The following is a 57,671-nucleotide window of genomic DNA, read 5'->3' on the forward strand; positions in this document are numbered from 1 at the left end:
CGACATACGTCAGGCCGGCTGGAAGTTTATCGGAAATGGTCAGATCCTCTATCGTGCTCTCCGTAATTTTATTTCTGGTCTTGATCGTGTAGACTACCGTGTCTCCCACTTCAAATTTTTCCTTGTCCGCATCAAGGTTCTTCGCCGTTTTCTCTGACTCTAACACAGGATCCCGCGGATATACTTTGACCTCATGGTTTGGTTTATTAGGCTTGTCAACATTGTCACCGCCGACGTTTGCCGTATTGACAATATCTTTCCCTGCCTGTCCAGGCAGAACCTTCACTTCAAATGTCACATTATGCCATTCCATGTCGGTGATATCGCCGAATTGACCATCCAGTTTGCCGTCGGCGTAATAGCCCTTGTCATCATCCTTGGCATCAGTTACCGCAGTGCCGTCCACTTTCAATGTGCCCGGGACGTATTCCAATCCTTCCGGAATCGCGTCAGAGATGGTAAGGTTTTTCACCAGACTGTCTTCAGAAATATTTCGGGTCTGAATCGTGTACAGGAGCGTGTCCCCGACTTCAGGGTGGTCTGCGTCTGTATTTCCATCAGCTTTTTCCTGAATGGACGCCGTTTTCTTTGACTCCAGCTCCGGATTTCGCGGATAGACTTTGACCTCGTGATTCGGCTTATCTGGTTTGTCAATATTGTCACCTGTCACGTTTGCGGTGTTGACGATATCTTTACCGGATTGGCCGGACTTTACCTTCGCTTCGAATGTCACGGTGTGCCATTCGGTATCATTGACATTCCCAAATTGGCCTGCCGCTTTGCCGTCGGCATAATGTCCCTTATCGCCGTCTTTGGCATCGCTCACCGCAGTGCCGTCCACTTTCAGTGTGCCCGGGACATATTCCAATCCTTCTGGAATGGCATCTGAAATGACAAGATTTTTCACTTGACTGTCTTCAAGCGTGTTTCGTGTTTGAATCGTGTACAGAAGCGTATCTCCCACTTCCGGATGATCCGCATCGGTGTTCCCAGCCGCTTTTTGTTGAATGGATGCCGTTTTCTTTGATTCCAGCTTAGGCTCATTAAAGATGATCGGCGTCGTCACTTCATTTGATTCCGTTTGTTCATTTTTGTTCGTCAACAAATTATTGTAGTTAATTTGCGCCTTATTGTTGACTTTTGTAACGGCATAATCCGTCTTCGTCTTCACCTTAAATTGTACGGTGACTCCATTAGGCAATTGGGTTGTATTTGGCAAATTGCCGAGCTTGGCGTTGACCTTTTTACCGTCAAAATGGCCTTCATCATTATCGGCCGCATCCGTTAGATTTTTTGTGGTCGAACCGTTGATCAATTTTAATGATCCAGGGACATATTCCGTTCCTTCCGGGATCAGATCTGAGAAGTTCGCATTTGAGGCGATATCTCCGCCTTCGTTTTTGACTTGAACCGAATATGTCAGCTCATCGCCGGCATGCACCTCTCCCTGTGGAGAAACCGTTTTATTCGCAGTTACGCACGGCTCTGTACCAAGGAAGATATCGTCCAAAAAGTTGCCGGCTCCTATGCTTCCGCTGGCTACGCTAACAGCCTCAAAACCGAATCTTGTTGTTGTTTGCCCTGCTGGAACCGTATAAGCCCCCGTATAAGTTCCCCATTTGGTGTTTCCATCAGACATTTTTCTTTGCACCACGGTATCGTAAGGGTTAGCCGTTGCTGCACCAATGCGGAGCTGCATGGTATCAACCCCTCCGCGCCCCATGTGCGATAAGCGCCAGTAGATGGTCTGTCCAGGCGTTGTCTTGACATCTTGATACAACATGCCATTTTCATAAGCGTTTAGTTCCGCCCATCTATTTCCATCAGGAGGAGCCGGATAATTTTTCACTCCGGCGGGGTAATCCTGCCGATGATTCCATATCTCAATTACTTTCTGGCCTGTAGGTGAAGCATTATCGGTTGTCTTCCACCCTGGAACCTCGGATTCCAGGAAAAAGTAAGGTGCACCGGCAGATCCCTTGGCAGGACCTTGTTCAAAGCTGCCGTTAATCAGTGCAACCGGTGCCGGGCAAGCATCTACTGCCGCCGGGGTTACCCCGGTATTATCCTCAGCATGGATCTGCTGAGGTAAAACGGTCAGCAGATTGCTGACGACTAATAAAAAGACCGCTAATAGCATGAAACTTTTTTTGATCTGCATTTTGCAAGACCTAGGAATAAAGCCCTTTCGCATCAACATCTCACTCCAATAGTCCTTTTTTAAAACATGACATTTACCATAATCGATACGCAAGATTCCAAATATTAATAATATTTCGAAATTTATTCTTAATATGACCCCCTTTCGGTGATTAAAATATAACAAAATAGTTCTATTATTCACAATGTGACAAAATATTCATATTTTTTCGTATATTGTAGATTATTGACGAAAAAAATGGCTTTTATAGCCCTTGAACCTGCTTTTTTGCAGTCATTAGGTGAAAGGGGATTTAGATCGCAGTATCGTTCGTTGCTTACATCAGCAGTGTTTTTTATATCATTTTCAGCTTATCCAGCCGAAACGTTTTTTCTGGGATAAATGACTTATGATGGATTTTTTAATGAACAGAGGAATGTCTTATTTTATCAAGTCATCATGATGTTTTTACCTGTTACCACTACTGTTTTCAGGCTATTTATCTACTAAAAACAAAAAAACAAGCTGTTCCTCAAGGATCATCTTATAATAAAACCTGAATGTTTTGATTGTCGATTGAGCACAAATGATGGTACTTCATATTTACAAAATTGGTCTGAATCCGACATCACATTTTGTCGATTTATTTCCACAAAAGGAATTCCAAAAAAAGGTATAATTAAAATTGATACTACGATGAACAGGGGGAATTTTGTTGAAAAAATGGTTGATGGCAAGTGCAGTTGGTATAGCGATGCTTTTCGCAGCATTTTCTGCGGGGATACCGGGTCTTCCAGGAGCAGACACTCACGTCGCAAAAGCGGCTTCCCAGCTTCCTAATGGCATCGGCGGGCGCGCCTACCTGAACAGTACAGGCTCTGTTTTCACGGCAAAAATTAAGCTTCCCGATACCATACAAATCAATAACGCTACCGCTTATATTTATTCCGGGTTCCGCGCGAAAAATGGAACAGAGTCAGATATCGGTCTTCAATACAGCACCCTGTACAAAGTCTGGAAGCCGCTCATGAAGGTCGGTGCAAAAAATGAGGAAACGTATATCGAGGGAAAAGACCAATTCACGAATCATAAAGGCTTCCGTCCTGGGAGCACGGTGCAAATGACGATCTATAAAAACATGAACGGCAATACCCGCGCCACCTTCTGGGGAACGAACAATGAGGGCTACACCGGACGAATCATCATGGAAATTCAAGGAACGAACGTCGGCACTCTTTTAAAATGGAAAACGCTTGCCACCGCAGCGGTGTCGTCTGAGAGCCAGCGATCTTCCATCAAAGCCGATTTTTCTGCCTCTTTTACCAATATCACAATCGATCAAAAGGCGGTCACACCTGTCGTCGATACACAGGATTTTGCAAAGGTTGTCCCTTCCGGCAACAATGTCAAGATTTGCGTGAAGAAATAACGAAAAACGGCATAAGGCCGCCGGCAATGCCGGGCGGCCTTTTCCTGTTATTTTCCGCTTTCTATAAAAATCCCCAGTTCGGCTTCCGCAATTTTTCTGCCGTTTACAGACGCCTGTCCTTTCCCAAATAAAAATCCCCGTTTATAGCGCGTCACTTCAAAATAAAGATCAAGCTTGTCCCCAGGAAGCGCCTGTCCGCTGGATTCAGCCTTTTTGACAGAAGAAAGAAATCCGAGCTCAGTGCGATCCCCCATGGCGGTAAACGCCGCGATTTGCGCCAGTGCTTCGATGATAAGGGAAAACGGCATATCCTTTTGGGTTTCCGTTATAAACCAGTCGTTTTCCGATATCAATTTATACCCTTGCGCCGATTTTCCCGGTTCATTTTCGACAACGCGGTCTACCAATAAAAATGGGTATTGGTGCGGCAGTGCATTCATCTTCACAGTCTTCATCCTTTTTATTCTTATTATACCGCAACCCGTACGTGATCACTTCTCTTATCTTAGGTATACTAAGAAAAAAAGGAGGAATCCGAATTGAAAAGCGCAAATCCTTATCTTTTTATCGACGGCTGTCAAGAAGCGGTCGCATTTTATCAAGAAGCATTGGGCGGAGACATTCGAAATGTCCAGCTTGCTGACGGCGTCGAAATGTTCAAGGGGCACGAAGGAAAATATCTGCATGCCGAGCTTCATCTCGGAGACAGCATCATCCATTTTTCTGACGTTTTTGGACAGGTTGAAAAAGGAGACCATGTCAGCATCACATTGGAGTGTGAAAGCGAGGATGAAATCCGCCGGGTATATGATATGCTGAAAAGCGGCGGACATGCGGCTCTGGAACTGCAAAAAACGTTTTGGGGCGCTCTTCATGCCAATGTGACCGACAAATATGGGGTCAAATGGCTGCTGAATTATCAAATGCCTGAAAGCTGACCGTTCTGTATGAAACAGAACGGCTCCCCTTTTTATCCGGCAGAGCGGTCTTTGCCCCGCTCTTGAAACACCTGTTTTGCGACATTCACTCCGTTCAACACTCGGGGAAACCCGAATAGAGGCCGTTACAGTCCGAAAGTATTCAAAGCTGCTTGAGTCTCACGGCTATTCTTTCGAACGCGATACCAAGGGATGGCGCCTCTTAAGCAAGAATGATTTATCCGCTATCGAGAACCTCTACAGCATGAACAAACCGGACGGCCACCCCCTTAAAAAAGCCGCTGAACATATAGCGCATCTGTATCGACCAGAAGAATTCAATCAAAAAATATTAGAGCGTATTGAACGTTTCGAACACGGCAGCGGGAAAGGGAAGAAACGCTGATGAATTCTCTCCGCGAATAAGAAACTCAAAAAATGATTGCTGCAGCTCGCGAAAAAAAGTGGTGGCAATTCTGGAAGTAATAAAAAACCAGGGCCGGCGGGCAAACTGCAGCGCCACTTAGAAAAGATCGATGCGAAAATCGATTTTTACTCATCTTTTCAAAAAGGAAAGGACAAGCATTAAAAAAGCCGGGCATCATGTGCCCGGCAATTTTTTTATGGCTTGAGCTGATCAGGAAAAACGGTCAGGTCCACTCCCCAAAGATGCGGGAGAATATAGAATACGGCTCCGATGATTAAGATTAATGTAAAGATGTTAATAACAAAGCCTGTTTTGACCATTTCGCTGATTTTAAGTTTTCCCGAGGCGAAAATAATCGCATTCGGCGGTGTTCCCACAGGAAGCATAAACGCGCAGTTCGCCGCCATTGCGGCAGGCACCATCAGCGCAAACGGATGCACATTGAGGGCCAGCGCAAGCGATGCCAGCACCGGCAGAATCATTGTAGCCGTTGCCGTATTTGACGTAATTTCAGTCAAGAATAGCACCAATGCTGTTGATACGATGACGATGACAACGAAATGAAACCCGTCTAATACGGTCAGCCTTCCGCCGATCCATTCCGCCAATCCCGTTTCTTTAAATCCGGCCGCCAGCGCGAGGCCGCCTCCGAACAGCAGCAGAATGCCCCACGGCAAATCTTTTGACACATTCCAGTCCAAAATCCGGCCGCCTTTATTCAGCGATGGGATCAGGAAAAGCAATGAAGCGGCAAAAATCGCAATCATCGTATCATCAATACCCGGTATTTTTCCGTCCCACAGAAATGTTCTCGTTACCCACATAAACGCGGCAAAGCTGAAAATGAGGAGCACCATCGATTCTTCAAAACTGATTTTTCCAAGCTTTCTTTTTTCTGCTTGAATCAGTTCCTTCCCGCCCGGAAGCTGTTTCATCTGAATCGGATGAGCGACTTTTGTCAAGTACAGCCAGACAGCCAAAAGCAGAATGACGACGACCGGAACGGCAAAAGCCATCCATCCGCCAAAGGAGATCTCAACTCCGTACAGCGTTTTAAAGCTGGCGGCCAAAATGAGATTCGGCGGCGTACCGATCAATGTCCCGAGACCGCCGATCGTCCCCGCGTAACCGATGCCGAAAATGAGCGCCTTTGAGAATTTTTCTTTTTCTGCCGCCAAATCCTTTCGTTCGGCTTTCATTACATCTGAGACTTGATAAATGATGGCAGTTCCAATCGGCAGCATCATCATCACCGCAGCGGTGTTTGACACCCACATGGACAAAAAGCCCGTCGCAGCCATAAACCCAAGGACGATTCTTGATGTGCTGGTCCCGACAACAGAAATGATGTGAAGCGCAATGCGTTTATGAAGATTCCATCGCTCCATCGCAAGCGCAATCAAAAATCCTCCCAAAAATAAAAACACAATCGGATCGCCATAGCTTGCCGTGACAACAGATCCCTCCAGAGCTCCTGTCAGCGGAAGCAGCACGATCGGCAGCAAGGATGCCGCGGGAATCGGAACGGCTTCAGTGATCCACCAAGCAGCCACCCATAAGGTGGTGGCCAATACCATTCTCCCTTCATGGCTCAAACCTTCCGGGAAAAAGAACAGAATAACGGCGAAAAACAATGCGGGCCCGAGCAGCAGGCCGATTTTCTGCGGCGTTTTATAGCCCGGCGGCATGTCTTCTTTCATGATCTGATCGGTCGTTATATTCAATCCGGCCTCTTTTCCCGCCTTCATAGGCATGGTGAACAACAGCAGCCTTTTGGCCTCCCGGTGAGACTTCCAAAGCGCCCCCCATGCGGACGCAACGCTAGTTTTCATCAACATCCCCTTCCCCTCTGTCGTTAAAGCGCTTACAATAGTAGTCAAATAGAAAAACTGCCGACTGTCGACAGGTTATAATTTTATTATAGCTGACCGTTGGTAGCAGTCAATCTTTTTTGTCACAAAATGGTCAATTTTATGGTAGATTAAGGAGTGTTGTCATACCGATTGCTGTTCGGTTTGCCGGCCCTTTGACAGTAAAAATGAAAGAGGTGTTCATCGTGACTTTTTCAATCCAGCGTCCCGTCTCTTACCATGATCAGGTTCACCGCTATTTAAAAGATATGATTATAAAAGGAAGGTATCAGCCGGGCGAACGGATCTATGAATCTAAAATCGCCAAAGAACTGCAAGTGAGCCGCAGCCCTGTAAGGGAAGCCATTCGGACGCTTGAACAGGAAGGACTGCTTTTGATTGATGAGAAATCCAAAATTACAGTTTACGAGCCAACGCTGAAAGATTTGGAAGACATTTATCAGTGCCGGCAAGCGCTTGAATCTCTTGCCGTGTCTTTGGCAACCCAGTCTGCCAAAAAGGAAACGCTCGAGCTCATAGAAAGGACACTGCGCGAAGCAAACCGGGAATTTGAGCAAAACAGCTGCCAATCAGCTCAGGCTTTGCTCCATTTAAATACAAGGTTTCACGATTTGATTATTGAAGCCAGCCAAAACAGACGTCTGCAAAAGCAGCTGCATGATTTGCGGTCACTGACTTTTTTTTACCGAAGCAAAAATATTGAAAAACGTGAACGCTGCTTTGAGATCATCAGCCAGCATCAGGGCATTTACCGCAGCATGCGGCAAAGAGACGAAGCAAAAGCGGCAGAATTGATGAGAAGACATATTGAAGCAGATCTTTGCTATTTAAAAACGGTGCTGTTCGGCGAAAAAAGCGAATGAAGCAAGAGGGCATCATGAACACACGAAAAAAACGCTTGAAAAGGCGGGCCGCTATGATCTTTCTCATATTCATCGCCTTTATCTATTTCAATAATTCATCCTTTCTCACGAAAGAACGCGGCGGAAAACCGCTGCTCTTGGCGCATCGGGGGCTGTCGCAGACCTTTTACATGGAAGGCGTAACAAATGATACGTGCACAGCCCGGCGGATCCACAGGCCTGAACATGCTTATCTTGAGAATACACTGCCTTCAATGGAAGCTGCTTTTAAAGCCGGAGCCGATATCGTCGAGCTTGATATCAAACCGACAAAAGACGGACGTTTCGCCGTTTTTCATGATTGGACGCTCGATTGCCGGACAAACGGCACAGGGACGACAAACGACTATACAATGGCTGAACTGAAAACATTTGATATCGGCTACGGCTATACAGCCGACCAAGGAAAATCATATCCGTTCCGCGGCAAGGGCATTGGCCTGATGCCGTCGCTTGATGAAGTTCTGGCACATTTTCCGAACCGCTCCCTTCTCCTTCATATCAAAAGCAATGACCCAAACGAGGGGATTCAGCTTGCCAAAAAGCTTGCCGCACTCCCTCAGAAGCGGCTTGATCAGCTGACCGTGTACGGGGGAGACGAACCGGTTGCAGCTTTACAAAAGAAGCTGCCTGAGCTTCGGGTCATGTCAAAAGAAACCATGAAACACTGCCTCATTCCATATCTCGCCGGCGGCTGGACGGGATATATGCCGAAAGCGTGCAAGCATACTCAATTGCATATTCCTGAAAACGTTGCGCCTTGGCTGTGGGGATGGCCTGACCGTTTTTTGAACAGGATGGATCGAGCAAATACGCGGGTGATTGTTACAGGAGACAGTGACGGTGATTTTTCAAGCGGCTTTGACGCGCCTGAAGACATCCAGCGTCTGCCGGATCATTATACAGGGGGGATTTGGACAAACCGGATCGACAAGATTGCGCCCATATACGGCAAATAACCAAAAAAGCAGGGGAATCCCCTGCCATTTTATTTCGGCAACAAAACCTTTGCTGCGCTGTTTTTTAGGTCTTTTAAACAGGCTTCAAGCGAAACCGTTTCTTCCGGAGCGTGAACAAGCTTAAACCCGCGGTCTTTTGCGGCTTTTTCCGCCTCGCCGCTGAGACAGACCGCGTGAATGGAGTCTTTCGCCTTTTGCGGAGACATGCCGATGCTAACCGCCGCTTTCACAAAAAGATCGATGCATTGCTTTCCTGAAAATATGATGGCATCAATGGGGAATTCTTCGATTTCCCGTTTGATCATCGAGGTAAAACGGCTGTCGATCATGTGATCGTGAGTCACGAATGTCGCGGATTCCTGATATCGTTTGTCTTGGACCGCCCGGCGGCTGCCGATGACAAGGCATGATCCCGGATCAGGGATGTCTGTCTGCAAAAAGGCGGCGAATCCCCGCTCCTCAAGCGCTTCTTTAATAGATGGTGCACTCGCATAAAGCTGCCCCCGGATGTCTCTGATGTCGATCTTCAGGAACTTCAGACGGCTGAAAAGCTCTTGAACCGCTCTCCTTGAGGTGAACAACAGGCTGTCAAAACGGCCGATATTCCTTAATTGCCCATCATCTGACACCGTTTTTTGCGGTTTCCATTTCGGCCATTCAATGACTTCCGCGCCCTGTTCCCGGAGCTCTTCTTTCGGCAGATTTTCTTCTTCTCCGCTTTGAACGGCCAGGATGTTCAGTCCGATTAATGGCTTATCTTCAAACCAGCTGTGCTGCCTGAAGGACACGATATCGCCGATCACGATGATGGCGGGATTTTTAATATGATGTTCTGTTATTTTTTTATGAATGTCCTGCAGCGTCGCTTTTACGCTTCGCTGTCTGCCACATGTGCCCCATTGAATAACCATAACGGGAACAAGGGGGGATTTTCCGTGTTTGATCAGCTGCTCGCATATATAAGCCAGGTTTTTGATGCCCATATAAAAAACGAGGGTTTGAACGCTTCTGGCAAGCCCTTCCCAGTCCATATCCGGTCTGCCTGTTTTATCATGGGCGGTGATGACGGCAAAAGAAGAAGCAAAATCGCGGTGAGTCACCGGCAGTCCCGCGTAAAGGGGCGCCGCGATTCCCGACGTAATGCCCGGCACCATTTCATACGGAATACCGTGCTCGCTGATGGCTGCTGCTTCTTCTCCGACTCTGCCGAAAACACTGGGGTCCCCGCCTTTCAGCCTGACGACATTGAGACCTTTCAAGCCATTTTCAATCAGGTGTGCATTGATTTCATCCTGTTTCATATAATGCCGGTTTGGAAGCTTTCCGCAATAGATGAATTCGCATGATGCTTTCGCATGCTCAAGCAGCCGGGCATTGACCAGCCTGTCATACAGAATGACGTCGGCTTTCTCGATCAAAGCCTTTCCCCTGAGTGTAATAAGTCCGGAGTCTCCAGGTCCGGCCCCTACAAAAAATACTTTCCCATTCCCCATCAACCGTCATCCTTCCATCTGCCGATTCTTCCTTTAGTGAATTAAAACTGAAGAGGACCGCGCAAACGCTATCCAATGAGGCTCGCGGTCAAATTTCTCATGTGCTCTTTTGTTGGCCGCGATGCCCGGCGTCATCAGCATGACATGAAGCCCGCTGCAGCGGATGTTTTCGTGTCTGCCTGGAGCCTCAATAAACAATAAACAGGTCCTCCCCGTCAACAACCGTTTCATACGTTTGAATGCAGCCGGTGTCAGGCTCTTGAACTTTTCCGTCTTCAAGACTGATCTTCCAATCGTGCATCGGACAGAATACAAATTTTCCGCTCACCATTCCTTCGGCAAGCACGCCTCCTTTGTGGGGGCAGCGGTTTTCAACCGCGCGGACGCTGCCGTTTGAAAGCTTGAAGACCGCAATTTCCTTATTATCGATAACCACTGTCTTTCCCAGCTGATCCGGCAAATCGCTGATTTTCGCGACGAATACCTTTGTTAAATCTTTGTTCACCATGTGAATTCCTCCTCAAAATGGTTTCCGATATTAAGATGTGACAACATTTTCAAACAATTGTTTCGTTGTCTTTTCATCTTCCAGAAAATCCTTCCACGGATCTTTGTGGATAGACAGCGCTTCATTCATACGTCCGTTTAATTCTTTCCGTTTTGCTTCATCATTTAATACGGATTGAACGTGGGACAAGCCGACCCGCTCGAGCCATGCGGAAGTACGCTCTAAATAGTTGGCCGTTTCCCTGTAATATTGAAGATAAGCGCCTGTGATTTCCATGACTTCTTCAGTCGTTTTGACTTTCATCAGCAGATCCCCGGCGCGCAGATGTGTACCGCCGTTTCCGCCGACATAGATCTCCCAGCCTCCGTCAATGCCGACGATGCCGACATCCTTAATACCGGACTCCGCACAGTTTCGCGGACATGCGGATACCGCCATTTTGATTTTATGAGGTGCGTAAAGGCCTTCGAATTTTTTCTCAAGCTCGATTCCGAGAGCCATGGAATCCTGTGTACCAAAGCGGCAGAATTGTTCACCCACACAGGTTTTAACTGTTCTGAGCGTTTTTCCGTAGGCAAATCCTGAAGGCATGTCAAGGTCTTTCCACACTCTCGGAAGGTCTTCTTTTTTGACGCCGATCAGATCGATCCGCTGACCTCCTGTCATTTTTACAAGAGGAATGTCGTATTTGTCGACAACATCAGCAATCCGGCGCAAATCGCTGGAATTGGTGACACCGCCGTACATCCGCGGAACGACGGAATATGTGCCGTCTTTTTGGATGTTGGCGTGCATCCGTTCGTTGACGAAGCGGGATTCCCTTTCATCTTCATATTCTTTCGGATTGATCATGCCGAGATAGTAGTTAAGCGCAGGGCGGCATTTTGAACAGCCTTCCTCCGTTTTCCAGCCGAGCACGTTCATGACTTCTCTTGTATGGGTGAGACCTTTTTCTTTAATGGCGGCAACTACTTCGTCTCTTGAAAGATCCGTACAGCCGCAGATTGCTTCTTTTTGCGCGGATGCGTCAAATTCCGATCCGAGCGTATGCTGAAGAATCTCCGCGACAAGAGGCTTACATCCTCCACAGGAACGTGACGCACCGGTGCATGCCTTGATTTCATCCGTTGATCTACATCCCTGCTCTTTGATCGCCTGCACGATCATTCCTTTTGAGACGCCGTTACATCCGCAAACGATCTCATCGTCGCTCATTGCAGCCGTAATGCTCATGCCTTCCTCCTGATTCAAAGGCTGCAGAATTGAAACTTTGGAAGTCTCAGTGACGTCCGCCCCTTTTTGAATCATGGAAAACAGCCTGTTGCCGTCGCTGCTGTCGCCGAACAGCACGGCTCCGATTATCTGGTTGCCGCGGAGAACGACTTTTTTATAGATGCCGTCCTGATCATCAAACACCTTGATCGCTTTTTTGCCCTCGTCATCATCCTCATTAAAATCGCCCGCGGAAAAGACCTCGACTCCCGAAACCTTTAATTGGGTCGATAAAACAGAACCTTCATACGGTCCGGTTTCAGCTCCGCAAATTTTCTTCGCAAGCACCTTTGCCTGTTCGTAAAGAGGGGCGACAAGCCCATAGGCGATTCCTCTATGTTCGGCGCATTCGCCGACAGCGTAAATATGTGGGTTTTTCGTCTGCATGTAGTCATCGACAATAATACCTCTGTTCACCGGAAGACCGCAGTCTTTTCCAAGCTGAGCGTTCGGCTTGATGCCGACGGCCATGACGACCAAATCCGCTTCCAGTGTTGAGCCGTCTTTAAATTTCAATCCTTCTACTCGTTCGTTCCCGTAAATTTCTTCCGTTTGTTTTTCAAGTAAAAACTTCATGCCCTGCTTTTCCAGTTCTTTTTGCAAAAGACGGCCTGCAGTCGCATCAAGCTGGCGCTCCATCAAGTATGGGGCGAGGTGAATCACGGTCACATCCATTCCCAGATTGAGGAGTCCGCGCGCGGCTTCAAGTCCCAACAGACCGCCGCCGATAACCGCCGCTTTTTTGTACGTTTTGGAAGCCTCAAGCATTACATCTGTATCCTTAATATCCCGGAAAGCCGTTACGCCTTCTTTATCCGCTCCAGGCAACGGCAGAATAAAAGGGAGAGAACCTGTCGCCAAAATCAGTTCATCATACGGCTGAATCCTGCCCGAATCCGTTGTCACGGTTTTGTTTTCAGGGTCGACTTTGATGACTTCTTCACCCGTATAAAGCTGAATGCCGTTTTCTTCATACCAGTTCCAATCATTTAATGTAATGTCTTTGATGTCCGTATCTCCCTGCAACACTTTGGAAAGAAGAATCCGGTTGTAGTTCGGATGGGGTTCATTTCCGAAAATCGTAATTTGAAATTGGTCGCTTGAAACTTTAAGAATTTCTTCAATGGCCCTTACCCCGGCCATTCCGTTCCCAACAAGAACGAGCTGCTTTTTTTCCACTATGATCCTCCCCTTTTTCATAACAATTCACACTATCGCTCAAAAGATGTATTTCATCTACATCTTTAAAACTATCACAAAATATATTTAATTTTGTAAACTTTTTATGACTTTTTATGACAATTTATTCACATTTTTGTCATAAAAGGGACTTATACGGACGGAACACACCTTAAAACCGGGCATTTGGCAAGTCGGATCCAAATCTTCAGCAACCAGTCTGTTCACATTTTGCGAATCGCCCCAATGCATCGGCACAAAAACAGTATCCGGCCTGATCGCTTCAGTCCATTTGCTTCTGACGACAATGCTTCCCCTTTTTGATTCGATTTTGACCAAAACACGGTCTTCAATTTTATATGTCGCGGCGGTTTTCGGATGGATTTCCATAAAAGATTCAAAGTGTCTGGCCGCGAGCGCTGCGCTCTTTCTTGTCTGCACACCTGTTAAATAGTGTGGCATCACTCTTCCCGTCGTTAAATATAAAGGATACTCTTCTGTCGGCCGGTCCTTTTTGACGGCAGGCTCATTTGGGACGACGCACATGTCCGCTTTTTTATCCGGATGGGCGAATTCCGCTTCAAACAGGCGCGCTGTACCTGGATGCCCCTGTTCTGGACAGGGCCACAAAATGCCGCCTTCCTTTTTGAGGCGCTCATATGTGATCCCGGAATAATCTGCGATTCCCCCGCGGCTCGCTTTCCTTAATTCATTGAAAATCTCCTCGGCAGACTCATATGAGAAAAAACGGCCTTTGCCGAGCGCGCCCGCAATATCACAAATGATTTTCCAATCGTGCCTGACTTCGCCCGGACACGGTTTTGACGCTTCCCTCAGCATCACCCTGCCTTCCACGTTCGTCATTGTGCCTTCATCTTCAAGATAGGATGAAGCCGGCAAAATGACGTCGGCAAGCCTTGCCGTTTCTGATATAAACAAATCGATCACTGCAAAGAACTTCAATTTTTTCAAAGCCGCTTTGACAAAATTGGCGTTCGGATTGGATACGACAGGGTTTGAGCACATCAGAAACAGCCCTGTTATCTCTCCTTCATGAACCTTTTTGATCATCTCATAAGCGGAAACGCCTTTTCGCGGCAGCTCCTCGGCCGAAATTCCCCAGACATCCGCAATATAAGCGCGGTCTTCTTCATTTTCAATCGAACGATACCCCGGCAGCTGATCAGCTTTCTGGCCGTGTTCTCTCGCTCCCTGTCCGTTCCCCTGGCCTGTGATGGCTCCGTACCCGCAGGCAAATTTTCCGATTTTGCCAACTGATATTAGAATATTCAGTAAATTACTGACAGCAGCGGTCCCATCTGTCTGCTGCTCGACGCCTCTCGCGGTAAACAGCATCCCCGTTTCTTCCCGGGCGAATTTTACAGCCGCTTTTCTGATCTGTTCTATCGGCACGCCCGTCCGGCCGGATATCTCTTCAAGGCTTAAGGTTGTGACATAGCGCTCGATTTCTTCAAAGCCGGATGTCCTCTGTTTGATGAACGACTCATCTATCAGCCCCTCTTCGATGATGATTTTCAGCATGCCGTTTGCAAGGGCCGCATCTGTTCCGGGCTTTACTTTCAGATGAAGGTCGGCGATGCGGGCAGTGGCCGTTTCACGCGGATCAATCACGATAATGTAAGCCCCGTTTTCCTTTGCCTCTTCAAAATACGGCATGATGGTCGGCTGGCATTCAGCGATATTCGATCCCGCAAGCATGATCACCCTGGCATGGGGAACCTCACTGAGCGCGTTCGTGAACCCGCGGTCCATTCCAAACGTTTGATTTGCCGCTGTCGCCGCAGCCGACATACAGAGCCTTCCATTGTAGTCAATATGCCTCGTTTTTAATGCGACACGGGCGAATTTTCCTAGCAGATAGGCCTCTTCGTTTGTGATTGAGGCGCTCCCGTAAACCCCTACTGCGTCATGTCCGTCTTCCTGCTGGATGCTCACGACTTGTTCTTTGATGAATTGAAGCGCCTCTTCCCACGATACACGGACAAATTCGCCGTTTTTTTTCAGCAGCGGATGAGTGATTCGCTCCTGGTGAAGCGCATGCTGATGGGCATTCATGCCTTTCATGCATAAGCGGCCCTTTGTCGTCGGATTCTCTTTTCCGACAGCGATATACTTCTTTCTCGTCACAACCGTTTGTTCGATCAGCTGCATTTTGCATTGCATGCTGCAAAAAGGACATTGTGTGTCATACGTCTTCTCTGATTGCACCTCTTTTTGCTTTGTTCGAAAGTATTTCAGCAGTAATTCTGTCACATCACATCAGCCCTTTTATCATTTCTTGCTCTGGCAGCCGGCTTTCTTCCTCAAGCCGCTCCATCAGCTGCCTGCGAAGTTCGTCATCAAATAAAACTTCCCTGACATGAATGAGGCCGGCGCGTTCGATCCATTGTCCGACCTGTTCGAGGTAATTCGCCGTTTCCCGATAATACTGGAGAAAACCTTTGATATATTCTCCGGCTTCTTCCAGTGTGCCGGCAACTGAAAGCAGCTCTCCGGCCCGGGCGTTTTGACCGCCCTGGCCGCCGGCGTACAGCTCCCATCCCCCGACCGCCTTCACGATTCCGATGTCCCTTACGGCTGCTAAAGCACAGTCATCCACGCATGCGGAGATCGCGATATCGATCTTTGCCGGCATTAACAGGGAGTCTGTATGTTTCTCCAGTTCGGCTGCCGCGGCTTGCACAGATTCCTGATGGCTGCACGGACATGTTTTGATCGGGGCGATCGCCTGCTTTTTCCGGGGGAAGACCGGCATATGCAGTTCTTCTTTTATATGCTGCAACTCGTCGCGCCTGATTCCCGAAAGCTGCAATCTCTGGTCATGCGTCAGGACAGCCTGCGGTATTTGGTATTTTTCCATGACATCCGCGATCCTTCTCAGCTCATCTTTATTTGTCAGCCCTCCGTACATTTGCGGAACAAGTGTGCACATGCCATCTTCCTGCTCCGTTTCCTCAAATGGGGTGGCCGCTTTTATGTCCGGCCTGATCATCCTTAAATAATAATCGATCGCCGGCACACAGACAGAGCATCCGCTTGTTTTGTTCCAGCCCAATGCAGAGATGACGTCCTGAACAGAAGAAAGCTGTCTCATCTGGATTTCCTGAACGACTTCATCTTCGGTTAATACAGTGCACGGGCACATCGTGTTTGCGCCTGCAGGCTCTTGATGGCTTCGTTCCGCAGTGTGGATCAGCAGCTCCTCGATGATCGGTCTGCACCCTCCGCAGGAGCCGGAAGCTTTTGTACAGCGCTTCACATCCTCGGCCGTTTTCAAATGATGGCGTTGCACGGCTTCGATGATCGCTCCTTTTGATACCGCATTGCATTGGCAGATCGTTTCTCCCAGCGGCATCGAAGCGACCGCGCTTTCTGCGCCCGATTGAAAAAAATCTTTTTTCACAACTGTGATATCCCTTTGTTTGACAATGCTATCCAGCAGGTTTTGCTTGTTTGCAATATCTCCGTACAACATCACGCCAACCATTTTATCTGCCTGAAACATCGCTTTTTTATAAATTCCCGCCGATTCGTCTATAAGTTGAATGGCTGTTGTCGTATCATCCTCTTTGATTTTCCCTGCTGAAAATACGTCGACTCCCGCAATTTTCAGTGTTGCCGATTGAACAGAGCCCCGGTACCGGCCGCATTCCAAGCCGCAAATGTGCTTGGCCAGCACCCGTCCCTGCTCATATAAAGGCTTGATCAGCCCGTATACGACTCCGTTATGTTCAGCGCATTCCCCGACAGCATAAACATTCGGAACGTTTGTCTGCATATGATCGTTGACGATGATGGCCCGGTTCACAGCGAGCCCGCTCCCCTTTGCCAGCTCTATATTCGGCCTGACACCGGCAGCCATCACAATCAGATCAGCCCGCATCTCCGTCCCGTCTTGGAAACGTACCCCTTCTGCGCGGGATTTCCCCAAAACGGCGTTTGTGTCTTTTTCTAAAAGAAAACGGATGCCCTGCCGTTCAAGCTCGCGCTGCAGCATGGCTGATGCGGCCGGATCAAGCTGATTTTGCATGATATGGGAAGAATGATGGATCACTGCAACCTCCATTCCAAGATTCACCAAGCCTCTCGCCGCTTCAAGCCCGAGGATTCCCCCTCCAATGACGGCCGCTTGATGAAAACGCTTTGAAGCGTCTATGAATGCCCGGCAATCTTCAATCGTACGAAAACCGTATACCCCTTCTTTGTCTGCACCCGGAACCGGAAGGATAAACGGGGAAGACCCCGTGGCGATAATCAGCTTGTCATATGCCAATTCACGGTTTTTGTCCGTTGATACCGTCTGTTTATGCGTATCAATGTTGACAGCCGTTTCCCCCGTATAAAGAGTAATCCCGTGCTCTTCATACCATTTGCGGCTGTTCAGCGTAATATCCTTCAAGTTCGTTTCGCCCTGCAGGACGGAAGATAACAAAATGCGATTGTAATTTGGATGGGGCTCACTGCCGATAATGACAATATCAAACGCATGCCCGCCATGTTTTAAAATTTCTTCTATCGTACGAACCCCCGCCATGCCGTTTCCTATGAGAATCAGCTTTTGTTTCCCCATATTCTCCCTCCCCTCTGCTGCAGTTCCGATTTTATTATTTCACATCGCTGCACTAAAGCGTTCAAACCTGTTACATTTCCTTACAAATTATTTTAAGATCAGTCCTCGTCTCGATTTAGCTCTAATCTCCCAATATACTTTTTTTGTAATTTTTCAGGTTCGTACACGAATATGAATGACCGTAGTCTTAAATGTGGAAAGGAGTATGTCTGATGTATTATTACTATTATCCTTATCCTTACGGGGTTCAACAGACGGAGCCGCAATGGGGGTGGGAAGATCAGCGGCAAGGGCGGTTCAGACAATACGTGGGAACATTTGTCAGCGCTACAGTAGAAGGGTTGATCACGACTGAAACACGCATTTTCATTCACAGGTCAACAATGCGGGGAGGGAGAGAGAACGTGACGATCGTGTTTCCCAGAAGAGAGGGCGGAACATGCACCATACGCTCTGCCACAGTCCCGGCTCGGCGCATTACGGTAATCTCCGGCAGAGACTGGGAGAATTCATGAGCGAAAGTAACATATCCTCAATTTTTCCGGATGTAACAGCACTCAGATAGGATTATTCCTTTTGCCGGCAAAAGTGTACAGCGAGATTCTTTCACGATTGAAATGGAAAATGCGATGTACACTTTTTGGTCGAATGTTTCAATTTGTTACTGTTCAACATTATTTCACATTTTTTATCATATTCGCGCTTGTTTCTTTCCCTTTCATCTAATAGGCTTATACATATAGGAATAAAGAATGGAGGGGGAGAATGTTACCGATCAAACGGAGGCAGCAAATTTTATCATGGATCAAAGAAGAGGAAACGCTTCGTATTTCAGATATTTCAAAAAGGCTTAACGTCTCGGAAATGACGGTATACCGCGATATTAAACCGCTGATTGATAACGGACAGGTCATCAAAACAGCCGGCGGAATCGCCTTGAATCGGCCGAAGCAGCAGCCTGGACAAATGTGTTCAGTTTGCGGAAAAGGACTGAATCCGAGACTTTCCGTGCAAATCGTCAAAACTGACAGTCTCATTGAACAGTTTTGCTGCGCCCACTGCGCAATGCTCCGCTATGAAAAAATCAAGAATGATACAGCACAGATCATTTGCAGGGATTTTTTAGTCGACACGACGATCAGTGCAAAAATGGCCGTTTTTCTGCTTGATGCGGAGATTCATCTGAATTGCTGCAGACCGCAGGCAATCCCATTTGCCTCGGTCACAGACGCAGAGAAATTTAAAAAGGGATTTGGCGGAAGGCTTTTTTCCTTTGAAGATGCGGCACATGAAATTCAAAAAAACATGAAAGAAAACTGCTGCAGCCTGAAAACATGAAAGATTGGATGAATGCTATGAAAAAAGCAACAATCTGGGCGGTACTGGCCGTTCTTTGTCTCGTCCTGATGCCCAAAGCAGCTTTTGCGCACGCTTATATCGTCAATTCAACACCTGCCCAAAACCAGGAATTGAAAAAAGCGCCTGTCCAAATCAAGATCGAATTTAACGAAGCGATTCAGGAAGGGTTCCACTCCATCACGGTCAGAAACTCTTCCGGGGAACGGGTTGATTCAGGCGAAGCGCAGATCGATCCGAAAAACGCAAAAATCCTGACGGCAAAGCTGGACAAAAAGCTGAAGAACGATATCTACACGGCTGAATGGAGGGTCGTATCGGCAGACGGCCATCCGGTCTCAGGGACGATTCCTTTCAGCGTCGGAAACATTCAAGGCGGATTGCCGAAAGACCAGGGAAGCGCCTCTGCCGACCTGCCGAAAGCGGATACGGTGATCGAACGCGTCTTGCTTTATACGGGCTTTTCCCTCTTTATGGGATCGATTCTTTTTCAGCTTGTTTGGTATCGTCCGAAAAACAGCTGGGCTGAAAGGATGCGCAGCCGTCTTCAGCGGATCATAAAGCTCGCCCTTGTCATGATCGGCGCGGCCATCGTCATCCAGCTCCCGCTTCAGACCAAAGCAAACGCGGGCGTCTCTTGGGCGGAAGCTTTTCAGCCCGCTCTTTTGAAAGAAACGCTGCTGCGAACAACAGGGGGAGCGCTTTGGCTGGCCAGCATCGGCTTGATTGTTTTGCTTGCTGTTTGTTCGCGAAAAACCGGACGGACGGCAAATATACTCAAAATCATCTTTTTTGCCGGACTTTTGCTGGCAAAATCACTCTCCGGCCACGCCGCATCGACGAGCTACAGCTATATGACGGCAGCCATGGATTTCATCCATTTGGCGGCGGCTTCTGTATGGACAGGTGGGCTTGCAGCGCTTGTGCTGTTTTTCGGAAGGGACTGGCTGAAGCCGGATAAAGGCCATATTTGGGAGGCGATTCGGCGCTTTTCTCCATGGGCGCTTGGTTCAGCCGGGCTGCTCGTATTTTCCGGGCTGTTAAACAGCTTTTTCATTGTCCACACAATGGATAATCTGTTTCAGACCAATTATGGAAAAGCACTGCTGATCAAATCAGCACTCGTCCTGCTGATGATTGGATTTGGTGCGCTCCACTATTTCCGCTTCAGAAAAAAACCGGAACACTCGCGCGGGAACACGATCAGAGCCGAATGGGCGATCGGACTGCTCATTCTTGTCACAACGGCCGTTTTCACCAACATTCCGAGTCCTCCGGCACCGCTTCCGCAGCCGTTTAATGAAACAAAGCAGCTTGCGGACGGAGAAACCCTTTCTTTAAGGATCAGTCCGAACATGCCCGGCTCAAACACGTTTGAAGTGGTTGTCAGGAACCGGAATGGAGACGTAATCACCGATATCCAGAAAATCGAATTGACGGTTTCGAAAACCGGGATTTTCGGCGATAACAAGGAAAGCACTTTCACCCTTTCTAAAAAAGAAAAGGGCGTTTTCCAGACGAAAAATTTACATTTGAACGAAGAAGGCATCTGGAAAATCCGGGTTCATGGATTAACAGCGTCATTTGATGAAATCAGAACGGTTTTTAATGCCAAAATCAATAAAAAGGAGTCTTGATGATGTTGAAACGAAATATGTTTTTTTTAAGCGCCGTTTTTGCAGCGCTTCTGCTTATCACCGTGCCTGTCAGCGCCCACGTAACCGTAAAGCCGGATGAATCTGCGGCTGGGTCGTGGGAAACATACACAATCAAAGTGCCTGTGGAAAAAAATATGGCAACGACAAAAGTCGTCCTCAGCATGCCGGACGGTGTTGAATTTCAGCAGTATGAACCGGTTCCCGGCTGGAAAACAAGTACGGAAACCGCCAAAAATGGAAACGTCACAAGGGTGACATGGGAAGCTGCGAACGGAGGCATCAAGCCGGGCGAATTCCAGCAGTTTACCTTCACGGCGAAAAACCCCGACAAAGAACAGAAAGCCGCATGGGATGCCTACCAATATTATAAAGACGGAAGCATTGTCGAATGGACAGGTGATGAAAACGCCGATACGCCGCACTCAATCACAAACATAGTCGATGCTTCCAAACTCGGCAGCAAAACGGTTGATGAACACGGTGCGACAAAAAAAGAGGCACCGGCTGAAGCCCAGGGCAATTCAGGCATTCAAACCGCATCTCTGATTTTGTCAATCCTTGCCGTCCTGCTTGGAGGAGCCGCCCTGCTCATGGCAGTGCGCAGAAAAAAATCATAATCATGCAGAAGAGGCCTTTGGCCTCTTTTTTGCAGCCGTCATTTCCAATCATTCAGGCATGCTTTACAATAGAGAGAGTTCTAATGTTCGAGTTTTTTGTGTGAGAGGGAGAGATCGGGGGATGAAGATATCGGTTCTTTTGGTCTTGCTGGCCGCGGTATTGTGGGGAACGACGGGGACGACGCAGGCATTTGCCCCAAAGGAGGCGGAGCCTGTTGTATTCGGTGCCGTCAGAATGGCCGTCGGCGGGGTTACTCTGCTGGTTTTCGCGGCGGTCCGCGGACAATTGAAACGGCGGGGCTGGCCTGTTAAAACGGCGGTCATCGCAGCTTTAAGCATGGCGTTTTATCAGCCCTTCTTTTTTTCAGCCGTAAGCTTGTCAGGCATTGCCGTCGGAACGGTCGTCGCGATCGGAAGCGCACCGATTATCGCCGGCTGCCTCGAATGGCTGATCTTTCAAAAAATCCCCCGGGCCAGATGGTGGATTGCGACGTTTGCAGCGATAGCGGGTGTTTCCTTATTGTTCATTCCGTCCGCCGCTTCCGCCGGAAACGTTCTCGGCATTTTGCTTGCGCTCGGAGCGGGATGCTCCTTTGCCGTTTACACGCTGACAAGCAAACGGCTTCTTCAGCATCAACGGCCCGAAGCTGTAACAGGCGTCGTGTTTTCCTTGAGCGCCGTTATGCTGGCGCCATTGCTGTTTTTATATGATCTCAGCTGGATATTTTCCGTTCAGGGTATGGCGGTAAGCCTTCATATCGGCGTCATTGCAACGGGAGCGGCTTACCTGCTCTTTACAACAGGGCTCGAAAAAGTGCCCGCTTCGACAGCCGTCACCTTGTCTTTGGCCGAACCGCTCACAGCTTCGCTCCTGGGAACGGTGCTTGTCAAAGAATCGCTGCCACTTGTGTCATGGGCCGGTATCGCGCTTTTATTGCTAGGGATTTTTTATGTATCTTACACACCTAAAAAGAAGCGGAAAATCGCCGGCTGTGAGAAAGAATCATGAAAGCCCATGTTCTTTATTAAAAAAGCCTGCCCGGCAAATGCCGGACAGGCTCTGTTTTTATTCATCCAAACCGATCGATAGATATTTTGTCTCCAAATACGGCTCAATTCCTTCTTGTCCGCCTTCGCGGCCGATTCCGCTTTCCTTCATGCCGCCGAACGGCGCCTGTACAGTGGACGGGCCTCCGTCATTCCAGCCGAGAATCCCGTATTCGAGACGCTCTGACAAATAGATGCCGCGGCGGTAATTTTCCGTAAAGAAATAAGCGGCTAAACCGTATGGAGTATCATTGGCAATCTGAATCGCCTCATCCAGCGTGTTGAAAGTAATAATCGGTGCGACGGGACCGAATGTCTCCTCATGCATAATAGTCATGGATAGATCGACATCCGTCAGCACTGTCGGGTGAACAAAATAGCATGATTTCTCGTCATCGCTCTCATATTCGGCTCCGATCAACACTTTGGCTCCTTTATCGACCGCATCATTAATTTGATCGACGATTTTTTGGAAGCCTTTTTTATTGATGATCGGTCCGACTGAAACGCCTTCTTCAAGTCCGTTGCCCACTTTGAGCTTGGCGACTTCCCGGCGGAGTTTTTCGGCAAATTCGTCCTTCACCGATTCATGCACAATCAGGCGGTTCGCACAGACGCACGTTTGTCCGGCATTTCTATATTTGGACAGCATCGCCTGCTTCACCGCGAGATCGATGTTGGCATCCTCGTCAACGATCAGCGGCGCATGGCCTCCAAGCTCCATTGATACGTGTTTCACCGTATCGGCGCTGTTTTTGATTAAATGCTTGCCGACAGGCGTTGAGCCTGTAAAGGTGATTTTGCGGATCAGCGGATGACTCGTAAAAATGCTGCCGATCTCCGCGCCATCGCCGATCACGCATTGGAGGACATCTTTCGGAATGCCCGCCTCATGTCCGAGTCGGACCAGCTCAAGAGCCGTTAACGGGGTGTCCGGAGCGGGCTTGATGATGAAAGTGCAGCCCGCTGCAAGTGCAGGCGCAGCTTTGCGGGTGATCATCGCCGCCGGGAAATTCCACGGCGTAATCGCCGCAACCGGACCGACAGCCTGCCGGGTCACGATAATCCGCTTATTGGTGACAGATGCAGGAACCGTCCTTCCGTAGATGCGCTTCGCTTCCTCCGCATACCACTCAATATAGCCCGCCGCATACATCACTTCACCTAAAGCTTCCTGATAAGGCTTTCCGTTTTCAAGCGTGATCATTTTAGCGAGCTCTTCTTTACGCTCAACCATCAAGTCAAACCACTTTTTCAACAATGATGCTCTTTCAGAAGCGGATGTTTTGGACCATTGCTGAAAAGCCTCATGCGAGCGTTCAATGGCGGCTTCGACTTCCTTTCCGGACTGTTGGGGAACGGTCTCGATTTTTTCTCCAGTTGCCGGGTTAAACACTTCTAGCATGCTGGTCATGTTGAATCTCCTCCCCTTTTTCTTTTGAATTGATGTTGTATAATACAATGCCGATCAATGTCCATCCCGCCAATATCAGCCATTCATACGGCCACGAAAGCGCAGCCGGCATGCCCGGCAGATAAAAAGCAAGGAAGATAACACTTAAGAGGATAGCAGATAAACCCGTGGTTTTCCACTGATTGATTTTATATGGTCTGTTTAAGTTAGGCTCCGTTTTTCTCAGTCTCATGAACGCAGCCGAGACGATCAGGTATCCGACAATGATGCCGGTTCCCCCGGCATTGACGATCCACACGAGGGCCGGCCGTCCCAAAAGCGGTGCGAAAAATGCCAGCGCCCCGAGAAACAAAATCGCATGTGTCGGTGTTTGATACTTCGGATGAATGTAGCTGAACCATTTCGGAACCATCCCTTTTTCAGACATCGCATACAAGATGCGGCTCGCCCCAATGATGAACGCATTCCAGCTCGTAATGATCCCCGCAACCCCTCCAAGGACCAGCACCGTTCCGAACACCTGGCTGCCAAACAGGTTGACCATCGCATCAGCAGTCGCCAAAGAGGTCGAAGCAAGCTCGCTTTCGGATAATCCCATCGTCACGCCGAAAACGATCAATAGGTAGAACAAAACCGCGCTGACGATCGAGATGATGAGCATTTTGCCGATGATTTTTTTGGGAGCATTGATTTCAGCGGCAACCTGCGGAATCACATCAAAACCGACAAACAAAAACGGGATCATGACGAGCACCGACATCATCCCGGAAAACCCGTCCTTAAAAAGCGGCTGCATATTTTCATAATCGCCGTTGACCAAAGCGCCGCCCAATAGCAAAAAGCCAGTGGCGATGATCGCAATCGTAAATACCGATTGAAAAATGGCAGCCGGCTTGACGCCGAAGTAATTGAGAGCGGTCAGAACGACCGCTCCTCCGGAACCAATCAGGGCCCAAGTGAAGTAGACATCCCAGCCGCCAAGCGTCCACATCAGACCTTTGTGTTCAACAGGCAGCACATAATCTATGACAGTCGGCAGGGCGACCGCCTCAAACGCAATGACCGACACATATCCAAACAACACACCCCAAGCCGCGATAAACGCGGGTTTCCGGCCAAACGCCCTGTAGACGAAAATCATGCCTCCACCCGTTTCGGGGATCGCAGAAGACAGCTCCGCATATGTTAATCCGATCAATATCACAAGAATTCCGCCGATGATGAAGGCGATGGCGCTTCCTAAAAAACCAGCCGTCGAAATCCAGTCTCCTGAAAGAACGACCCAGCCCCAGCCGAGCATGGCTCCGATCGCCAGAAATAATACATCCATTTGTGACATTGATTGTTTCATTTGCTGTTTACTCATGAAAATCCGCCCCCTTCTTGAAAGATGTTCACCTAGATCGTTCCAGCGCCTCTTCAATGATGCCGAGCCCTTCATGAAGCAGCTCGTCAGTGATCACGAGCGGAGTCAGAAAGCGGATGATATTGCCGTTGATTCCTGCCGTCAATAAAAGCAGTCCGTGTTCATTTGCGTACTTGGCGATGGCGGCTGCAGCCGCTTTATCCGGCTCACGCGTATCTTGATCCTTAACGATTTCGATCGCTGCCATTGCGCCGAGTCTGCGGACTTCGCCGATCTGCCGATAGTTCTCCCTCCAGGCGAGCGCCTGAGCTTCTATCGCTGTTCCGATTTCTTCAGAGCGTTTGTTGAGCCGCTCCTCCTCAATGATGTCCAGCACTGCAAGAGCGGCTGCGCATCCGAGCGGACTGCCGGCATATGTCCCGCCAAGCTCGCCTGGGGCCGCGGCGTCAAGCATTTCCGCCCTGCCGATCACCCCGCTGAGCGGCACGCCGGCTGCAAGCGATTTCGAGACCGTAACCAGATCCGGCACAACATCAAAGTGCTCGATCGCAAAGTACTTGCCTGTTCTCGCAAATCCCGTTTGAATTTCATCAGCCACAAAGACGATGCCGTGCCGCTTGCAGAAGTCTGCGACATGCTGAACGAATCGTTTGGAAGGAATGATAAAGCCCCCCTCTCCCTGAACAGGCTCCATGACAACGCAGGCAACCGTTTCCGGTGCGACGGTGGAAACAAAGAATTGATCAAACGCCTGGATGACCGTCTCGTCATAGCTTTCATCAGTCATTCCCTGCGGCTTTCTGTAATAGTATGGAAACGGAGCCTGATACACTTCAGGAGCGAATGGCCCGAAACCGAATTTGTAAGGCTTGACCTTGCTCGTCATGCTCATCGTCATATTGGTGCGTCCGTGAAATCCGCGGGTAAAGGAAACAACGGCTTGGCGTTTTGTATATTTTCGTGCGATCTTGACGGCGTTTTCCACAGCTTCTGCTCCCGAATTTAAGAAAATCGCTTTTTTCTCATGAGTACCGGGTGTAAGATGACACAGCTTTTCCGCCAATTCGAGGTAAGCCGTATACATCATGACGTTAAAGCCGGGATGTATCAGCTGATCGGCCTGCCTTTTGACCGCTTCCACGACTTTCGGATGGGAATGACCGACGTTTAATGTGCCGATCGCGCCTGCGAAATCGATAAAACGGCGGCCGTCTATATCATATAAAACAGCTCCTTCTCCCCTAGCCGCCAAGTGGCGGTTTCCATTGCTGACGCCTCTGGCCACATACTGATCCCGTTTGGCCTGCCAGTCACGCGTTGTGAATACTGTTGTGTTAAGACTCATCATCATCTCTCCCCTTTGTTTATTTCTTATAATTCTGAATATTTTTTGGTATGATGAAAAGTACCAACTTTTTATTTTTGATGGTACCAGAAGGAGGGGCTATGATTACGATTCCGATCGACCGCTCTGAGCAGGCGGATTTTATTTATCATCAGATTTATCAAAAGATCAAAGAAGAAATTTTCAGCCGAAACCTTCTGCCCGGCAACAAACTCCCATCAAAACGGGAGCTTGCCAAAGCATTGAAGGTCAGCATCAATTCCGTCAATGCGGCCTACCAGCAGCTTCTCGCCGAAGGATATCTTTATTCAGAGGAGAGGAAGGGCTTTTTCGTGGAACAAATTGAAACGTTTCATGCCGGACGGCACCCGGCTTCGCTTCAGCTTGAAGAAGAATTGCTTGAAACGGACGAAAAAAAAGACGGCTGGATTTCGTTTTCCCATATGAGCGTGGATACGGCGCATTTCCCTTTTAAAACATGGTTTCGCTGTGAACAAAAAGCGGCCGCTTCCCATACCGTTGAATTGGGGGAAATGACGCATCCCCAGGGCGTCTACAAAGTGCGCCAGACGATCGCGCGCTTCATCGCATTAACGAGGGGCGTCAAATGCCATCCCGAGCAAATCGTAATCAGCGCCGGCACACAGCCGCTCATCCACACCATCCAGGATCTCCTTCCGGAATCGGCGGTATATGCGATGGAAGAGCCGGGATACAGCCGGATTTATCAGCTATTGAAAAATGCGGGCAAACAGGTGGTCACCATTGAGCTGGATCATAAAGGGATGCGGATCGGCGATATTCACAGCCTCAATCCGGATGTTCTGTTTGTCACCCCCTCACACCAGTTTCCAACAGGGATTATCATGCCCGTTTCCCGGCGGATTCAGCTTTTAAATTGGGTATCTGACGGAGAAAACCGCTATATCGTAGAGGATGATTATGACAGTGAATTCAAATACGGAAGTGACACGATTCCGGCTCTGCAAAGCCTTGACCGTTCCGAAAAGGTCATCTACATCGGCACCTTTTCAAAGTCGCTGCTCCCGGGTTTGAGAATCAGCTATATGGTGCTGCCGCAAAAGCTTTTAAAACAATACAGAAAAAGGCATCATTCCTCCATTCAATCAAGCAGCGTTATGACGCAATTCGCGCTGCAGGAACTGATTGAATCAGGCGAGTACCAAAAGCACATCAAAAAAATGAACCAGATTTATGAAGAAAAACGGACAAGATTGATCGGCAGCCTTGAGAAAACATTCGCCGGCCGGGTGAACATCAAAGGGGAAAGCGCAGGCCTGCATTTTGTGGCTGAATTTGAAACAGACCGCCCTGAGGAAGAAGTATTGGAGCGGGCCAGAGAAAACCGTGTGGAAGTATACGGCATGAACCGGTTTATCTTACAAAAGAAAACGAAAACAAACGGCCCGGTTTCCCTTGTACTTGGATTTGCCAAAATCGGCATGGATCAAATCGATGACGGAGTCACAAAGCTTTATGAAGCGGTGTACGGCTGAACATAAAAGCACCGGCAGAGCCCATGCCTGCCGGTATCTGTTTTTTTCGTTACCATTGTTTTTTTTCAACCTGAAGGATCGTATGGATCAAACCTGGAAACTGCTGCTCCATCTCATCTTTGCAAAGCGAATAGTAATGATGCTTCCCTTCGATTCGCACCTTGAGAATGCCGGCTTCCCTCAGCACCTTAAAATGATGCGACAAGGTTGATTTTGCGACGTTTATGGTGGTGCACGAGCCGCACGTCTTTTCCGGTGTGTCAGCCAAAGCCTTGACAATTTCCAATCTGATCGGATCACTCAGCGCGTGCAAAACGGACGTTAGCTTCATTTCTTTTGTACTCATGGGTTAAATGTATCATAATCTTTATTTCAAGACAATGAGCCCCACCATGCAAAATGGTTGCAGCATGACAGCCGAGCATGATACGATTCAACTGTTCGATGATTTTCGAACAATGAGAGAAATCGTATACAACATAAATGAGAAGGCACCCTATATTTTATGATGGAGGTTTTAATCAATGATCGTATTGCAGGCTTATATGAAAGTAAAACCGGAACAGCGCGAATCCTTTTTGGAAAGCGTCCAGCCATTGCTGAAGCATTCAAGAGCCGAAGCGGGAAATGTCCAATACCAGCTATTTGAAGATACGGAAAATGCCAATACATTTGTCATGCTTGAGCAATGGAAAGATCAAGAGGCACTTGACGCCCATAACCAAACAGACCACTTCCAAACGTTTGTTAAAGCGGCAGGAAATCTCTTGACAGAGCCACTCAACGTCGTGCGCACTGAAACGCACTAAATCAGAAAGGACGGGATGAACATATGAATGAAGTGTTGAAAACATTAACAGATCACAGATCGATCCGCAGCTATACAGATGAACTGGTAAGCCCGGAACAGCTTGACGCCATCATCGAGGCGGTTCAGGCCGCACCAACATCTATCAACGGTCAGCAGGTCACCGTTATTACGGTGCAGGATCAAGCGCGGAAAAAGAAAATCGCCGAACTTGCTGGAGGTCAGGCCTGGATTGAACAGGCTCCCGTTTTCCTCTTGTTCTGTGCGGATTTCAACCGGGCCAACATCGCCCTTGAGAAAAGCGGTCAAAAACTTGCGATCACAGACGGAATCGAATCTGTGCTCGTCGGAGCGGTTGATGCCGGAATCGCCCTGGGAACCGCTACTGCCGCCGCCGAATCAATGGGGCTCGGCACCGTACCGATCGGGGCAGTCCGCGGCCGCGCCGAAGAGCTGATTGAGCTTCTCGACATTCCTGAATTCGTCTTTCCTGTTGCAGGGCTTGTCGTCGGCCACCCGGCGGACCGCTCGGCGAAAAAGCCGCGTCTGCCTGAACAAGCGGTAAGGCACAGCGAAACATATCACCATGACTTGAAACCTTTGATCGATGCATATGATGAAGAGATGTCCGACTACATGAAAAAGCGCACAAATGGAGAAGAATCAAGAAACTGGTCGCAAGGCATCTCCTCTTATTACAACCGCGTCTACTATCCTGACGTTCGGACAATGCTTGAAAAGCAAGGATTTAAACTTAAATAGACGAACTTTTAGGCTATCGGCAGTCGATAGCCTTTTTTCATGCTTTGTATTCCACATTTCGATGAGCATCGAAAGATACAGCTTCTATACTGATTTAAAAAAGGAGTGGAATACATGAAGCAATTTGCGGCATTCAAGACATTTCAAGAGCTCCATCATCAATCAGCCCCTTTTCTTCTGCCAAATGCGTGGGATGCGGCAAGCGCCCGGGTGTTTCAAAGAACAGGATATAAAGCCATTGGAACAACCAGCGCCGGAATCGCCATGTCGTTAGGCTATGCGGACGGAGAAAACCTTCCATTTGAAACATTGCTTGTAGCCCTCAAAACCATTGTTGATTCGGTCGATATACCCGTAAGCGCAGACATTGAAGCAGGCTACGGCACATCTCCGGAAGAAATCAGCGAAAACGTCAGAAAAGTCGTTTCAACAGGTGTTGTCGGCATCAATATTGAGGATGGTACTGGCAGTCCCGGCCAGCCTTTAAGAGATGCTTCACTGCAAGCTGACGCAATTGCCGCCGTCAGGCAACTGGACCTCCCCCTTTTCATCAATGCGCGCACTGATGTGTATTGGCTTGGAATCGGCGATCCCGCTTTCCGCTTTCAATCAGCCGTCAAACGGGCGAACATTTACAGAGAAGCGGGTGCAGACTGCATATTCATCCCCGGAGTTGATGATATTGAGACCATTGTCAGGCTGAGGAAAGGCATTTCCGGCCCGCTCAATGTACTGGCGGGTTCAGACACCCCTTCAGTCAAGCAGCTTTCTGACACGGGAGTTGAAAGAATCAGCTGTGGATCTGCGCCTTTCAGAGCCTGTCTGACCTTGCTGAACACAATCAGTGAAGAGATCATCACCCGCGGAACCTTTCAGCACATGACTGACGGTGTGCTCTCCTATCATGAAACTGCGGAATGGATGAGTCCGGCAAAAAAATAAATCAAAATCATTGACTGAGCAGGAGTGCTTCTGCTAATATATCGTTTATGAAAACTCATGAGTTTTTTTGTGACTCATGAGTTTTATCATTGTGAAAGAAGGAGCACGGATGAGGGATAAAAAAGCCGATATTTTAAAAGCTGCCAAAAAACTGTTCGCTGAAAAAGGCTATTTGAACGTTTCCATGCAGGCAATCGCCGAAGAATGCAAAGTGTCAAAAGCTTCGATTTATAAATTGTTTCAGTCTAAAGAAGATCTTTTACTGGCATTAATTAAATTTAAGCAGCAGGAAATGCTGAAAAGAAGCGCACTGCTGAACGCGGAATCCTCGCTCACCCCAAAAGAGAAATTCGCCAAAAAAATCGCCTTGGAGATTACGGAATTCAGGGAAAACCGCCAATTTATCAACATGATCACTAATGATGGATCTCCGCATACCGCGGTATTAAGAAAGCATCTCAAACAGACGAAATCGATGATCATCTGCTGGCACAGGGATTCCATCCTTCAAGCGTATGGAGAAGAGGTGGAGCCGTTCATATGGGACCTCGTCATTATTTTTCACGGTTTAATGAGAGAGTTTCTTTTCCTTGTCGCCGTTGAAAAGACACAGGCGGATATTGAGACGATCCCACATTTCATCATGACGGTAATCGATCTTGTCGTAGAGCAAAAAAAAGCCGGTGATCCGAATACCTCATTGAATGAAGATATTATTGCTTTCTATAGAAATGCGGCTTCATGCCGGATGCCTAAAAAAGAGGAGCTTCTCGCCGGCCATTTGCAAAAGCTGAAGGACATGATCGGCGCGCTCTCAAAAGATGAGTATGATGTCAAAGAACTTCTGTCTGCCGCCGAACTGCTGAACGGGGAATTGTCAGCCAAGGAGCCGCGCATGTTTTTGATTCAGGCCCTCCTTGATTACTTGAACCAAATCGAGATATTGCAGAATTCCATTTCACAAATCAAAACAATATGTATGAAAGAATAAGAGGGATGCACATGAGTATAGAATCAGAACAACACACATACAACAGGAAGATCATCGTAGGTTTACTTATGGCCGGAGCGTTTATTGCCATTTTGAATCAGACGCTTTTGGTCACCGCACTGCCTCATATCATGTCAGATTTGAACATCGATGCAACAAAGGGGCAATGGCTGACGACGGCATTTATGCTGACGAACGGCATTCTCATTCCGATTACCGCTTTTTTAATTGAGAAATTCTCAAGCCGCGCCCTTGTTATTACCGCAATGGGAATCTTTACGGCCGGAACGATCGTCGGCGCGTTTGCGCCCAATTTCCCGGTTCTATTGGCGGCGCGCATTATTCAGGCCGCAGGCGCAGGAATTATGATGCCGCTGATGCAAACGATCTTTTTAACGATTTTCCCGGTTGAAAGACGGGGAGCCGCGATGGGAATGGTCGGGCTGGTCATCGCCTTCGCGCCTGCCATTGGTCCGACTTTGTCAGGCTGGATCGTTGACAGCTTTACATGGAGATACTTATTCTACATTATTCTGCCGATCTCCCTCATCGACCTCGTGCTCGTCATCATGCTGATGAAAAACGTAACGACATTAAGAGAAACATCTCTTGATATCCTGTCGATCATCCTGTCAAGCTTAGGCTTCGGCGGACTTCTTTACGGGTTCAGCAGCGCAGGGTCAGATGGCTGGGGAAATCAGACTGTCCTGATTTTTTTTGCAGTCGGCGCCGTTTCTTTGCTCTTCTTTATCATGAGGCAATTGAAAATTAAAAGACCGATCCTCGAATTCCGCGTCTTTCAATCATGGACGTTTAGCATCACCACATTGCTGGGAATGATCGTATTTGCTTTAATGATCGGAACGGAAACGATTTTGCCGCTGTACACGCAGAACGTCAGAGACATTTCCGCTTTTGATTCGGGATTGATGCTGCTGCCTGGTGCTATCGCAATGGGCATTATGTCTCCGATCATCGGCAGAATTTTTGACAAGATCGGTGGAAAAGGGCTGGCTATTATCGGCTTTGCCATCTTGCTGCTGACGTCGATCCCGTTTACGGATCTTGCGGACGATACATCCATACCGTTCATTGTCATCATTTATACGGTGCGCATGATTGGAGTTTCCATGATCATGATGCCGCTGACGACGGCCGGCATCAATTCATTGCCTCAGCATCTTATCGCACACGGAACTGCGATGAACAACACAATGCGCCAAATCGGCGGATCAATCGGTACGGCTGTATTGATCTCCGTAATGAGCAGCTCAGCTAAAAACGCAAGTACAACCAATCCGTTAAATGCGGTCATTCACGGCATGAACACTGCCTTTATCGTCGCCGCTCTTATGGCGCTGGCCGGCTTCATCCTCTCCTTTACGCTGAAACGCAAGGTGCAGAAAGCAGGACAGCCGGCTCGTTAGCCTTTGACGCCAGTTCAACATTGAACTGGTGTTTTTTCTTTCCATAAAAAAAAAGACTGCCGATATGGCAGCCTCTTTTTTTATTTCAAACCGTTTTCGATTTCTTTCACCATTTCAGACACGGACTCGAGCCCGCCGCCGGATAAATACCAGTAGCCCGGGTCAAGGTATATGATGTGTCCTTTTTTATAGGCATTTGTCGATTTCACAATTTCGTTTTCGATGACTTCTTTTGCTGATCCTTTTTCGCCGATGGCGGCGCTTCTGTCAATGACGAACAGGTAATCCGGATTTTTTTCTGAGATATACTCAGATGAGACGCTTTGGCCGTGAAGTGAAGCTTTAATATTTTGATCGGCTGGTGCGACACCGAGTACGTCGTGAACCAAGCCGAATCTTGATCCTTTTCCATAGGCGCTGATATGTTTATCATTTGTCAGGACGACCAGTCCTTTTCCGCCTTTTTCTTTTGCCAATTTATTGGTTTTTTCTACTTGAGCATCAATTTTGGCGAGGGCATCTTTTACAGCGTCTTCTTTTCCGAAGATTTTTCCGATGCTTTCAGTATTTTCTTTAAAGCTTTTCATGTAGTTTTGATCATCAAGCTCAATGTTAATCGTCGGAGCGATCCTCTTGAACTCATCGTATTGTTCTGCCTGTCTGCCTTCAATGATGATCAGATCGGGAGCAAGCTCCGCGATTTTCTCAAAATCAGGTTCTTTCAGGCCGCCGACGCTTTCATATTTTTTATCCTTATATTGTTTAAGGTAAGACGGGATATTTTGCTTCGGCAGGCCGACAACGCGGTCGCCGAGCCCCAATTGATCAAGCGTGTCGAGCACTCCGAAATTGAAGACGACGATTTTCTTCGGGTTTTTTGGAACATCTGTTGAACCGCTGCTATGCTGAATCGCAACCGTTTCTTTCTTTTTCGCATCAGATTGTGCATCTTTGCTTCCGCAAGCGGCTATCACGAAAACTGCAATAATGGCCATGAAACATAATGATAGTTTTTTCAATGTAATCACCTCATCCTTTTTTATGAAAAATAGATACATATTTTTTGATCACCGATTTGCTGAATCGGGATGTCCATGTCATAGATTTCTTTCAGCACCGGTGTTTGAATGATATCCTCTGCCGGCCCTTCTTTGACGATCTGCCCGTTTTTCAGGGCGACAATCCGGTCGGAATAGACAGAGGCGAAGTTAATATCATGAATCACGATGGCAATCGTTTTGCCGTGCAGAACGACGAGTTCCTTCAGAAGCTTCATAATTTCAACCGAATGCTTCATATCAAGATTATTTAATGGTTCATCAAGCAAAATATAATCGGTGTCCTGGGCGATGACCATCGCGATAAACGCCCGCTGGCACTGGCCTCCGCTCAATTCGTCCAAATGTTTGTGTTCAATGTCTTTCAGTTTCATATAATCGATCGCCTTGTCGACGTATGTCCAATCTTCCTTCGTCAGCCTCCCCTGTGAATACGGGAACCTTCCGAAGCTGACGAGCTCTCTGACGGTCAGCCTGATATTGATCTGGTTGGACTGCTTCAAAATGCTGATTTTTTTGGCCAAATCATTGCTTTTATATGCGCTGATACCCTTTCCGTCGATCAAAACCTTTCCCGAGTCCATCGTGATCAGCCTGCTGATCATGGAAAGCAGTGTGCTTTTTCCGGCTCCGTTCGGCCCGATAAAGGATGTGATCGTCCCTTTTTGTATCGATACCGTCGCATGGTCCACAACGGCCTGGTCTCCATATTTTTTATTCACATCTATGACTTCTATCATCATTTACGCTCCTTCAGCAGCAGGTAGATAAAGTAAATCCCGCCGATAAAATCAATGATCACTACCAAGGTCGAGGTTAGGCCGAACAGCTTTTCAACGATGAACTGCCCTCCGACAAGCGCGATGATGCTGAAAAGAACAGCTCCGGGAATCAATATGCTGTGCTTGTATGTCTTGAAAAATTCACGGGCGACATTGACAACGAGCAGCCCCAAAAAGGTTATCGGTCCGACGAGCGCAGTTGATACAGAAACAAGCACCGCTACAATGATCAGCATCTTCTTCACTGTTCGGTCATAATCGATGCCAAGATTGACGGCCTGGTCTCTTCCAAGTGAAAGCACGTCAAAATAGCGGCGGAACCGCCATGCATACATCAGAACACCGGTAATGACGACGGAAGCGAGCATTAATATATCCGTATTGACATTATTGAAGCTGGCAAACATCTTATTCTGCACAACCTGAAATTCATTCGGATCGATCAGCATCTGCATAAATGAAGACAGGCTTCTGAACAGTGTGCCAAAGACGATCCCCACCAGAAGCAGCAAAAAAATATGCCGTCCGCCGCGGCGGAACATCAAAGCAAACAGCACGAATGAAAAGGAGATCATCAAACCCGTCGACAACAGGAAATTCCCGTTTTTTCCGAGTTCGTTCAACTGTGCAGCGCCAAAAAAGAAAATAACCGCGGTTTGCAGGAGAACATAAAGCGAATCAAGCCCGAGAATGCCCGGCGTTAAAATTCTGTTGTTTGTTATCGTTTGAAAGATCATCGATGAATAGCCGATCGCCGTCCCGACGAGGATGATGGCCAAAACCTTGGCCGCTCTTCGCGGCAGCGCGTATTCCCAGACAGACGGCAATCCGTAAAACAAAAACAAGCAGATACAGACGGCCGCCGCTGCGATGAGCACATACATTTTCTGTTTATGCATAGGCTTTTCTCCTTAAAAGCAAGTAAAGAAAAATGCCGCTTCCGATGATGCCGACCATCAGCCCGACCGAAATTTCATACGGATAAATGATGATCCGGCCCAATATATCACACAGCAGGACAAAGACGGCGCCGAGAACCGCCGTGTGAGGCAGGCTGTTTTTCAAATGGTCCCCGCGATAAATCGAGACAATGTTTGGAATGATCAGCCCTAGAAAAGGAAGCGTGCCGACCGTCAAAATTACGACCGATGAGATGACCGATACAATGATCAGGCCGGTGTTGATCACCCGCTTGTAATTGAGCCCCAAATTGACGGAGAAGCTCTCACCCATTCCGGCCACCGTAAACTTATTGGCAAACAGATAGGCGATAATAACGAGCGGGATGCTCACGTATAAAAGCTCATACCTCCCTTTCATGATCAGTGAAAAATCCCCCTCAAACCACGCATTGACATTTTGAATGAGGTCATACTGATAAGCCATGAACGTAGATATGGCGCTGACGACGCCGCCAAGCATCAATCCGACAAGCGGAATAAACACGGCGTCCTTAAACCTGATCCTGTCCAAAATCTTAATGAACAGAAAGCTGCCAAACAGTGAAAAAGCAAAGGCAAACAGCATTTTCACAAAAATACCCGCCGAAGAAAAAAGCAAAATCGAGATGATAATGCCGAGCCTGGCCCAGTCCATCGTTCCGGCCGTCGTCGGCGAAACGAATTTATTGCGCGTCAGCTGCTGCATGATCAGTCCGCAGATGCTGAGGCTCATGCCCGCGAGCACGATGCTGATCATGCGCGGAAACCGGCTTATGTACAGCGTTTTTACGGCATCCTCATTGAACCTGAATAGATCCAGAGGCGACAGCTGTTTGACGCCGATGAAAATGGAACTGAAAGAAAGAATGATGAGCAGAAGCAGTAAGTATCGTAATTTCATGACGCAATCGCCTCCCCCCGCGACAAAAACACATCCTGCATCAATCGTTAATGATTATCATTATCAATAGGATCCATCCATCATATTATCACTTTTTCTAACATAGTCAATATGAAAACCGAGTTCCGTCCTCCCTAAAAGCACATTTGTTTCCTATAGAAAGAAAACCCTTGATTCTTCTTCTAAAAAGCGTAATAATAAAAATTAAATTTATTGCGAAAATTTAAACTTTAGGAGATGTCAGAAATGAAAGTCGTTAAATTTGGCGGCAGTTCGCTCGCAACAGGTGCGCAGCTTGAAAAAGTGTTTCAAATTGTCGCAGCAGATCCCGAACGGAGAGCTGTCGTCGTATCAGCGCCGGGAAAACGTCACCCACAAGACATAAAAGTAACCGATCTGCTCATCGCTTGCGCCGAGCAGTATGCAGCAACGGGAGAAGCCCGCGAGCTCGTTGAAACGATTATTGGACGCTATGCCGATATCGCCCGGGAGGTTGGACTGGGCCATGATGTGATCGACCAGATCCGCGCAGATTTGCTTCGTCTGCTTCAAAGTGATCAACAAAACCCGGAACGCTTCATCGATGCGGTCAAAGCAAGCGGTGAAGACAACAATGCCAAGCTTGTCGCGGCTTATTTCCGGCATCGGGGGGCTGACGCCCACTATGTCAATCCGAAAGATGCTGGCCTATTTGTGACGAGTGAGCCCGGCAACGCCCAAGTGCTGCCCGAATCCTATGATCATCTGTTCCGGCTCAGACAGCGGCAGGGCATTATTGTATTCCCCGGATTCTTCGGCTTTAACAAAGAGGGCGAAGTGATTACCTTTTCCCGGAGCGGCTCAGATATTACGGGCTCGATTTTGGCGAATGGCCTAAAAGCAGAGCTGTATGAAAACTTCACCGACGTGGATGCCGTCTATTCGGTCAACCCTTCGATCGTGTCAAACCCGAAAGAAATCCGGGAACTGACGTACAGGGAAATGCGCGAGCTGTCCTATGCGGGCTTTTCCGTCTTTCATGATGAGGCACTAATACCCGCTTATCGCGCGAACATACCGGTGCAGATTAAAAATACGAACAATCCGGCCGCAGAAGGGACAAGAGTCGTTACAAAGCGCGACAACACCAACGGCCCTGTCGTCGGCATCGCCAGTGACAGCGGATTTTGCAGCATATATATCGGCAAATACTTGATGAACCGTGAAGTCGGATTTGGGCGCCGCGTTCTTCAGATTCTTGAAGATGACGGACTGACATACGAACATATCCCTTCAGGCATTGACGATATGACGATTATTTTGAGACAGGATCAGATGGATGAAGCGATTGAAAAACGGATCATCCAGCGGATCAAAGAAGAACTGGATGCTGATGAAGTCGCGGTAGAGCACAACATTGCCTTGATCATGGTTGTCGGTGAAGCGATGCGCCACAATGTCGGAACGACGGCCAGAGCGGCAAAGGCTCTGTCTGATGCACATGTAAACATTGAAATGATCAATCAGGGCTCCTCTGAAGTCAGCATGATGTTCGGCGTCAAAGAAGCTCAGGAAAAACAAGCGGTCCGCGCTTTATACCAGGAATTTTTCGCAAAAGTGCTCGTCTAAAAACCCCTTTTTTTATGGGGTTTTTTTGTTGTCAGAAAATCTCCCCTCCTCCAAAAAACTCTTTCAAATTTTATTTCAAATTAATCTGCAAAAATCCGATATATAAGATAAACAAATGGATGGGAGACATAATATGAAGCTTCTTAAAAATATAAAAATCAGAAGTAAACTATTTATCATTATCGTGATTTCTGCACTTGCCCTGGCAATTGTCGGAATTCAGGGCATTACTGACCTCAGCAGGGTTTCAAAGGGGTCGGAGAAGATTTATGAAGGCCAATTAATTCCGAACCAATTGTTTTCAAAATTAAGGGTGAACAGCCTTGAAATTGATACGAATAACTTCGAACTGATGGTAACGAAGGACAACAGCATCAATGAAAAACTGCAAAAAAACGTTCAGGAAAAAAGCGAAGAAAACATTGCCGCGATGGAACAGATTGACAAGCTGAATTTAGCGGAAAACATAAAAGAAAAATATGAAACGTTTAAAACAAAATATACAGACCTGCAAAATGCCAGCAAGAACATGCTTCAATTGGCGCTAGAAAATAAAAACAAAGAAGCATATGCCGTTTACCAAAAAGATGTGGAACCGCAAAGAACCGCCGTCAATCAGCTGTTCGAGGAGATCCAGGCATTAAATTCAGAGAACGCCAAAACCATCTATCAGCAAGATTCCAAAGATGCAGGCTCAACGATCACCCTGCTGATCATTATGATAGCCGCATCCCTGATTTTATCTATCTCCGCCGGTCTTCTGATGACAAGATTGATTGTAAGACCGATTCGGGAGATTCAAAGTTTGTTTGCCAAGACTGAGAAAGGCGATTTTACGGTTGAAGGAACCTATCAATCAAAGGATGAATTGGGACAATTGACAACATCTTTTAACAATATGGTCTCCGGCGTGCGTTCGATTATTGAAACAGTCGGCGAGACTTCCCATCAGGTTGCCGCTTCCTCTCAGCAGCTAAGTGCAAGCGCCGAGGAAAGCACGAAAGCCAGTGAATACATTTCCACGACCATTCAGGAGCTTGCATCAGGTTCTGAACAGCAGGCTGAAAGCGTCGAAAGCAGCAGAACGGTCATCAAAGGGATGACGGAGTTTGCCGGAAGGATTTCTTCAAACGCCGAACAAGCGGCTTCAACCGCCGGTGAATCGGCTCAAATGTCGATCGAAGGAACGAAAGCGATTGAAAAAGTCAGCACGCAGATGAAATCCATCAATGAAACGGTTGTTTCTTTATCAGAAGCGTTCAGACATTTGTCAGAGCGTTCTAACGAAATCGGCAATATTACAGAAGTGATTACGAGCATCGCCGAACAAACGAATCTGCTGGCGTTAAACGCGGCAATAGAAGCGGCAAGAGCAGGTGAACAAGGAAAAGGGTTTGCCGTCGTGGCGGATGAAGTCAGAAAGCTTGCCGAACAGTCGGCACATTCCGCAGAACAGATCACCAAATTGATTACCATCATTCAACATGATACAAAACAAACGATGAATACGGTCATGTCGGCGACCAGCGAAGTCAAGGAAGGTCTTGTCGTCGTCAACGAAGCCGGCGGCGCCTTCGGCAAAATCGAAGATTCGATCAAAGAAGCGGTCGCGCAAATCAATGATGTCACAGCTTTAGTCAAGAGTCTTACAGCCGGCACAAACGAAATCGAAACATCCATTTCCGATGTAAAAGCAGTGGCCGAATCAGCGGCTGAAAGCACGCAGACGGTAAGCGCGGCGACGCAGGAGCAGCTTGCTTCAATGGAGGAAATCGCATCTTCTTCGCAAATTCTCGCGCAAAACGCTGAAGAATTGCAGCAATTAATCGAGAAATTCAAAATCAAAGCGTAAATAAGAAAAGCCGCCCGTATATCGCCGGGCGGCTTTTTTTCTAATCATCATCCCTTGATGTCAACGGCAGACGAATGACAAACTTCGTTCCTTTGTTTTTCTCGCTCGAAAGCTCCACTGTTCCTTGGTGAAGGGCAACGAGCTGTCTGACGATCGACAGACCGAGCCCGTATTCTCCATAAGGCGTGTTCGTCCGCGACAGGTCCGCTTTGTAAAAACGGTCCCAAATGCTTTCAATATCCTTTTCATCGATGCCGATTCCGGTATCCTCTATTTCAATCACCGTTTCTTTGTAGTCTTCCCATCCTCTCAGCCAAACCGTTCCGTCACTAGTGAATTGAATGCTGTTTTTCGTGATGTTGACGAGAATTTGAATCAGTCTGTCATAGTCGGCATTCACCATCACTTGCTCGTCTACATCGAGAATCAGTTGATTGTTTTTTTCCTCCGCTTGAATCGCAAGCTGTTCTTTAATAATTTCAAAGACCTCGATCAGCGGATAATGCAGCTTATTCAGCGAAATCTGGTTGGAGCGGATTTTTTCATAATCGAGATTTTCATTGACAAGGCGGATGAGCCGTTTCGTTTCTTCCGTAATCAGCTTGAGGCATTTTTCCTGCTGATTTTCCGGGATGGTCTGGCTGTTCAGTCCTTCCACCAAACCGCTGATCGTCGTCAAAGGCGTCTTTAATTCATGGGAGACATCAGTGATGAACTGGCGCCTCCGCTTCTCAAGCCGATCGATTTCTTCGCTTGAACTTTTTAGTTTCTGCGCCATGACATTAAAATCTGCGCCGAGATCGCCGATTTCATCCATGTTGCGGTTTTCGATATGGATGTTATAGTCGCCCGCGGCTACCTTTTTCGTGGCGTCGCGAAGCTTTTGGATGCGGCCGACATGAAATTTTGACGTCAGCCAGCTCAATAGGAAGGCGAGCATGATGACGCCTGCCGCCGTATAGAGCATAAACTGGTTCATTTGGCTGATCATTTCCTCCGTCCCGCTGATCGGAGCGGTGAGCATGATTCCTCCCTTGAACTCATTGTTGACGAAGTTGGGGAGCGCTACGACCGATACTTCCTGGTTAAAGCGCTGAAGATCTGTTTTGATGACAATGGGCTTGCCTTCTTTCAGCTCTTTCCACTCTTCATCCTTCAGCAGCAATTTTCGCGGACGCAAGTGATCCGGTGTCATCAAGGCTTCTTTTTTTTCATTAAAAAGAAAGAAACTGATCTGCCTGCTTTTTAAAATTTCCGCAAACGGCTTCATGATCGGCTGATCTCCAGGAGGCCGCTGCTCCATTTCCCCCATGATGCGGTATCCGTAGGACGTCAGTTCGCTGACTTTGTTCTGGTACGCGAAATCTTTGACAAAGTGGGAAAACACCGCACCTGAAATGAGAAAAGCCAGAACTAAAATGCTGATGTGGCTGGCCAGCAGCTGATACAGATACTTAATCTTCATCAAACTTGTACCCTACTCCCCAAACGGTATAAAGAAAAGGCCGCGACTCGCTGCCCAGTTTTTTTCTCAGCCGTTTAATATGAACATCGACGGTCCGCTCATCTCCGTAAAATTGATATCCCCACACTTGCTCAAGAAGCTGCTCCCTTGAAAACACCTGTTTCGGACTTTGCACCATATAGTACAGCAAATCAAATTCTTTAGGCGTCAGGTTCTTGATTGGAACGCCGTTTAAGAATACCTCTCTTGTTTTTTTATTGATTATAAAGCATTCGGTTTCGAGAATGTCCCGGTCGTCGGCGCCACCCTGCTGCTCTGTGCCCTGATACCTTCTGCTGACCGCTTTGATCCGGGCCACAAGCGCGAGCGGGCTGAACGGCTTCGTCACATAATCGTCGGCGCCGAGTTCAAAGCCGAGCACCTGATCGGATTCCGTATCCTTTGCCGTCAGCATAATAATCGGAACCATGCTTTCTTCCCTGACCTTTTTGCAGATCGTGACGCCGTCCATGGACGGCAGCATCAAATCGATGATCAGCAGATCCCACTTTTCCTCCCTAAAACGGTTATATCCTTCAAGGCCGTCATGGACAAATTCGGTCTCAAAGCCTTCTTTCGCAAAAAACATTTCAGTCATTGTACATACGCTCAGATTATCTTCAATCATTAATATTTTCATCGCAACTGCGCCTCCGCTAGACAAACGTTAGATTCATTTTACACATGGCGTTATCAATTCTCAATTCTTTGGCGGATATTTAAAAGACCGGCAACAGTTTGGTCATAATTTTTTCATAAGTAGCCGCTAATATGGAGGCAGACAGTAAGGCAAAAGTCCTGCTGCTCCAATTTGACAGCAATAACAATCATATAGATATGGGGGAATCACATGTTATGAATTTTTTCAAACGCGCCTTTTGGAGCATGAAATCGAAGAAAGGAAAAACACTTTTACAATTATTTGTCTTTACGATGATTTGCGTTTTGGTTCTTACAGGACTTACGATCCAGTCAGCCGCCACGAAATCGAGCGAATTGGCGAGAGAACAGCTGGGAGGCAGCGTCACGCTTAAAGCCGACAGGGAAAACATGATGAAACAACAGCAAAAATCTGGAGAGCGGCAGCGCTTTGAATCAACTCCCGTTTCCATCAAGTCAGCTGAAAAAATCGCGAAGCTTGACTATGTCAAAAGCTATAATTTCATCTCTTCAACGTCTGCTTTAGCCGGTAACTTCGATCCGATCGAAAGCGGTGACGAGGATTCATCTTCTGATACATCGGATTCAAACAGCAGCCGGCAGTCTGTCGGACCTGGCGGCAATGAACAAGGCGGACGCCAGATGATCCAGGCGGATGTATCAATCGAAGGTGTGACAAGCACATCCCTTGTGGATGATTTTTCTGACGGCACGTCAAACATCACGAAAGGGCGCGCTTTGACGGAGGATGATGTGAATAAAAAAGTCGCCGTCATTGAAAAAACCCTTGCTGAGGAAAATGATTTGAAGGTCGGCGACACGATCAAACTCAAAGCAAGCACAAATGAAGACACAACAATCAACTTGAAAATTGTCGGCATTTACAAAACGACGTCTTCAGGAGATAACCATGCGCAAAATTTCGCTTTTCTCAATCCGTATAACAAGATTTACACACCTTATACGGCCGCTTCCGCCTTAAAAGGCGACGACTATAAAAACGCGATCGACGAAGCCGTTTACAACATGGACGATGCTTCAAACATTGACACTTTCATTGCGGCCGCAAAAAAAACAGGCATCGATTTGGACACATTCACATTGGACGCAAACGATCAATTGTACCAGCAGATGGTCGGTCCCATCGAAAACGTAGCCTCTTTCTCCAAAAATGTCGTCTATCTCGTTACAATTGCCGGCGCGGTGATACTCGGACTGATCGTGATGATGTCGATTAGGGAAAGAAAATATGAGATGGGCGTCTTGATGGCCATTGGTGAAAAACGCTGGAAGCTGATCGGGCAATTTTTGACCGAAATCTTGATGATCGCGGTCCTGGCCGTCGGCATTTCAGCATTAACCGGAAGCTTTATTGCAAATCAAATCGGAAATCAGCTCTTATCACAGCAGCTTGAGCAAACGTCAAACAGCCAGTCCGCAAGCGGTATGATAGGCGGAGGTATGCCGGACGGCGGATTCTTTGGACAAAGCTCAGCCCAAGTCGAAGCTATTGACCAGCTTAACATTCAAGTGTCATTCGGGGACTTAATGGCCCTTGGCGGCATCGGCCTTCTCATCGCCGTATTCGCGACATTGCTGCCATCGATATCCGTTTTGCGGTTCCATCCGAAAACGATTTTAACGAAACAAGAATAGAAGGAAGGGGAACATCATGACTACTATTTTAGAGTTTAAGGATGTTTGCTATTGGTATAAAAATCAGGATCAGACCCTGTTTGAAGATGCCAATATCGAATTCAAGCAAGGGAAGTTTTACACGATTGTCGGAACGTCCGGTTCCGGCAAAACCACCTTTTTGTCCCTTGCCGGGGGGCTGGATGTTCCGAAAGAAGGCGACATCCTCTATAAAGGCCGGAACATTTCCAAAATCGGGTTGACCCATTACCGCAACCAATATGTATCAATCGTGTTTCAATCATATAATCTCCTGCCTTATATGACAGCGCTGCAAAACATCACATCAGCGATGGAGATTACGGGATCTAACATCAAAAACAAAGATCAATACGCATTGGACATGCTTGAAAAAGTCGGCATCAGTGAAGAGAAGGCGCGGCAAAAAGTGCTGACGCTGAGCGGCGGGCAGCAGCAGCGGGTTTCCATCATCCGCGCATTCTGCTGCAATGCCGATCTGATTGTCGCCGACGAGCCGACGGGAAACCTGGATGAAGACACGTCAAAAGATATCGTTAAGCTGTTTCAAAACCTGGCCCATCAAGAAAACAAATGCGTGATCATGGTCACCCACGACGAACAAATCGCCAAGGTTTCAGATGTCAACATCAGACTCTCGAGAGGCGGCTTTACGATCAAGCATAGAAAACCAGCGGGATAACAGACACAAATAACGGCGGCGTCCATTCGGAACGCCGCCGCTTTTTGATATTTCTCACCCGGCAAATGCTTCAGCCGCCGCCAGCATATAATAGGAAAGCCCTGTTTGCTGATGCTCAAGGACGCTGCGATGAAAATCGTCTTCGATAAAAAAACGCGCCTGCATCTGAAAATCAGCGGCCGTTATTCCCAAAAAGCCGATATGCTGTTTAATGGAGTCCTGCACTTGTTCATGATCGTGCTTCAGCCCCGATCTGAGCGCATCTGCCATCCCATTCATAAAACGGCTCGCTTCCATGGCCTTGTCATTCATCTCTTCCGCTTCAATCGGCCTTTCCTCGAGCAAATTATAATCATATGTCTTCTGCAAATATTGGTTCTGCTCCTGCAGCGCTTCCTCCCACTCTTTCCCGCTGGAAAAACCTTTAAACATTTCTGACTGATCCATAGCTTCTCCTTTCTCGGCGTGCCTGATCGATTCATCAAGCGTTTGAATGAGCTCGTTCATTCTTTTCTGCCTCGCAAGAAAAAGCTTTTTTTGCTCGTTCAAAACCGCCAGTCGATCAGCATCGCCATCAAGCATTTGTTTAATGTCCTTTAGAGGAAATTCCAGCTCCCGGTAAAACAAAATCTCCTGAAGCCGCTCCAGTTCTTCCATTCCATACAGGCGATAGCCGGCTTCCGTCACCGTGCATGGATACAAAAGACCGATTTTGTGATAATGGTACAGCGTTTTGATCGTGACGTTTGCCATTTCCGCCGTCTGTTTTACCGAATAGAGCATATGAAATCACCTCGTTTGTCATGTTAAAGGCTGCCCTAAGGTCGGGGTCAATACTTTTCGCTTTTTTTATTTTTGCGTTTTTTCCAAAGCGCTGCAAGGCAAATCAAAGCAGGCAGAATAATCTGCATGGGCAAATGCACGTACACAGGGACGAATTCGATCCCTTCTTTTACATGTTCGGAAATGTTGCTGGCGATAGAGACCGATAAAATCAAAATGACAATGCCGATCACATGGACGACCTTTGACGGCTTTGTCATTTTGAATAAAACAGAGACCCCTTCTGTAACAGCATAAATGAAAACACTCATCTTAAAGAATCCGCCTATCACCAGGACGAGCATGAAAAATACATCAAGCCTGTCCAAAAACTCAGCCACTTGAATCGTCTGGATCGTACTGAGCAAAGGAAAGCGCGAGCGCATATTGAGATCAACGCCCAGCACGCTGATGTTAATGGCTACATTCAGCGCCAAAATGATGCCGCTGATGCCAATCGCCCACAAGCCGGTTTTTTTCACTTTTTTCGGCTCATTGAGATAGGGGAGGATTAAAGTGAAGACGATGATTTCCCCAAACGGAAAATACAAGGTTTGCGTAAACACGGCATCCATTACCGGTCCGATACCGTTTCCCAGGACAGGCCTTAATTCGTTCAGATGGATCAAGCCTGAACAGATAATCAGTATAAAGCCTGTCGCGGCCAATACCAGCATGATGCCAAACAGCAGCTCACCGGATCTCGCCAACACTTCAATCCCTTTGCGTACAGTAAAAATGCAAACTGCGATTAACAATCCATTGGCAAAAATAATCGGTGTATTCGGATAAGCCGATGTTAACAGCATTTCGCCGAAATCACGCAAAATCCTTGCCGCAACATATGCGTAATAAATAATGTAGAGAAAAGACAACCCCCAGCCGAGCGGCTTCCCCAGCACCTTCATCATCGTTTCATAAGGCGATGATTGTGGATCGACCTGATAAAAAAAATGATGCATCGAAAATAGAACAAGACCGCCGGCGGTCCCGAACAAAATCGCCAGCCAGGCGTCCTGTTCGGCAGACTGTCCAGGGAAAATCAGCAGGGAACTGCTTAGTTCAAACAGGATGATCAAAACGAACAGCTGCTTGTTGCTGATTTTTGCCTTCTCCATTTGTATATCCTCCTTTACCTTCCCGTTAAGATCGTCCTTCCCCGTGGTCCAAATTGTTTGGATTGTTTCTTAAACCGGTTCTGCGGACATAGGCATCCACTGTGATGTCCACATCGAGATCAGGGAAATATCGATTGCTCCATTGATGTTTCATTTTTCCCCATAGTCCGGGATAAGAGCGGTAAATGATATCGCCGAATTGAAGGACATCGGTTTTGTTTTGCTTGGCGACGCTGATCGAATGCTGCAGTTCCTTTTTTAATTCCTGTCCAGCCGATTTTTCAATTTTATTGAGCACTTGCGGATCATCAAGATGGATCGGTATGGTCGTTTCGCCGATATCCCCCTCCATTTCCACATGGACGGAGATGGCCGGCCGGTTATGTTTCAGTTTCGCAGAAACATTCGTTTTTTGCCTTATCACATCGTATGTGACCGATTGTTTCTGCTGGCCCCATTCAAGGGTGATGTAGCTTCTGTTCACTTTATTCCGCAGCCATAAAACGCCTCTCGCCGTCTCTCCTTCAAGCCAATTGACAAGCTTCCCTTCCTTGAAAACGGCGAGGCCGTCCGCTTCCACCGTCGCCGCCGGAGCGGTTGACTGAACATTCTCCATTTTGTCCGCCTTTTTTAAATCCCCTTTCACCCGAAAAGATGTGATGATCGGATGCCTGGACTGGGATGTTAAGCATTTGATCACATCTTGAACGCTTGTTTTCAAATGCTCCCCCAGCTGCTGTTCGGTAAATTGCAGTGTTTTGTTCACTTTGTTTGATGGAACCTTATCAACCGGCGTAAGCGTTTTGATGAAAGTTTTTGCTTTATGTCCGCGGGAGATGATGATCGTCGCAGACGAGCGGAAATCCGTATCCCGGTCAAGCACATCCAAGATTTGAATAAGCCCTTCATCCTTGGCCAGTTCTTCGTCAACGACAACAAGGTTTGTATGCGAGTAATATATTTGCCGTGAAATTTTGGCTGAAGCATGGCGGCTCATCTCTGTCAGATTGTTCCCGGCAATCGAATAGTTGGTCACGGGCGGGCGGTCTCCTCCCTGCCCCCCTTGGAGGCCCCCCGTCACGTTGATGGGGTTGACGATCTGAAAACTCAATTCATATTTGGTTTTTTCACCTTTATCGATGCCAATGGCAGAAATAAGCAACAGGTCCGTCAGTTCTTTTTTATCCCAGCATCCTTGAAGAAGGATAACGGCGGCAAGCATGATCAACACTTTAATGCTGCGGTTCATTTCCATCACCCTTTTGTTGGTCAGTCTTCATATCGCCCGGTTCTGGAGGCTGCGGTTTTTGATCATGGCCTTGGCGAAGCTTATTGTCATTGCCAAGCAGCTCCGGCCTTTTTTCATGCGTCCACCAAGGCGAACGGAAAATCGTATCGCCCCAGTTTTTCGGAATGAATGGAGCAAAAGGCGTCATATATGGAACACCGAAGGAACGCATGCTGCTTAAATGGACAAACATGATGATCAGTCCAAGGATGATGCCGTAGAATCCGGTCGTCGCCGCAGCGATGATAAAGAAAAAGCGGACGATCCGGGCGGAAATGGCCATCGCAAAGGCCGGCGTCGCAAAGCTTGAAATCGCCGTAATCGCCACGATGATAACCATCGCCGGCGAGACGATCCCGGCCTGCACCGCAGCCTGTCCGATTACGATGGCTCCAACGATCGAAACGGCCGAGCCGATCGCCTTCGGAAGGCGGATGCCCGCTTCCCGCAGTATTTCAAAGGAGACTTCCATCATTAAAGCCTCCACAACGGCCGGAAAAGGAACGATTTCACGCTGGGCGGCAATGACAATGAGCAGCTCCGTCGGAATCATTTCCTGGTGAAACGTCGTTGCTCCCACATAAACGGCGGGGGCGATTAATGAAATAAAGAATATCAACACCCGCAAAAAGCGGATAAACGTCGCAATATCAAATCGGGAATAGTAGTCTTCAACAGATTGAAAAAACTGAATAAATACGGCGGGAACGAGCAAAACAAACGGCGTCCCGTCAACAAAAATGGCAATTCTCCCCTCAAGCAGGTTTCCCGCGACCATGTCAGGCCTCTCCGTATGGTAAATGGTCGGAAAGGTCGTAAACGGGACATCTTCGATCAGCTGTTCAATATAACCCGATTCCAGTATGCTGTCGATTTCGATGCCCGCCAGCCTTTTTTTGACTTCCTTCACCGTTTTTTCATTGCAGATTCCGTTGATGTACATGAGCGCGACATCGGTTTTTGTCACGCTGCCCATCGTCATCTTTTCGACCCACAGATTTGGATTTTTGACGATTCTTCTCACTAACGAAAGATTGGTATCAAGTGATTCTATAAAACCTTCCCTTGACCCGCGAAACGCCTGCTGGTTTTCTGGTTCCTTGATGGAGCGCTTCTCGCCGCCTTTTGTGCTGGCAACTACAGCAAACTGCGCTCCGTCCGCTAAAATAACCGTATCTCCGGCCATTAAAGAATCGAAAACTGAAGCAAGCCGTTCTTTCTGATGGACACCGCCCAGCGCCACTGCATCTGCGGCAATCGAATCAAGAATGTCCCGGCTGTCTTCCTTTTTTTTCAGCTCCTTGGAATTCAAAATCGATTCAATCAGGAATTCATGAATGGCTTTTTCATCGGCGATTCCGGCGACATACACAATGGCTGTTTCGACTTGCCCACCGAGACCTGTTTTCAGCTGGCGGACCACGATATCAGAACTGTTCCCCGTTTTTTCCTTTATAATATTCAGATTTTCAGAAAGGGACTGACGGATGTTGCCTGTGACATGGTCGTTTTCCGGGCTGCTATCATCTGTCTTAAGAGATTCCTGATTTTTTTTCGCTTTCTGGTTGCCTTTAAAAAAGAATGGCATAGCTGTCAGAATCCCCCCTTTTTCTCGTTTTTTCGTATTTTTCCTTACAACTGAACATTTATACTTGTCCCGCGCATAGCGCTGTGTGAAAACAGAAAAAATAACGGGGAACGGAGAGTGGTTTTTTGTGAAAGTAATCGGAATCGGGGTTTTGCTGTTCATCTGCTTGATGGGCATGTCTGTCATGCTTGATTTTTTTCAAGGGATGTCATTGTATGAAGCGGTAATCAACAATCTGTCATTCAACATATTGGAAATAGGAGAATGGCTGATGATCCTGTTATATATATCGATTGTATTTGCGGAAGCCTTGGGGGATCTGAAGAGGAAAAAGAAAAAAAGAACATAAAAACGGCTCCCTCTATCATGGGAGCCTTGTTTTTCATACAATGACATTGCCGCTTACGACATCTGTCTGATGACTCTGGATCGTCCCTTTCGCAATCGTGTTTCCGAGGATCATGGATTGTCTTGAGGTATTCGTTTGAATGGCTGTAATGCCGTCTGCCGAACGGCTGCGGATGGTATTGTTCATAATGGCTGTGCCTGATGATTGGGTAAGGTAGAGAATGACGGCCGGTCTAGACGCCCTCATAAGAGTAATCGTATTGCCGACGATTTCATGAGTCCCATTGGTGATATAAATCGTGACGACAAGCGGGGAATCTTCAATCGTATTCCTGATCAGTTTCGTTTGCTTTTCAGTTGAACAATAAATCGGGAAATTGGTAAAACCGCTGATGCTGTTATTCTGTATGACAGCGGAGGCTTGATTTGTGACAGATATTGAATAGGATTCGGGGACAATCTGAAAAGATGCCGGGGAAATAAAGTTTCCATCGATGACTGCACTGCCTTGTGATATCCATATTCCTCTCGAGAACCGGGTGATGACGTTTTGTTTTATATGCGCGTCGTCCGCTTCGCTTCTCACCGCAAGGATCACATTGGCGATGTTGTTATTGGAAAAGGTGATATTGACTGATTGGGTCATGCTGAGGCCGATGCTCATCTTTTTTTCCGGTACGCCATTTTTAATATCATTTCCTTCGATGAAGACGTTTGTTGCTTGATAAACGGAGATGCCCGCATTTTCAAAATTGATGATTTTGTTGCCTGAGACAAAAACGTTTTCCCCGCGGATATCAATTCCTGTCGAAAAGCCGCTGATCAGGTTTCCTTTAATCACCGCTTCGCGGGTCGATCCCGAGGTGTTTGCCCCTTGGCCGGAAATGCCCGTATTCTGCCCCGAAACTTCGGGATTGTTTTCGATTATATTACCGGAAATGATCGTCCCGGTTCCATATCCGTAGGAAATGGTGCCGTCTGTTTGATTTCCTTCAATACGTACAGAGGCTCCGTTGAAATTTGTAACCGCGCTGTTTACATTGCCTTTAAAGGTATTGTTGCGAATGATAATATTGACGGGCTTTTCGTAGATGACAGCTCCTTCGCTGTACCCTTCAATATCGATTCCAAACCGCGGGGACGTTCCATTCCCGGTTCCTGCATCCACAATGCTGCAACCTTCAATCAAAACGCCGTCACAGCCTGTCATCGAGATGTTGTTTCTGCGGGAACGGCTGATTTCACAATTTCTTACCGTTACACGCTCTGAAGATTTGTAGCCTTGGCCGCCGGCGCTGATGATGATGCCGTCGCCGGTAAAATCTGCGATTCTCACATTTTCGATCAGCACGTTTGACGCTCCTTCGACACAGATGCCGAAGCCCCACTCATGCGTCGGCCTCGGTGATGCCGTATAGGTATGTTCATCCCTGTCGCCTATAATGGCGCCTCCGGTTATTTTGACGTTTGATTCACCTCCTATATAAAAAGCAGAGTACCCCCATGAGCTGTTCGGTTTGATTTTTATTACAGTTTCGGCATCCATCAGGATTGAAATGTTGCTTGGAACATTGATTCCCCCGTTTCGAAACGGGAATCCGGGATCGCCGTTCAACGTCCCGTCGATCAAATAGACTCCATTCGGTATCCATACTGTATGCAGCCCCATAGATTTTGTCCAGTCCAGACATTCATTGATTGCTTTCGTGCTATCCGTTTTGCCGTCGCCGACGGCGCCGAATTTCGTCACATCGGCAATGATCATGGTCATGTCTTCAAGTTGCCGATCTGGCATGTACATCCATCCTCCTTTTAGGAAAATCCACTCTTCTTATTAATATGGCAATCTAGTAACATTCGCTTGTACAAAATAGATAAAATTTTATCAAAAAATCTTTATATCGAACCGGATTTCCAAAATCTTTTTTTCACCGCATGTAAAGCGCTTTTACAAAAAGAGCCTAATGTCCTATTCGATCATCAAATCAATTTGCGATCTATTGACAGGATCATTATATAAGAATATGATTTTTATAATAAGCTCAGAAAAAGAAGGAGTATTGCGAATGTCTAATCATCAAAATGAAAGTATTCAAAACATTCCGCAAAAGGGGTTTTTTGGACATCCCCGCGGACTCTTCACTCTATTTTTTACTGAATTTTGGGAGCGCTTCTCATATTATGGAATGAAAGCGATCCTTATCTACTATTTGTATACTGAAATTAATAAAGGCGGCCTCGGCTTTGATGAGGCCACGGCCAACAGCATCATGGCCGTATACGGCTCCCTCGTCTACATGTCGGGAATCATCGGCGGCTGGATTGCGGACAGGCTGCTGGGAACGGCAAATACCGTATTTTACGGCGGTGTGCTCATTATGTTCGGCCACATTCTGCTCGCTTTCCCAGGCAGCGTACCCGCTTTCTTCGCCAGCATGTTTTTGATCATTATTGGGACAGGCCTTCTGAAACCAAACGTTTCAAGCGTTGTCGGCGACCTGTACAGCTCTGAAGATACACGCCGCGATTCCGGCTTCAGTATTTTCTACATGGGAATTAACTTGGGTGGATTTCTGGCGCCTCTTATTGTCGGCACAGTCGGCCAAACTTATAATTACCATCTCGGGTTCAGCCTTGCCGCCATCGGTATGTTCCTCGGACTTGTCACCTATTTGCTGACGAGAAAGAAAAATCTCGGACCTGCGGGAAAGACCGTTCCAAACCCGCTGGCACCATCTGAGCGGAAAAAAGTGTTCGGCCGCATCGGCCTCGGTGTTCTTGTTATTGCAATCATCGGCGCTTATTTGATCTCAAAAGGCATTTTGACAATCAGCGTGTTTACGATGCTTGTCAGCATTCTCGGCATTTTGATTCCTTTGCTTTATTTCATCGTGATGTTTTACAGCTCGAAAACGACAAGCGATGAAAAATCACGGCTTATCGCCTATATCCCGCTGTTTGTCGCATCGATGATGTTCTGGGCGATCCAGGAGCAGGGTTCCAATATTTTAGCGACATATGCGGACAAACGGACTCATTTAGAATTTATGGGACTGCAATTGCAATCATCATGGTTTCAATCTTTGAATCCACTGTTTATCGTCGTGCTCGCACCGGTCTTTGCGTGGCTGTGGATGCGTCTCGGAAAACGCCAGCCGTCAACACCGACGAAATTTTCACTCGGTTTGATATTGGCCGGCTTGTCATTCATCGTGATGATTTTCCCTGCCTATATCAACGGCACTGAGTCACTGGCAAATCCAATGTGGCTCGTACTCAGCTTCCTGATTGTCGTGCTTGGGGAATTGTGCCTCTCTCCAGTCGGTTTATCTGCAACGTCAAAGCTTGCTCCGGCCGCTTTCTCCGCGCAGACCATGAGCCTGTGGTTTCTATCAAACGCTTCTGCGCAGGCCATTAACGCGCAGATCGTCAAGTACTACAGCGCAGATACCGAAATCGCCTACTTCGGCGTCATCGGAGGTATATCAATCTTATTAGGATTGATTCTGTTTATGCTTTCTCCTAAAATTCAAAAATTTATGAAAGGCGTTAATTAACAAAAAAACGGCAGGCTGTCTCTAAGGCAGTCTGCTTTTCTTTTTTCATGTTCCCCCTTGACATATGCCTGTATAAGACACCCTCAGCATAAGAACTCCGAAGCGGCCTATCAAAAAATCGATCGCAGGGTTTCCTATTCCGAAGCTTTCCCCGATGAATCAGGATCTGCCTGTAAAAAGGCCGGGAATTCTGATACACAGCAGCCGCGGCAAGCGATTCAAATAGCACAGACGATCATGTGACATTAGTTCAATATGCATGATCATATTGGTTTATTTTAGAATTTTGATCAAAAATTCACACTTTCTTAAACTTGATCTTACATAAATTTGCTAACATGAATGTCATCATAAAGGAGGGGATAGAACATGAAACAAAACCTTTACAAAACGATCACAGCCTCAGCTCTTGCAGCAGCAATTTTCGTTCCTTCATGGAGCGGAGCGCCGCATGCAAGGGCAGCTGCCATAAACGATTTTACAGTGACTGCCGATATGGAGACGGAACCGGTGAAAACCGCTGATGACGCGGCAGATGATCCGGCCATCTGGGTTCATCCAAAACACCCGGAACAAAGCAAATTGATTACTACAAACAAAAAATCCGGCTTAATAGTTTACAATCTGGATGGAAAACAACTCTCTTCCTATTCATTTGGAAAATTAAACAATGTCGACCTTCGCTACGATTTTCCACTCGGAGGCAAAAAAGTCGATATTGCCGGCGCTTCCAACAGGTCAGCCGGAAAAAACACAATAGAAATATACGCTTTTAACGGAGACAAGGGCGAATTAAAAAACATCGTCAATCCGGACAAACCAATCAAAACGTCCATTAACGAAGTCTATGGATTCAGCTTATACCACAGCCAAAAAACGGGTAAGTTCTATGCGATGGTAACGGGAAAGGACGGCGAATTTGAACAATACGAGCTGTTCGATAACGGCAAAGGACAAGTTGAAGGCAAAAAAGTCCGTGCGTTTCAAATAGGCTCCCAGACGGAAGGAGTTGTGGCAGACGATGAATATGGCGCATTGTACATCGCAGAGGAGGATGTTGCGCTTTGGGAGTTCAGCGCCGAGCCGAATGGCGGTCAAGATGGAAAGATCATCGACCGTGCAGGCGGCAAACATCTGACCGCCGATATTGAAGGACTGACCATTTATTATGGAGCAGACGGCAAAGGATATTTGCTTGCATCAAGCCAGGGCGATAACAGGTATGCCATTTACGACCGGCGGGGAAATCATGAATATCTCGGCGCATTTTCGATCGGAGGCGGCCAACAAATCGACGGGACAAGCGATACAGATGGAATCGATGTCCTCGGTTTCGGGCTGGGCGAGAAATATCCGTATGGAATCTTTGTTGCCCAGGATGGTGAAAATATCGAAAACGGCCAATTGGCAAACCAGAATTTCAAAGTCGTCTCTTGGGAGAAAATCGCAAAATCATTGCATTCTATTCCAAATCTAAACGAACAGGTCAACCCGCGCACCTTGAAAAACCGCGCAAATTAACGGTGAATTTGAAACATCCGGAGAAGCGTTCTCCGGATGTTTTTGATCTTTCATTCCGCCTGACGGCTCCGGCGGAAAATGACGGTTCCATACGGAGGCAATTTGACAGTGCCTTTCTTGCGGGTCCCTTTCAGCATATCTGTATATGTTTCATCAGGAAGGGCGACGCTCCGGTTTTCTTCTGTAAAGTTCAGAAGAAAAACATAGTCATGCTTGCCGTCTGTGCGAAGCTGGGCTGTAACACCGTCCGGAAGATCTGTGTCGAGCACCTTTGCGATCCCGGTTTCTTCAATCAGCTTGGATATGAAAGCTTTCTGAAAAGACGCTTCATTTCTCGATGCGATATAATAGGCTTTTCCTGCCCCGAACAGATTGACTGTCAAGGCCGGCCGCCCCGCGTAAAAATCTTTGTCGTAAAAGGCGAGCGCTTCGGCTCCCTCCAAATGTACCAAGTCGCAAAGCTCAGACGCTTCATAGCTTCCGCTCAATCCAAGCCGGTTATCGCTGTCCATCACAACTGTGTTCTTCTGTCCATCGTAAAGGGCATCGATTTCTTCAGACCAGATGCCGAGCGTTTTTCTCAGCCCGCCCGGGAAGCCGCCGAGAAAGGCGAGATCATGTTCATCAACAATCCCTGACCAATATGTCGCAACAAATGTACCGCCGTCTTGAACAAACCGCTCGATCCGTTTGGCCGTATCCTTTTTCAGCATGTAGAGCATCGGCGCAATCACAAGCTTATATTGTGAGAAATCACCATCCATATGAATGACATCGACCGGGACCCCTTCCTCCCAAAACGGCTGATAAAACGATTTAACGGTGCGTTCATAATGAAGGCTGATATTGCGCGGCCCCTGGGCATCTTCCAGCGCCCAGTGGTTTTCCCAGTCAAATATGACCGCTACTTCCGGTTCCACTGTCGTACCGGCGATTTCATCAAGCTTGGCGAGCTTTTCACCGAGCTTTTTGACATCTTGAAAGACGCGCGTATGCTCTGATCCTTCATGGTCGACGACAGCACCATGCAATTTCTCGCTTGATCCGCGGCTTTTCCTCCATTGGAAATACTGCACGGTATCAGATCCGTGGGCGATCGCCTGCAGTGAAGATAATTCATGCATCCCCGGACGCTTCAGCTTGCTGACATCCTGCCAGTTTGTCATGCTTGGCGTACTTTCCATCAGCATGAACGGCCGGCCGCCTTTTAAGGAGCGGTTGATGTCATGGACAAACGCAATGTCGGCGCCCAGCTCGCTTTCTTTCTGGCGATTGTTGTGCCACGCCGGGTATGAGTCCCAAGATATGACATCAAGCAGGTCTGCGAATTTCCAATAGTTCAGACCGGCGTATGTCCCCATGAAATTCGTTGTGACGGGAAGTTCCGGATGAAAAGAGCGGACATGGGCGATTTCATGGCGGCAAAAATCAACCGTCTGATCGGTGACAAAGCGCTTCCAGTCCAAATTCAGCCCGTGCACGGCGTCTTCGCCGTGGGGAGCAGGCGATTCAATCTCATCCCAATCGGTATAGGTATGGCTCCAAAATGCCGTCCACCATGCATGGTTAAGCTGATCAAGCGTTTTGTATTTCGCCAGCAGCCATTCTCTGAATTTGGCCTGGCATAAATCACAATGGCATTCTCCGCTGTATTCGTTGGAAATATGCCAGCCGATGACAGCCGGATGATGGGCATACCGCTCTGCAAGCTTTCCATTCATAATCGCCGTTTTTTGGCGATAGACAGGTGAAGTATAACAATGGTTGTGCCGCTTTCCATGAAGATTGCGAACCCTGTTTCGCTCCGTTCTCAGTACTTCCGGATACTTCTTTGACATCCATGCCGGCCTTGCGCCGCTCGGCGTAGCCAAAAACGCATATATGCCATTTTCTTCAAAAGAATCCAGCACTTGATCAAGCCAGTCAAATGTAAACCTTCCTTCTTCAGGCTCGAGGGAAACCCAGGAAAAAATACCGACAGACATCACATTGCAGCGGGACAGCTTCATTAAGCGGATATCCTCTTTTAACACATCGGGATATTTGAGCCATTGATCCGGGTTGTAGTCGGCTCCATGCAGTAATCGGGGAACTTTCCGGCTAATCGGGGGAAATGGTGTCACCATCCGCGATTCATCCTTTCTTCATCATATTCTTGGAACGCGATGACAGCGGTGTTTATTAAGTGGAACGCTTTCAAAAAACAGGTTCGTATGTTGCGGGATTGTCCGTTTGTTAGGTTATATACGATTCCGTCTGTCCGCTTTCCTGCCCTGCAGCGCCGGATTTTATGGAATATTTGTAAAATATATTCTATAATTGTTATTGTCTACAAAAACGGAATGACCCTCTACCTGCTGCCATATATATACTTGACTTAATCAACTATTTTATTATAATTGATTCAAGCAACTATTTAAGGGAGAGAGGTTCTCAATATGGCGGAAGTCGACCATTCGATCACATTAGAATTCAGAAAGTTCAATCGATTCTACACAAATGTTCTAGGTTTTCTAAATGAACATATTTACGACAGTCCGTTTTCTTTAACGGAAACACGGATCGTATTTGAGATCAAAAACACCCCCCATTGCACGGCCAAGCTTCTTCAAGACAGGCTCAACCTTGACCGCGGCTATGTGAGCAGAATCATCAAGCGGTTTGAAAGAGAAAACATCCTCTACAAGGAAAAAAGCGAGGAAGACAGCCGCAACCATTACCTGTATTTAACGGATTTCGGCCAAACGATTTATAAAAAACTGGAGACGAAAGCAAATCAGCAAATCGAATATATGCTCAAGCATGTGGACGCCAAAAGCCAGGAACAGC

At 47.5% G+C, this 57,671-nt stretch carries 47 protein-coding genes and 3 pseudogenes (1 of these 50 running past the window's edge); 25 read left to right on the forward strand and 25 right to left on the reverse strand.

Features of this window, described 5'->3' with window-relative positions:
- Nucleotides 1-2,161 (reverse strand): isopeptide-forming domain-containing fimbrial protein (locus BTR1S_RS14750; RefSeq protein WP_169802097.1); only part of this gene is annotated, 2,161 nt, incomplete at its 3' end.
- 691 nt (nt 2,162-2,852) lie between these two features.
- Here BTR1S_RS14750 and BTR1S_RS14755 point away from each other — a divergent pair.
- A complete protein-coding gene (locus BTR1S_RS14755) occupies nt 2,853-3,569 on the forward strand; it encodes a YrpD family protein (RefSeq protein ID WP_141231099.1) in 717 nt (238 codons plus the stop codon).
- Between the two features lie 47 nt (nt 3,570-3,616).
- On the opposite strand, the gene BTR1S_RS14760 is transcribed toward BTR1S_RS14755, so the two are convergent.
- Nucleotides 3,617-4,009 (reverse strand): 3-hydroxyacyl-ACP dehydratase FabZ family protein, encoded by a 393-nt coding sequence (locus BTR1S_RS14760; RefSeq protein ID WP_006638713.1) that lies wholly within the window; start codon nt 4,007-4,009, stop codon nt 3,617-3,619.
- Between the two features lie 99 nt (nt 4,010-4,108).
- Here BTR1S_RS14760 and BTR1S_RS14765 point away from each other — a divergent pair, with 99 nt between their 5' ends.
- Both BTR1S_RS14765 and BTR1S_RS23630 read left to right on the forward strand, forming a co-directional pair.
- Nucleotides 4,109-4,507 carry a VOC family protein gene (locus BTR1S_RS14765; RefSeq protein WP_006638712.1) on the forward strand — a complete coding sequence of 133 codons (399 nt, stop codon included), beginning with the start codon at nt 4,109-4,111 and terminating at the stop codon, nt 4,505-4,507.
- Nucleotides 4,508-4,912: 405 nt separating this feature from the next.
- Nucleotides 4,913-4,972, forward strand: a pseudogene (locus tag BTR1S_RS23630) (DUF3967 domain-containing protein); the annotation flags it as partial.
- A 135-nt stretch (nt 4,973-5,107) separates the two neighbouring features.
- Here BTR1S_RS23630 and BTR1S_RS14770 read toward each other — a convergent pair.
- A complete protein-coding gene (locus BTR1S_RS14770; RefSeq protein WP_006638711.1) occupies nt 5,108-6,745 on the reverse strand; it encodes an SLC13 family permease in 1,638 nt (545 codons plus the stop codon).
- Between the two features lie 224 nt (nt 6,746-6,969).
- Here BTR1S_RS14770 and BTR1S_RS14775 point away from each other — a divergent pair, with 224 nt between their 5' ends.
- Both BTR1S_RS14775 and BTR1S_RS14780 read left to right on the forward strand, forming a co-directional pair.
- The gene (locus tag BTR1S_RS14775; RefSeq protein ID WP_029418950.1) at nt 6,970-7,647 is read left to right on the forward strand and encodes a GntR family transcriptional regulator; all 678 of its coding nucleotides are present in this window, start codon (nt 6,970-6,972) and stop codon (nt 7,645-7,647) included.
- Between the two features lie 14 nt (nt 7,648-7,661).
- Nucleotides 7,662-8,645 (forward strand): glycerophosphodiester phosphodiesterase family protein, encoded by a 984-nt coding sequence (locus BTR1S_RS14780; RefSeq protein WP_029418949.1) that lies wholly within the window; start codon nt 7,662-7,664, stop codon nt 8,643-8,645.
- A gap of 29 nt (nt 8,646-8,674) precedes the next feature.
- Here the strand turns inward: BTR1S_RS14780 and cobA are convergent, their stop codons facing one another.
- The 6 genes from cobA to nirB (BTR1S_RS14805) form a co-directional block, all read right to left on the reverse strand.
- Nucleotides 8,675-10,138 (reverse strand): uroporphyrinogen-III C-methyltransferase, encoded by a 1,464-nt coding sequence (gene cobA / locus BTR1S_RS14785; RefSeq protein ID WP_029418948.1) that lies wholly within the window; start codon nt 10,136-10,138, stop codon nt 8,675-8,677.
- Between the two features lie 33 nt (nt 10,139-10,171).
- Nucleotides 10,172-10,336: a hypothetical protein gene (locus BTR1S_RS22585; RefSeq protein WP_155910130.1), complete on the reverse strand. Its 165-nt coding sequence runs from the start codon at nt 10,334-10,336 to the stop codon at nt 10,172-10,174.
- Nucleotides 10,326-10,646: a nitrite reductase small subunit NirD gene (gene nirD, locus BTR1S_RS14790; protein WP_006638707.1), complete on the reverse strand. Its 321-nt coding sequence runs from the start codon at nt 10,644-10,646 to the stop codon at nt 10,326-10,328. The genes BTR1S_RS22585 and nirD overlap by 11 nt, the downstream gene beginning before the upstream one ends.
- A gap of 30 nt (nt 10,647-10,676) precedes the next feature.
- On the reverse strand, nt 10,677-13,097 hold the full coding sequence (nirB, locus tag BTR1S_RS14795; RefSeq protein WP_006638705.1) for a nitrite reductase large subunit NirB: 2,421 nt from the start codon (nt 13,095-13,097) through the stop codon (nt 10,677-10,679).
- A gap of 114 nt (nt 13,098-13,211) precedes the next feature.
- Complete coding sequence (gene nasC, locus BTR1S_RS14800; protein WP_029418947.1) at nt 13,212-15,371, reverse strand: assimilatory nitrate reductase catalytic subunit NasC; 2,160 nt, start codon at nt 15,369-15,371, stop codon at nt 13,212-13,214.
- A gap of 1 nt (nt 15,372) precedes the next feature.
- Nucleotides 15,373-17,688, reverse strand: a complete 2,316-nt coding sequence (gene nirB, locus BTR1S_RS14805; protein ID WP_006638703.1) for a nitrite reductase large subunit NirB — start codon at nt 17,686-17,688, stop codon at nt 15,373-15,375.
- Nucleotides 17,689-17,900: 212 nt separating this feature from the next.
- On the opposite strand from nirB (BTR1S_RS14805), the gene BTR1S_RS14810 reads away from it, so the two are divergent.
- The 5 genes from BTR1S_RS14810 to BTR1S_RS14830 all read left to right on the forward strand — a co-directional run bounded on the left by BTR1S_RS14810 (nt 17,901) and on the right by BTR1S_RS14830 (nt 22,328).
- Complete coding sequence (locus BTR1S_RS14810) at nt 17,901-18,203, forward strand: hypothetical protein (protein ID WP_029418946.1); 303 nt, start codon at nt 17,901-17,903, stop codon at nt 18,201-18,203.
- Nucleotides 18,204-18,453: 250 nt separating this feature from the next.
- Nucleotides 18,454-19,026 carry a DeoR family transcriptional regulator gene (locus BTR1S_RS14815; protein WP_029418945.1) on the forward strand — a complete coding sequence of 191 codons (573 nt, stop codon included), beginning with the start codon at nt 18,454-18,456 and terminating at the stop codon, nt 19,024-19,026.
- An 8-nt stretch (nt 19,027-19,034) separates the two neighbouring features.
- A complete protein-coding gene (locus tag BTR1S_RS14820) occupies nt 19,035-20,681 on the forward strand; it encodes a copper resistance CopC/CopD family protein (protein WP_034326185.1) in 1,647 nt (548 codons plus the stop codon).
- A 2-nt stretch (nt 20,682-20,683) separates the two neighbouring features.
- Complete coding sequence (locus tag BTR1S_RS14825) at nt 20,684-21,319, forward strand: YcnI family copper-binding membrane protein (protein ID WP_006638699.1); 636 nt, start codon at nt 20,684-20,686, stop codon at nt 21,317-21,319.
- Between the two features lie 121 nt (nt 21,320-21,440).
- On the forward strand, nt 21,441-22,328 hold the full coding sequence (locus tag BTR1S_RS14830; RefSeq protein WP_006638698.1) for an EamA family transporter: 888 nt from the start codon (nt 21,441-21,443) through the stop codon (nt 22,326-22,328).
- Between the two features lie 57 nt (nt 22,329-22,385).
- On the opposite strand, the gene gabD is transcribed toward BTR1S_RS14830, so the two are convergent.
- The 3 genes from gabD to gabT are packed head-to-tail and all read right to left on the reverse strand — an operon-like array spanning nt 22,386 to nt 26,491.
- Nucleotides 22,386-23,780: a succinate-semialdehyde dehydrogenase gene (gene gabD, locus BTR1S_RS14835; RefSeq protein ID WP_006638697.1), complete on the reverse strand. Its 1,395-nt coding sequence runs from the start codon at nt 23,778-23,780 to the stop codon at nt 22,386-22,388.
- On the reverse strand, nt 23,755-25,146 hold the full coding sequence (locus tag BTR1S_RS14840) for an APC family permease (RefSeq protein WP_006638696.1): 1,392 nt from the start codon (nt 25,144-25,146) through the stop codon (nt 23,755-23,757). Before BTR1S_RS14840 ends, gabD begins: the two co-directional genes overlap by 26 nt.
- A 28-nt stretch (nt 25,147-25,174) precedes the next feature.
- Nucleotides 25,175-26,491 (reverse strand): 4-aminobutyrate--2-oxoglutarate transaminase, encoded by a 1,317-nt coding sequence (gene gabT, locus BTR1S_RS14845; protein WP_006638695.1) that lies wholly within the window; start codon nt 26,489-26,491, stop codon nt 25,175-25,177.
- 101 nt (nt 26,492-26,592) lie between these two features.
- Here gabT and gabR point away from each other — a divergent pair, with 101 nt between their 5' ends.
- On the forward strand, nt 26,593-28,008 hold the full coding sequence (gene gabR / locus BTR1S_RS14850; protein WP_006638694.1) for a MocR-like transcriptional regulator GabR: 1,416 nt from the start codon (nt 26,593-26,595) through the stop codon (nt 28,006-28,008).
- Between the two features lie 49 nt (nt 28,009-28,057).
- On the opposite strand, the gene BTR1S_RS14855 is transcribed toward gabR, so the two are convergent.
- Nucleotides 28,058-28,354 (reverse strand): ArsR/SmtB family transcription factor, encoded by a 297-nt coding sequence (locus BTR1S_RS14855; RefSeq protein WP_029418943.1) that lies wholly within the window; start codon nt 28,352-28,354, stop codon nt 28,058-28,060.
- Between the two features lie 178 nt (nt 28,355-28,532).
- On the opposite strand from BTR1S_RS14855, the gene BTR1S_RS14860 reads away from it, so the two are divergent.
- The 5 genes from BTR1S_RS14860 to BTR1S_RS14880 all read left to right on the forward strand — a co-directional run bounded on the left by BTR1S_RS14860 (nt 28,533) and on the right by BTR1S_RS14880 (nt 32,938).
- A complete protein-coding gene (locus BTR1S_RS14860) occupies nt 28,533-28,817 on the forward strand; it encodes a putative quinol monooxygenase (protein ID WP_006638692.1) in 285 nt (94 codons plus the stop codon).
- Nucleotides 28,818-28,840: 23 nt separating this feature from the next.
- Complete coding sequence (locus tag BTR1S_RS14865) at nt 28,841-29,578, forward strand: NADPH-dependent oxidoreductase (RefSeq protein ID WP_029418942.1); 738 nt, start codon at nt 28,841-28,843, stop codon at nt 29,576-29,578.
- Nucleotides 29,579-29,692: 114 nt separating this feature from the next.
- The gene (locus tag BTR1S_RS14870; protein ID WP_006638690.1) at nt 29,693-30,520 is read left to right on the forward strand and encodes an isocitrate lyase/PEP mutase family protein; all 828 of its coding nucleotides are present in this window, start codon (nt 29,693-29,695) and stop codon (nt 30,518-30,520) included.
- Between the two features lie 109 nt (nt 30,521-30,629).
- Entirely contained in the window at nt 30,630-31,511 is an 882-nt protein-coding gene (locus BTR1S_RS14875; protein WP_006638689.1) for a TetR/AcrR family transcriptional regulator, read from the forward strand.
- An 11-nt stretch (nt 31,512-31,522) separates the two neighbouring features.
- Nucleotides 31,523-32,938 carry an MDR family MFS transporter gene (locus BTR1S_RS14880; protein WP_029418941.1) on the forward strand — a complete coding sequence of 472 codons (1,416 nt, stop codon included), beginning with the start codon at nt 31,523-31,525 and terminating at the stop codon, nt 32,936-32,938.
- 80 nt (nt 32,939-33,018) lie between these two features.
- On the opposite strand, the gene BTR1S_RS14885 is transcribed toward BTR1S_RS14880, so the two are convergent.
- The 4 genes from BTR1S_RS14885 to BTR1S_RS14900 are packed head-to-tail and all read right to left on the reverse strand — an operon-like array spanning nt 33,019 to nt 36,620.
- The gene (locus BTR1S_RS14885; RefSeq protein ID WP_029418940.1) at nt 33,019-33,957 is read right to left on the reverse strand and encodes a siderophore ABC transporter substrate-binding protein; all 939 of its coding nucleotides are present in this window, start codon (nt 33,955-33,957) and stop codon (nt 33,019-33,021) included.
- A 20-nt stretch (nt 33,958-33,977) separates the two neighbouring features.
- Complete coding sequence (locus tag BTR1S_RS14890; protein WP_006638686.1) at nt 33,978-34,736, reverse strand: iron ABC transporter ATP-binding protein; 759 nt, start codon at nt 34,734-34,736, stop codon at nt 33,978-33,980.
- Nucleotides 34,736-35,677 (reverse strand): iron chelate uptake ABC transporter family permease subunit, encoded by a 942-nt coding sequence (locus tag BTR1S_RS14895; protein WP_006638685.1) that lies wholly within the window; start codon nt 35,675-35,677, stop codon nt 34,736-34,738. Before BTR1S_RS14895 ends, BTR1S_RS14890 begins: the two co-directional genes overlap by 1 nt.
- Complete coding sequence (locus BTR1S_RS14900; protein WP_006638684.1) at nt 35,670-36,620, reverse strand: ABC transporter permease; 951 nt, start codon at nt 36,618-36,620, stop codon at nt 35,670-35,672. Before BTR1S_RS14900 ends, BTR1S_RS14895 begins: the two co-directional genes overlap by 8 nt.
- Nucleotides 36,621-36,866: 246 nt before the next feature.
- On the opposite strand from BTR1S_RS14900, the gene BTR1S_RS14905 reads away from it, so the two are divergent.
- The 3 genes and pseudogenes from BTR1S_RS14905 to BTR1S_RS23745 all read left to right on the forward strand — a co-directional run.
- Complete coding sequence (locus BTR1S_RS14905; RefSeq protein WP_029418939.1) at nt 36,867-38,228, forward strand: aspartate kinase; 1,362 nt, start codon at nt 36,867-36,869, stop codon at nt 38,226-38,228.
- A gap of 133 nt (nt 38,229-38,361) precedes the next feature.
- A pseudogene (locus tag BTR1S_RS23740) lies at nt 38,362-39,126 on the forward strand (MCP four helix bundle domain-containing protein); the annotation flags it as partial.
- 258 nt (nt 39,127-39,384) lie between these two features.
- Nucleotides 39,385-40,080 (forward strand): annotated as a pseudogene (locus BTR1S_RS23745) (methyl-accepting chemotaxis protein); the annotation flags it as partial.
- Nucleotides 40,081-40,120: 40 nt separating this feature from the next.
- On the opposite strand, the gene BTR1S_RS14915 reads toward BTR1S_RS23745, so the two are convergent.
- Together BTR1S_RS14915 and BTR1S_RS14920 are read right to left on the reverse strand one after the other, a co-directional pair.
- Nucleotides 40,121-41,545, reverse strand: a complete 1,425-nt coding sequence (locus BTR1S_RS14915; protein WP_006638681.1) for an ATP-binding protein — start codon at nt 41,543-41,545, stop codon at nt 40,121-40,123.
- Complete coding sequence (locus tag BTR1S_RS14920; protein WP_006638680.1) at nt 41,535-42,224, reverse strand: response regulator transcription factor; 690 nt, start codon at nt 42,222-42,224, stop codon at nt 41,535-41,537. The genes BTR1S_RS14915 and BTR1S_RS14920 overlap by 11 nt, the downstream gene beginning before the upstream one ends.
- A 215-nt stretch (nt 42,225-42,439) precedes the next feature.
- Between BTR1S_RS14920 and BTR1S_RS14925 the strand changes: the two genes are divergently transcribed.
- Together BTR1S_RS14925 and BTR1S_RS14930 are read left to right on the forward strand one after the other, a co-directional pair.
- Nucleotides 42,440-43,900, forward strand: coding sequence for an ABC transporter permease (locus BTR1S_RS14925; protein ID WP_029418938.1), 1,461 nt, complete (start codon nt 42,440-42,442; stop codon nt 43,898-43,900).
- Nucleotides 43,901-43,916: 16 nt separating this feature from the next.
- The gene (locus BTR1S_RS14930; protein ID WP_006638678.1) at nt 43,917-44,600 is read left to right on the forward strand and encodes an ABC transporter ATP-binding protein; all 684 of its coding nucleotides are present in this window, start codon (nt 43,917-43,919) and stop codon (nt 44,598-44,600) included.
- A 54-nt stretch (nt 44,601-44,654) separates the two neighbouring features.
- Here BTR1S_RS14930 and BTR1S_RS14935 read toward each other — a convergent pair whose 3' ends face one another.
- The 4 genes from BTR1S_RS14935 to BTR1S_RS14950 are packed head-to-tail and all read right to left on the reverse strand — an operon-like array spanning nt 44,655 to nt 49,416.
- The gene (locus BTR1S_RS14935; protein ID WP_006638677.1) at nt 44,655-45,383 is read right to left on the reverse strand and encodes a MerR family transcriptional regulator; all 729 of its coding nucleotides are present in this window, start codon (nt 45,381-45,383) and stop codon (nt 44,655-44,657) included.
- A 47-nt stretch (nt 45,384-45,430) separates the two neighbouring features.
- Nucleotides 45,431-46,540: a GerAB/ArcD/ProY family transporter gene (locus tag BTR1S_RS14940; protein ID WP_029418937.1), complete on the reverse strand. Its 1,110-nt coding sequence runs from the start codon at nt 46,538-46,540 to the stop codon at nt 45,431-45,433.
- 25 nt (nt 46,541-46,565) lie between these two features.
- Nucleotides 46,566-47,789, reverse strand: a complete 1,224-nt coding sequence (locus tag BTR1S_RS14945; RefSeq protein WP_006638675.1) for a Ger(x)C family spore germination protein — start codon at nt 47,787-47,789, stop codon at nt 46,566-46,568.
- Complete coding sequence (locus BTR1S_RS14950; RefSeq protein ID WP_029418936.1) at nt 47,773-49,416, reverse strand: spore germination protein; 1,644 nt, start codon at nt 49,414-49,416, stop codon at nt 47,773-47,775. Before BTR1S_RS14950 ends, BTR1S_RS14945 begins: the two co-directional genes overlap by 17 nt.
- A gap of 127 nt (nt 49,417-49,543) precedes the next feature.
- On the opposite strand from BTR1S_RS14950, the gene BTR1S_RS14955 reads away from it, so the two are divergent.
- Complete coding sequence (locus BTR1S_RS14955) at nt 49,544-49,765, forward strand: YczF family membrane protein (RefSeq protein ID WP_006638674.1); 222 nt, start codon at nt 49,544-49,546, stop codon at nt 49,763-49,765.
- Between the two features lie 33 nt (nt 49,766-49,798).
- Here BTR1S_RS14955 and BTR1S_RS14960 read toward each other — a convergent pair whose 3' ends face one another.
- Complete coding sequence (locus BTR1S_RS14960) at nt 49,799-51,535, reverse strand: right-handed parallel beta-helix repeat-containing protein (protein ID WP_029418935.1); 1,737 nt, start codon at nt 51,533-51,535, stop codon at nt 49,799-49,801.
- A gap of 295 nt (nt 51,536-51,830) precedes the next feature.
- On the opposite strand from BTR1S_RS14960, the gene BTR1S_RS14965 reads away from it, so the two are divergent.
- Together BTR1S_RS14965 and BTR1S_RS14970 are read left to right on the forward strand one after the other, a co-directional pair.
- The gene (locus tag BTR1S_RS14965; RefSeq protein WP_006638672.1) at nt 51,831-53,321 is read left to right on the forward strand and encodes a peptide MFS transporter; all 1,491 of its coding nucleotides are present in this window, start codon (nt 51,831-51,833) and stop codon (nt 53,319-53,321) included.
- A gap of 369 nt (nt 53,322-53,690) precedes the next feature.
- Nucleotides 53,691-54,842 carry a phytase gene (locus BTR1S_RS14970; RefSeq protein ID WP_006638671.1) on the forward strand — a complete coding sequence of 384 codons (1,152 nt, stop codon included), beginning with the start codon at nt 53,691-53,693 and terminating at the stop codon, nt 54,840-54,842.
- 50 nt (nt 54,843-54,892) lie between these two features.
- Here BTR1S_RS14970 and BTR1S_RS14975 read toward each other — a convergent pair whose 3' ends face one another.
- Entirely contained in the window at nt 54,893-56,968 is a 2,076-nt protein-coding gene (locus tag BTR1S_RS14975) for a beta-galactosidase (RefSeq protein WP_029418934.1), read from the reverse strand.
- Between the two features lie 312 nt (nt 56,969-57,280).
- Here BTR1S_RS14975 and BTR1S_RS14980 point away from each other — a divergent pair, with 312 nt between their 5' ends.
- Nucleotides 57,281-57,671, forward strand: the beginning of a protein-coding gene (locus BTR1S_RS14980) for a bifunctional helix-turn-helix transcriptional regulator/GNAT family N-acetyltransferase (RefSeq protein WP_006638669.1). Its footprint extends 527 nt past the window's final position; 391 of the gene's 918 nt are visible here — the first part of the coding sequence; the start codon lies at nt 57,281-57,283; the stop codon falls past the right edge of the window.

This window comes from Bacillus sonorensis NBRC 101234 = KCTC 13918 (assembly GCF_001592005.1).
Taxonomy (GTDB): Bacteria; Bacillota; Bacilli; order Bacillales; family Bacillaceae; genus Bacillus; species Bacillus sonorensis.

What these genes read in the sequence shown, in the direction of transcription:
- BTR1S_RS14760 (WP_006638713.1), bottom strand. Translation starts at nt 4,009, where the DNA reads ATGAATGCACTGCCGCACCAATACCCATTTTTATTGGTAGACCGCGTT.
- BTR1S_RS14770 (WP_006638711.1), bottom strand. Translation starts at nt 6,745, where the DNA reads ATGAAAACTAGCGTTGCGTCCGCATGGGGGGCGCTTTGGAAGTCTCAC.
- BTR1S_RS14780 (WP_029418949.1), top strand. Translation starts at nt 7,662, where the DNA reads ATGAACACACGAAAAAAACGCTTGAAAAGGCGGGCCGCTATGATCTTT.
- cobA (WP_029418948.1), bottom strand. Translation starts at nt 10,138, where the DNA reads ATGGGGAATGGGAAAGTATTTTTTGTAGGGGCCGGACCTGGAGACTCC.
- nirD (WP_006638707.1), bottom strand. Translation starts at nt 10,646, where the DNA reads ATGGTGAACAAAGATTTAACAAAGGTATTCGTCGCGAAAATCAGCGAT.
- nirB (WP_006638703.1), bottom strand. Translation starts at nt 17,688, where the DNA reads ATGGGGAAACAAAAGCTGATTCTCATAGGAAACGGCATGGCGGGGGTT.
- BTR1S_RS14810 (WP_029418946.1), top strand. Translation starts at nt 17,901, where the DNA reads ATGTATTATTACTATTATCCTTATCCTTACGGGGTTCAACAGACGGAG.
- BTR1S_RS14815 (WP_029418945.1), top strand. Translation starts at nt 18,454, where the DNA reads ATGTTACCGATCAAACGGAGGCAGCAAATTTTATCATGGATCAAAGAA.
- BTR1S_RS14820 (WP_034326185.1), top strand. Translation starts at nt 19,035, where the DNA reads ATGAATGCTATGAAAAAAGCAACAATCTGGGCGGTACTGGCCGTTCTT.
- BTR1S_RS14825 (WP_006638699.1), top strand. Translation starts at nt 20,684, where the DNA reads ATGTTGAAACGAAATATGTTTTTTTTAAGCGCCGTTTTTGCAGCGCTT.
- BTR1S_RS14830 (WP_006638698.1), top strand. Translation starts at nt 21,441, where the DNA reads ATGAAGATATCGGTTCTTTTGGTCTTGCTGGCCGCGGTATTGTGGGGA.
- gabD (WP_006638697.1), bottom strand. Translation starts at nt 23,780, where the DNA reads ATGACCAGCATGCTAGAAGTGTTTAACCCGGCAACTGGAGAAAAAATC.
- BTR1S_RS14840 (WP_006638696.1), bottom strand. Translation starts at nt 25,146, where the DNA reads ATGAGTAAACAGCAAATGAAACAATCAATGTCACAAATGGATGTATTA.
- gabT (WP_006638695.1), bottom strand. Translation starts at nt 26,491, where the DNA reads ATGAGTCTTAACACAACAGTATTCACAACGCGTGACTGGCAGGCCAAA.
- gabR (WP_006638694.1), top strand. Translation starts at nt 26,593, where the DNA reads ATGATTACGATTCCGATCGACCGCTCTGAGCAGGCGGATTTTATTTAT.
- BTR1S_RS14855 (WP_029418943.1), bottom strand. Translation starts at nt 28,354, where the DNA reads ATGAGTACAAAAGAAATGAAGCTAACGTCCGTTTTGCACGCGCTGAGT.
- BTR1S_RS14860 (WP_006638692.1), top strand. Translation starts at nt 28,533, where the DNA reads ATGATCGTATTGCAGGCTTATATGAAAGTAAAACCGGAACAGCGCGAA.
- BTR1S_RS14865 (WP_029418942.1), top strand. Translation starts at nt 28,841, where the DNA reads ATGAATGAAGTGTTGAAAACATTAACAGATCACAGATCGATCCGCAGC.
- BTR1S_RS14870 (WP_006638690.1), top strand. Translation starts at nt 29,693, where the DNA reads ATGAAGCAATTTGCGGCATTCAAGACATTTCAAGAGCTCCATCATCAA.
- BTR1S_RS14875 (WP_006638689.1), top strand. Translation starts at nt 30,630, where the DNA reads ATGAGGGATAAAAAAGCCGATATTTTAAAAGCTGCCAAAAAACTGTTC.
- BTR1S_RS14880 (WP_029418941.1), top strand. Translation starts at nt 31,523, where the DNA reads ATGAGTATAGAATCAGAACAACACACATACAACAGGAAGATCATCGTA.
- BTR1S_RS14890 (WP_006638686.1), bottom strand. Translation starts at nt 34,736, where the DNA reads ATGATAGAAGTCATAGATGTGAATAAAAAATATGGAGACCAGGCCGTT.
- BTR1S_RS14895 (WP_006638685.1), bottom strand. Translation starts at nt 35,677, where the DNA reads ATGCATAAACAGAAAATGTATGTGCTCATCGCAGCGGCGGCCGTCTGT.
- BTR1S_RS14900 (WP_006638684.1), bottom strand. Translation starts at nt 36,620, where the DNA reads ATGAAATTACGATACTTACTGCTTCTGCTCATCATTCTTTCTTTCAGT.
- BTR1S_RS14905 (WP_029418939.1), top strand. Translation starts at nt 36,867, where the DNA reads ATGAAAGTCGTTAAATTTGGCGGCAGTTCGCTCGCAACAGGTGCGCAG.
- BTR1S_RS14915 (WP_006638681.1), bottom strand. Translation starts at nt 41,545, where the DNA reads ATGAAGATTAAGTATCTGTATCAGCTGCTGGCCAGCCACATCAGCATT.
- BTR1S_RS14920 (WP_006638680.1), bottom strand. Translation starts at nt 42,224, where the DNA reads ATGAAAATATTAATGATTGAAGATAATCTGAGCGTATGTACAATGACT.
- BTR1S_RS14925 (WP_029418938.1), top strand. Translation starts at nt 42,440, where the DNA reads ATGAATTTTTTCAAACGCGCCTTTTGGAGCATGAAATCGAAGAAAGGA.
- BTR1S_RS14930 (WP_006638678.1), top strand. Translation starts at nt 43,917, where the DNA reads ATGACTACTATTTTAGAGTTTAAGGATGTTTGCTATTGGTATAAAAAT.
- BTR1S_RS14935 (WP_006638677.1), bottom strand. Translation starts at nt 45,383, where the DNA reads ATGCTCTATTCGGTAAAACAGACGGCGGAAATGGCAAACGTCACGATC.
- BTR1S_RS14940 (WP_029418937.1), bottom strand. Translation starts at nt 46,540, where the DNA reads ATGGAGAAGGCAAAAATCAGCAACAAGCAGCTGTTCGTTTTGATCATC.
- BTR1S_RS14945 (WP_006638675.1), bottom strand. Translation starts at nt 47,789, where the DNA reads ATGAACCGCAGCATTAAAGTGTTGATCATGCTTGCCGCCGTTATCCTT.
- BTR1S_RS14950 (WP_029418936.1), bottom strand. Translation starts at nt 49,416, where the DNA reads ATGCCATTCTTTTTTAAAGGCAACCAGAAAGCGAAAAAAAATCAGGAA.
- BTR1S_RS14960 (WP_029418935.1), bottom strand. Translation starts at nt 51,535, where the DNA reads ATGACCATGATCATTGCCGATGTGACGAAATTCGGCGCCGTCGGCGAC.
- BTR1S_RS14965 (WP_006638672.1), top strand. Translation starts at nt 51,831, where the DNA reads ATGTCTAATCATCAAAATGAAAGTATTCAAAACATTCCGCAAAAGGGG.
- BTR1S_RS14970 (WP_006638671.1), top strand. Translation starts at nt 53,691, where the DNA reads ATGAAACAAAACCTTTACAAAACGATCACAGCCTCAGCTCTTGCAGCA.
- BTR1S_RS14975 (WP_029418934.1), bottom strand. Translation starts at nt 56,968, where the DNA reads ATGGTGACACCATTTCCCCCGATTAGCCGGAAAGTTCCCCGATTACTG.